Consider the following 52217-nt stretch of genomic DNA (forward strand, 5'->3'; position numbering starts at 1 on the left):
CCGTACGTCCGAGGCGATGGCCGCGACCCGCTCCGGGGTCAGGGTCAGCCGGTCGACGATCGACTCGCCGGCGCCGGCGGCCCTGGCGCGCTCGACGTCCTCGGCGTTCGCCGCGACGATCTCCGGGGTCCGCGCCTCCAGCGCGTCCGCGATCGCACTCAGCGCGGCGTCCTTGGCCGCCCGTGGCAGCGGGGCGAGGTCGGCGGCGGCGGCCTTGGCGCGCCGCGCGGCCTGAAGCACCGGGGACTGCGGGGTGGACTGCGAGGGGGAACCGGACTGGGGCTCGGCCAGGGGCGAAGTGCGTGCGCTGGTCATGGGCGCAGCCTACTGAGCCCCAGGGCGGGCGCCATCGGGTATCCCGCTCCGCGAGACGCGGGTCCCAGCGGGAGCGCCCGCGGGGCCCGCGAGATCCGGAGCGGATGGACCGGCCGCTGCGACGGATGGACCAGTGCCGCGACCGGCAATGTCTGCGACGGGGGCAAAGCCTGCCAGGAGGGGCACTAGAACGGATGGACGCCGACCGGCGCCGCGGGCAGCGGCCCGTAGCCCTCCGCGATGCGCTGGTGGTAGGTCTCCCTGTCGATGACCTCCAGGCCGACGATCTCCCACGGCGGGAGCTTCGCGGTGGAACGGTGCTCGCCCCACAGCCGCAGGGCGACCGCCGCGGCGTCGTGCAGGTCCCGCGCCTCTTCCCAGTAGCGGATCTCGGCGTGGTCGTTGGCGTAGCGGCTGGTCAGTAAGAAGGGATGGTCGTACGCGAGCTTTTCCAGAGCCCGCCGGATATCCGTCAGCGGGGCCTCGGCCCCCGAGACGCTGAGCGTGATGTGCCACAGCCGGGATGCCTCGCGGCTCTCCGCGCCAGGTCCCGCTGTTGCCTCCGTACCAGCGACGGGGCCGGTCACCTCGACCCGGTCGCCGGTCCCGACGCTGGTCAGTGTCCGCTCCGCCGTCCCGCGGGGGACTCCCGCTGGGCGCCCTCGTCTCACCGGCGGCCTCCTGATATGCGTATGACTGCTCCGCTCACCCGCGGGCGGAGCCGTGTGCTGCTGTCCGTAGCGCTGGCGGTGGTGCCGTCTTGGGCTGTTCCGCCGGCTGTGGTGCGCTGACCCTCGGGTGCCGGCGGTGGTGCTTTCGAGGGGGCTGTCCGTCATGGGCGGCGAGGCCCCCTACAACAAAGTTGACCAGCCCGGAGGGTCTCCCGTGGCCGTTTTCCGCAAGGTGTCCGTGGAAAGGCTGGACTTTCAGCCCTTCTTGCCCCTCATTGACGCCCGTCAGTGCTCCAGCACGACCAAATCGTCCCGGTGTACGACCTCGCGCTCATACGCCGGGCCGAGCTCGCGTGCGAGGTCCCTGGTCGAGCGGCCGAGCAGCAGCGGGATCTCCTTGGCGTCGAAGTTGACGAGGCCCCTGGCCACCGGGCGCCCCGCGGTGTCGCGCAGCTCGACCGGGTCACCCGCGATGAACTCCCCCGCGACGGCCGCGATGCCCGCGGGCAGCAGCGAGCTGCGCCGTTCGACCACCGCCCGCACCGCCCCGTCGTCCAGGGTCAGCGAGCCGCGCGGGGTGGACGCGTGCGCGAGCCAGAGCAGCCGGTCGGCGGAGCGGCGTCCGGTACGGCGGAAGTACGTTCCCGTCGGGCGGCCGGCGAGGGCGTCGCCGGCGTGCACGGCCGAGGTGAGCACGACCGGTATGCCGGCCGCGGCGGCGATCCTGGCCGCCTCCACCTTGGTGGCCATGCCGCCGGTGCCGACGCCCGCGCGGCCCGCGCTGCCGATCGAGACGCCCGCGAGGTCGGCTGGCCCGGTGACCTCGTCGATCCGGGTGGCGCCCGGGGTGCTGGGGTCGCCGTCGTACAGCCCGTCCACGTCGGAGAGCAGCACCAGCAGGTCGGCCCGTACGAGGTGGGCGACGAGGGCGGCGAGGCGGTCGTTGTCGCCGAAGCGGATCTCGTCCGTCGCGACCGTGTCGTTCTCGTTGACGACCGGCACGGCGCCCATGGACAGCAGCTGGTCGAGTGTCCGGTAGGCGTTCCGGTAGTGGGCGCGGCGGCTGGTGTCGTCGGTGGTCAGCAGCACCTGCCCGACGCGGCGGCCGTAGCGCGCGAAGGACGCGGTGTAGCGGGCGACCAGCAGTCCCTGGCCGACGCTGGCGGCGGCCTGCTGCCGGGCGAGGTCGCGCGGGCGCTTGGCGAGCCCCAGCGGCGCCAGCCCGGCCGCGATGGCGCCGGAGGAGACCAGCACGATCTCCTTGGGCCCCGAGCCCTCCGCCGCTCCGCCGCGCTGCACCTTGGCCAGCGCGTCAACGAGTGCGTCCACCCGGTCCGCGTCCAGGCCACCCGATGCGGTGGTCAGTGACGACGAGCCGATCTTGACAACAATCCTGCGGGCGTCCCTGACGTCCTGCCGTGCCGATGTCACGCTGTTACCCCTGCATTCGCCCGTCGTGCCGCTGTCCGGCTCGCAATCTACGGCAGCGGCTCCCGCCGCCGCCTGCGGGTTTCGAGGAGTGGACGGGATTCAGGAGCCCGAGGTTGTCTCCCGGACGCCTTCCTTTGGCCCCTATTCGCGGTGATTGATACCACAGCGGATTGTCACCAGGGCCACAGCCGTCATACGGTCGGTGGTCGACCTCCCCCGCAAACGCTCCGGCGTCCCCGCGGGGCCCCCAGACGACCGCACCCGGCCGCCTCCGGCCGCCCCGGCCCTGTCTCCACCCGACCGCCCGCCTGCATGCCAGGAGCCCACCCCGTGCTTTCTGCCGGATCCGTCCCCCGCCGAGCTGTACAGCTGACGGCGCTGCTCGCGATGCTGGTGTTCTTCACCGCCCAGCTCGTCGGCGCACTGCTGCCGCAGCTACAGCTGTTCATCGCCGCCTCGGCAGCGGGACTCACGCTCGACCTCTACCTACAGCAGAAACAACCCGGGCTGCTCTCGCTACTGGGCAAGATCCGCTTCGACGTCACGGTGCGCCAACTGCTCCGCGACATGTTGATCCTCGCCGGACTGCTGCGGATCGAAGGCATCAATCCGCTGCACGAGCAGTCGCCGCTCACCGTCGGCCTGCTCGCGTTCTACCTGGCGCACTTCGCGTGCCAGGCGATCGCGGTCATGGTCCGGCGCAGCCGCACGCTGCCGATACTGACCCGCAACATCGACGCCTCCGCGCTGCGGCTCACCCCCGCCCCGCCGCGGCTGCTGGCCCGCCAGGCCGGCCGCAGACTGCTGCGCTTCTCGGTCCCCACCACGGTGGGCCTGCTGATCACCGCCGCCACCACGGACGCCTACTGGGGCGGGATCGGCCTGCTCATCGCCCTGGTGCTCGCCGTCGGCGGCACGATCCACCTCGGCAGCTGGCTGCTGCCGCGCAAGCGCGCCGCGCACGAGCAGAAGGTCCTGGAGTGGCTGAACGACTGGCTCGCGGACTACCGGCCGACCGTCGGCATGTACTTCTCCGGCGGCACCAGCTCGGCGTACCAGGCGAACATGTGGCTCTCCACGCTCGCCGCGCTGGACGGCAACCCGATCATCGTGCTGCGCGAGCGCTTCATGGTGCAGAAGATCGACGCGACCGATGTGCCGATCCTGTGCATCCCCAAGGTCGCGCACCTGATGTACCTCGAACATTCGACGCTGAAGATGATGCTGCACCCGGCCAACTCCGGTAAGACCTCGCAGGTCCTGCGCATCCCGTCGATCAAGCACGCGTTCACCAACCACGGTGAGAGCGACAAGCTGTCCAGCTGCAACCCGTACGCGAAGGCGTACGACGAGCTGTGGGTGGCGGGTCCGGCCGCGCGCGACCGCTACCAGGACGCCGACATCGGCGTCGAGGACAAGGACGTCGTCGAGGTCGGCCGTCCGCAGCTCGCCCCGATCCAGCCGTACACGGGCGCGCCGGCCGGCGAGTTCACCACCGTGCTGTACGCCCCCACCTGGGAGGGCTGGACGGACGACCCCGGGAACACCTCGGTGATCCTGGCCGGCGAGAACATCGTGCGCGAACTGCTCGCCGACCCCGGGGTTCGGCTGCTCTACAAGCCGCACCCGATGACCGGTTCGGTGGACCCGCGCGCGGGCGGCGCCAACGTCCGGATCAAGGCGATGATCGTCGAGGCGAACACCGGCCGCGACGGCGAGGGCCCCGGCCCCGAGGCCCTCGCCGAGCGGGTCCGCCGCCACGAGGAGCTGGTCCAGCTCACCACCACGGCCTTCCGCCGCAGCGCGGACGAGGCCGAGCGGATGATGCTCCAGGGCGCCCCCGAGGGCAGCCGCGCCGCGGCCGTCGCGGAGGCCACCCGGGCATGGGAAGCCGCTTACTGGGCGTCCTTCCCGGCCTGGGAGCATCAGATCATCACGGACGCCCGCCCGGCGATCTACACCTGCTTCAACCAGGCCGACCTGCTCATCAGCGATGTGTCGAGCGTCATCTCGGACTACCTGATCAGCGAGAAGCCGTACGCGGTCGCGAACACCAGCGGTCTGGCGGAGAGCGACTTCCGGGCCGCCTTCCCGACCGTACGGGCCGCCGCGATCCTCAGCCCCGAGGCGACCGGCCTGAGCGCGCTGCTCGCCGCCGTCCGCGACCCGGCGCTGGACGCCTACGCGGCCGAGCGGGCCGAGCTCAAGGAGCATTTGCTCGGTCCGTCCGACCCGCCGTCCCTGGTCCGCTTCAACGAGGCGGCGCTCGCGCTGAGCGCCAAGGCCGACGAGCGCCGGGAGCGGATGTCGACCCGGTTCGCGAGCCTCCCCTCCCAGCGGGAGGGCGAGGCCGCCGACGCGGCGGAGGAGATGGAGATGGAGACGGGCCGGAGCCTCGACAGTTCGGACAGCTCCGACGCCGCCGAGGAGTCGGCCACCGTCTGACCGGTGGTCCGTACGGACCACCGGCGTCCGTACGGACCGCGCCCCGGCGGCGTGAGCCCGTAGGACACCGGCCCGTAGGACATGCGAAGGGCCCCAGGAGGAAATCCTCCTGGGGCCCTTCGCATGTGCCGCGTACCGTCCCGCCGCGCCTCGCGCCGCCCGGAGGGCCGCCCGCGCTACGACGGGGGCTCACAGGCGTCCCGGGCGGGCCTCACGGCCGTACGGGAGTGGGTGCGGCGGAGCTGGTGCGGCGGCTAGCCCAGCGGCTTGAAGCCGTCGTACTCGCTCTGCGCGTCGTCCTGCTCCTCTTCCGGGCGCTCCCGGCGGCGGGTGGTCGCGGGGCGCGGGGCTTCGAAGCGGTGGTCCTCGCCACGCCGGCCGAGCATTTCCGCGCCCGCCGCCATGGTCGGCTCCCAGTCGAAGACGACCGCGTCCTCGCCGTTGCCGATGACGACCTCGTCGCCCTCCTTGGCACCGGCCTTGACCAGGCCCGATTCGACGCCGAGCCGGTTGAGCCGGTCGGCGAGGTAGCCGACGGCCTCATCGTTGGAGAAGTCGGTCTGGCCGACCCAGCGCTCGGGCTTCTCGCCCAGAATCCGGAAGAAGCCCTCTTCCGGCACCACGGTGAAGCCCGTGTCGTCCACGGCCTTCGGCCGGATGATGATCCGGGTGGACTCTTCCTTGGGCTTCGCCGCACGCGCGTCCGACACGATCTTCGCGAGCGCGAAGGACAGCTCCTTGAGGCCCAGCCGGGAGACGGCCGAGACCTCCAGCACCTGGTAGCCGCGGGCTTCCAGGTCCGGCCGGATGATGTCGGCCAGGTCCTGGCCGTCCGGGATGTCGACCTTGTTGAGCACGATCAGCCGCGGCCGGCCCTCCAGGCCGCCGTACTCCGTCAGCTCCGTCTCGATCATGTCGAGGTCGGTCAGCGGGTCGCGCTCGGACTCCAGCGTCGCGGTGTCCAGCACGTGCACCAGCACCGAGCAGCGCTCGACGTGTCGCAGGAACTCCAGGCCGAGGCCCTTGCCCTGGCTCGCGCCCGGGATCAGCCCCGGCACGTCGGCGATGGTGTAGACGGTCGAGCCGGCCGTCACCACACCGAGGTTCGGGATCAGCGTCGTGAAGGGGTAGTCGGCGATCTTCGGCTTGGCGGCCGAGAGCACCGAGATGAGCGAGGACTTGCCGGCGCTCGGGTAGCCGACCAGCGCCACGTCGGCGACGGTCTTGAGCTCCAGGACGATCTGCTGGTCCTTGCCCGGCTCGCCGAACAGCGCGAAGCCGGGGGCCTTGCGGCGGACCGAGGCGAGCGCCTGGTTGCCGAGGCCGCCGCGACCGCCCTGGGCCGCGACGTAGGTGGTGCCGTGGCCGACGAGGTCGGCGATCAGCTCGCCGTCCTTGGTCATCACGACGGTGCCGTCCGGCACCTTCAGCACCAGGTCGCTGCCGTCGCCGCCGGAGCGGGCGTCGCCGGCGCCGGGCTTGCCGTTGGTGGCCTTGCGGTGCGGCGAGTGGTGGTAGTCGAGCAGCGTGGTGACGGCCTGGTCGACGACCAGGATCACATCGCCGCCGCGGCCGCCGTTTCCGCCGTCCGGGCCGCCGAGCGGCTTGAACTTCTCACGGTGAACGGAGGCGCAGCCGTGGCCCCCGCTACCCGCGGCGACGTGCAGTTCGACGCGGTCCACGAAGGTGGTCATTGCGGGAGCCTCCTGCTGTGCATACGGGAATTACTTCTGTGCCGCTGTACTGCCGTTCCGCAGCACAGTTCTCAGTACTACCAACAAGCCGAGGGCGGACCTGCTTCCCGCGCGCAGTGCGCGACAGGAAGTAAGGCCCGCCCTCGGAAGTGTGGTGCTGTGTCGAGCCGAAGCTGATTACTCAGCGACCGGAACGATGTTCACGACCTTGCGACCACGGTGGGTGCCGAACTGAACCGCACCTGCGGCCAGCGCGAACAGCGTGTCGTCGCCGCCACGGCCCACACCGGTGCCCGGGTGGAAGTGGGTGCCACGCTGGCGGACCAGGATCTCACCGGCATTGACGGCCTGGCCGCCGAAGCGCTTGACGCCGAGCCGCTGAGAATTCGAGTCGCGACCGTTCCGAGTGGACGATGCGCCCTTCTTGTGTGCCATGTGTGCTCAGTCCCTTACTTCGCAGCCGGGTCGATGCCCGTGATCTTGATCGCCGTGTACTGCTGACGGTGACCAATACGCTTCCGGTAACCGGTCTTGTTCTTGAACTTCAGGATGTCGATCTTGACACCCTTGTGGTGGTCCACGACCTCGGCCTGGACCTTCACGCCCGCCAGCACCCACGGGTCGCTGGTGACAGAGTCCCCGTCGACGACGAGCAGGGTCGAGAGCTCGACCGCGTCACCCACGCCAGCGGTGGTGATCTTGTCAACTTCGAGGACGTCGCCGACAGCAACCTTGTGCTGCCGACCGCCGCTACGCACAATTGCGTACACGCGGATCTCACTCTCCTGCTCGAAACGGGGCCCTTGATGCTAGCCGCTCACCTCGGACCAGGGGCCCGCGGGAATCCATGAGGACGAGCGGCCTCTCCCGGCGGACCGGGAGGGATTTGCTCAGGGGGTTGGCGATTCATACGCCAGCGGCCAAGGTTACGGGGCCTTGACCGGGGGGTCAAACCAGGTCCCGGGCCCAAAGGCCCGGGACCTGATCAGTCACTCGGACGAAGCGTCGCCGGTGGGCGAGGAGACGGCCGGCGGGGTCTGCTGCTCCGCCGCCGCGGTCTTCTTCACCGTCTTCTTGGCGACGGTCTTCTTCGCCGCCGTCGTCGTCTTCTTGGCGACGGTCTTCTTGGCCGCCGCCTTCTTCGCCGGGGCCTTCTTGACGGCCGTCTTACGGGCCGCCTTCTTCGCCGGAGCGGCCTCGGCCGAATCCGAGCCCTCGGCCGACTGCTCGGCTCCGGAATCAGAAGCGGGCTCCGGTGCCTGCTGCGGCTCCGGTGCCATGTCCGGCTGCTGCTCCGCCGGCTGGACGGCCGGCTCGGTCACCGTGACCGCGGCCGACTCGTCGGCGGACTTCGGCGAGCCCGCGGGGGCGGTGGCCTTCCGGGTCGCCCGACGGCGCGTACGCACCGGCTTGGCCTCCTCGGCGTCGGCAGCCGGGGCCGCCTGCGCCTCGACCGGCTCGGCGGTCGGCACCTCGGCCACCGGAGCGGCGGGCGCCTGCGGTGCCTGCGCCGCCGGCTCGGGAACCTCGGGTGCGGCCTGCGGCACCACGATGGCGCTGTCGGCCGCGCCCGCCTTCGGCGAACCCGCCGGAGCGGACGCCTTACGGCTCGCGCGACGACGGCCGCCGCGACCGCGGGAAGCCGCGGCCTCGGCCTCAGCCGCGCTGCTGAACAGCTCGTCGTCCGGCACGAAGTCCTCGGTCACCGCGATCGGCGCGGCGACCTCGGCCGCCACCTCCGCCTCGGACTCCGACTCGGCGACCGCCGATTCGAGCACGTCGTTGGCGTACTCGTGCACGTGGTCGGCCTCGTGCGCGTCGGTCTCGTGGTCCTGCGTGCCGTTGCCGGACTTGTTCTTCTTCTTGGCGCGCTTGCTGACGGCACCGCCGCCACCGCCGCCGATCGTGGACGGCTGGTCCATGTGGACGATGACGCCGCGGCCGTTGCAGTGCACGCAGGTCTCGGAGAAGGACTCCAGCAGACCCTGGCCGACCCGCTTACGGGTCATCTGCACCAGGCCGAGCGAGGTGACCTCGGCCACCTGGTGCTTGGTGCGGTCCCGGCCCAGGCACTCCAGCAGCCGCCGCAGCACCAGATCCCGGTTGTTCTCCAGCACCATGTCGATGAAGTCGATCACGATGATGCCGCCGAGGTCGCGCAGCCGCAGCTGACGCACGATCTCCTCGGCCGCCTCCAAGTTGTTCTTGGTGACCGTCTCTTCGAGGTTGCCGCCCTGACCGGTGAACTTCCCGGTGTTGACGTCGACCACGATCATCGCTTCGGTGCGGTCGATCACCAGCGAACCGCCGGACGGCAGCCAGACCTTGCGGTCCAGCGCCTTCAGCAGCTGCTCGTCGATCCGGTACGTCGCGAAGACGTCGACCTCGGAGGTCCAGCGCGACAACCGGTCCGTGAGGTCCGGGGCCACATGCGCGACATAGCCGTGGATGGTCTGCCAGGCGTCGTCACCGCTGACGATGACCTTCGTGAAGTCCTCGTTGAAGATGTCGCGGACCACCCGGACGGTCATGTCCGGCTCGCCGTAGAGCAGCGAAGGCGAGTTGCCGGTCTTCGCGTTCTTCTGGATCTCTTCCCACTGCGCCTGCAACCGCTCGACGTCGCGGGCCAGCTCGCTCTCGCTCGCGCCCTCGGCGGCGGTGCGCACGATGACGCCCGCGTTCTCGGGGACGATCTTCTTGAGGATCTGCTTCAGCCGGGAGCGCTCGGTGTCCGGGAGCTTGCGGCTGATGCCGGTCATCGAGCCCTCGGGCACGTAGACCAGGTAGCGGCCGGGCAGCGACACCTGGCTGGTGAGCCGGGCGCCCTTGTGGCCGATCGGGTCCTTGGTGACCTGCACCAGGACCGACTGGCCGGACTTCAGCGCGGACTCGATGCGGCGCGGGCCGTGGCCCATGCCGAGCGCGTCGAAGTTGACCTCACCGGCGTACAGCACCGCGTTGCGGCCCTTGCCGATGTCGACGAACGCGGCCTCCATGGACGGCAGCACGTTCTGGACCTTGCCCAGGTAGACGTTGCCGACGTAGCTGGTCGCCTGCTCCTTGTTGACGAAGTGCTCGACGAGGATGTCGTCCTCGAGCACCGCGATCTGGGTGCGCTCGCCGTTCTCACGGACGATCATCACCCGCTCGACCGCCTCACGACGGGCCAGGAACTCGGCCTCCGTGATGATCGGCACCCGGCGGCGGCCCTGCTCGCGCCCCTCGCGGCGGCGCTGCTTCTTCGCCTCCATCCGGGTCGAGCCCTTGATGGACGTCACTTCGTCGAAGCCGGTACCGGGCTCGCTCTTGGGCCTGGCCTCGCGCGGCTCGCGGATCTTGACGACCGTACGCTCCGGGTCGTCCGCGTCGGCGTCGCCCCGGCCGGTGCCACCGCCGGAAGGCTCGCCGGAGTCACCGCTGCGACGGCGACGGCGACGACGGCGACGGCTGCTGCTGGAGCCGCCGTCCGACTCGTCATCGGAACCGTCCGCGTCCTCGGGCTCCTGCGAGTCGCCGGAGTCGGCAGCCTCGCCGGAGGAGCGCTCGTCGCGCTCCTGCCCGCGCTCCTGGCCGTCGGAGTCGCCGTAGTGCTCGTCGGCGTGCTCCTCGCCCTCGGCGGACTCGCCGCGACGGCGACGACGGCCACCGCGACGGCGGCGGCGTGCCGGACGGTCGTCCGACTCGTTGTCGTCATCGTGCTCGGCCTGCTCGGCCTCGCCGTCGTCGGCCGCCTCGGTGCTCTCCTCGACCGCGGCCGGCTGCTCCTGGACGGGCGCGGCGGCCTCGTCGTCACGGACCTGCTCGGCCTCGGGCGCACCGCCCCGGCGACGGCGGCGGCGCGAGCCCGCGGCGGGCTTCGCCTCGGCGGGCCTGGCGGCCTCGACCGACTCCTCGGTCTCTTCCTCGGCCTGCTGCTCGTCGGCCTCGTCGTCCGAACCGGCGACGGCGGCGGCGAACGCGGCGCTCTCCGGCGTCTGGAACATCGGCTCCGTGAAGACCGGCGCCTGGAAGACGGCGCTCGGCGGCCGCACGGCACGACGGCGACCGCGCGTCGGCGCGGCCTCCGCGACCGGCTCGGCCTCTGTCTGCTCGGCCCGCGCCGTCTCCGGCGCACCGGCGGGCGCCGAGGACTGACGGCTCGACCGGCGACGCGAGCGGCCACGCGGGCCGTCCTCGACGTAGTCGGCGACGGTCTGCTCGGCGACGGGCGCGGCGGCCTCGTCGTCACGCACCTGCGCGGCGTCCGCCGCGGCCTCGGCCTCGACCCGCTTACGGGTCCGGCGCGTCTGCCGCGGCTGCTCGGCCTCAGCGACCGGCTCCGCGCTCTGTACGGGTTGGGCGGGCTGTACGGCCTGGGCGCCGGACTCGTCCACGGTGCCGCTCGGCTGCGGGGCGCCGGCCGGGGCCGTCACCTTGCGGGTGGCGCGGCGACGCGGACGACCGCCGGACGTCTCCTCGGGGGCGGCGTCATCGGAAACAGCCGGGGCCGGGGCCGGGGCCGGGGCCTCGACCGGTGCGACGTTCCGCGCGGCGGCGACCGGCTCAGGCGCGGCTTCGGTTTCCTGCGGGGCGCCGGCCGGGGCCGTCACCTTGCGGGTCGCACGACGGCGCGGACGACCGCCGGACGCCTCCTCGGAGGCGGCGTCATCGGAAACAGCCGGGGCCGGGGCCTCGACCGGTGCGGCGCTTTGGGGAGCGGCGGCCGTCTCTACGGCGTCGCCTCCCTGCGGGGCGCCGGCCGGGGCCGTCACCTTGCGGGTGGCGCGACGGCGCGGACGACCGGCGGAGGCCTCCTCGACAGCGGCGTCGCCGGAGGCGGCGGGCGCTGCGGGGGACTCGGCGCGGACGGCCGTGTCAGTCGGGGCAGTCGGGGCAGTCGTGGCCGTCGTGTCATGGGGACCAGCGGTTCCGCTGGTGTCCGTGGTCGCGTCGGCGTCGCCCGCCTGCGGGGCGCCCGCCGGAGCGGTGACCTTGCGGGTGGCGCGGCGGCGCGGCCGGCCCTGCGCGGCGTCGTCGGCCGACGGGGCGGTCTCGGCCGGAGCCGGGGCCTGGTCGGGGGTCTGAGCTGCGGCGGGCTGCGCTTCGGCTGCCGTATCCGCCGCCTGTGGCGCGGCGGCCGAGCGACTCGCGCGGCGCGGGGCCCGTGCGGGCTTCGTCCCGGCTGCGGGATCGCCGGAGTCGGCGGTCGCCTGCGCGGGGGCGCTCTCGGAGGTCTGCGCGGCCGGTATGGCCGGCGCGGCTGCTTCGGCGACCTCTCCGACCGGCGGTCCCGCCGGTCGGGATGCCGCGCGGCGCCTACGGCGCGGCGGCAAGGTGTCGCTGGGGCTGGTGTCAGAGCTGTCGGCAGCGGCGGCGGTGTTACGCGCGGCCTCTGCGGGCTCAATCGGTTCGAGCATGCGGGCGGTTCTCCCGTCACGCTCCCGGGCGCCGGGCCTGATCCGGTCACGGCCCGCGTGATGTGCGCGGTGCCGCCCTCCGGGGCGCGGGCGCCACACGGGAGCTGTCGTCTCGCTCACCGTGGCCGGATGTTCGGCCTCGGCGAAAAGTCTCCTGGTCAGTGCGCTTGCCGGACCCGGGTGGCTCCCTGGTCGTTCGGCTGCGCAGCGACGGCTGTCCTACGCGGAACCAATCCGGCGCCGTCGCGAGGTTTCCCCCAGCGAAGCTAGGAGGAGGTCAATCCGGCGGCCGTGGGTGCGGCGGCTGTGACTGCCTCGCGGTCGGGCGCGAGCGGGTCGGTTACCGTGCCGGTCTCCTCATCGAGCAGCCCCTGCGCCAGCCTGGTCACCCCTGCGGGGACCGGCGGCGCCAGGTCGGCCGTAGCTCGGAGGCCGGACAGGACGTCGTCAGGTCGTACAGCAGGTGTCAGATGCCGAACAACCAGCCGCAGTATCGCACAGCCGGTGGCCCCTGGCCTATCGTCCCCGTCGGCACCGCCCGCGCGTGCTTCCAGGTGAGCGACCGCGGCGCGTGCGTCGAAGGTCCGCAGGCCGTTCTTGGTGAGGCGCTGCACCTCGACCGTTTCGGCCGCCAGGAAGGCGGCCACGGCCCGCTCGGCCTCGGCGGGTTCCACCCCGTCGAGGCGCATTTCCCATTCCGACGCCTGCAAGCGGTCGGCGAGCCCGGTGGTGCGGGCCTCGACCGCGTCGATGATGTCGAGGCCGGTGGGCATCGATTCGTCGAGGAGCTCCCGCAGGGTGTCGGGATCTCGCTGCTCGGTGAGCTGGATCTCCAGATACTCGGCCTCGCTGCCGGTGCCGGTGGGGGCGGCATTGGCGTACGAGACCTTCGGGTGGGGGCTGAAGCCGGCGGAGTACGCCATCGGCACCTTCGCCCGGCGCAGCGCCCGCTCGAATGCGCGCTGGAAATCACGGTGGCTGGTGAACCGAAGGCGGCCGCGCTTGGTGTATCGCAGTCGGATGCGCTGCACCGCGGGTGCGGGCGGCGGGCCTTCGGGCTGTCGCTTGCCCAGTGTCGCTCAGTCCTTCGTGAGTGCGGTCGTACTGCTACCTAGAGTACGTGTCCCGGGCCGAACGGGTTCCCCGGAGGGTTCGGCCGGCGGCTCGGCGGCCGGCCGGGCCGGGGCGCCGAACAGGGCCCGGCGGATCTCGGCGCGGGTTTGCCGCACGGTCTGCCGCGCGGTCGCCAGGGCCAGCCTCGCGGTCCGGCCCGCGTCCCGTACGGCTTGCGCGGCGGGGCGCCAGACGGTGTCGCGCACCGCGCGGGCTGCCGGCCTGACCACGGACTGCCAGGCCCACCGGAAGGGCTCCACGAAGACCCACCGGAACAGCAGGCCCAGGAAGCGGCCGACCGCCCGGGAGACATGGCCCGCGATCCGCCAGCCGTGGCCGAACGCCCCGGCGACCTCGCGCAGCACGACGGCCACGCCGTGACAGACGGGTTTCACGACCCAGCGCCAGAGCGCGACGGCCGGGGCGGCGAACAGCCACTTCACGGTCCAGCCGACGGCGGCGGCGATGCCGTGGCCGAGCGGGGTCAGCACGTGGCGGTACATCCAGACCAGCGGCGCGGCGATCAGATATCGCCCGGCCCACACCAGCGGCAGCAGGATCAGGTTCCGGCACCCCCAGCCGATGCCCCGCCCGACCGGGACCACCACATACCGCCACAGCGCGACCCACGGCCACACGAACAGCGCCACGCCCAGCCATGCCAGGGCCACGCCCAGCCCGCGCACGGCCAGTACGACGCCGTGGCCGATCGGGACGAGCAGCCGCCGGTACAGCCAGGCCAGCGGCAGCACGACGAGCGTGCGCCAGACCCAGCGGGCCGCCGCCCCCGCGCCGCGGCCGCTCGCGCGCAGCAGTTGGGCGATGCCGTGCCCGAGGGGCGTCAGCAGTCGGCGGTACGTCCACGCCAGCGGCGCGGCGATCAGGTACCGGCCGATCCACGCCAGCGGCACCACGATCAGATATCGCGCGACCCACACCAGCGGCAGCAGGATCAGGTTCCGGCACCCCCAGCCGATGCCCCGCCCGACCGGGACCACCACATACCGCCACAGCGCGACCCACGGCCACACGAACAGCGCCTTGCCCAGCCATCTCAGCGCCACGCTCAGCCCGTCGATGGCGGCTGCCAGGCCCGCGCCGACGCCTCGCGCCAGCCAGGCGACGGCGTGCCCGAGGGGCGTCAGCAGATGGCGGTACGTCCAGGCCAGCGGCGCGGCGATCAGGTTCCGGCCGATCCACGCCAGGGGCGTCACGATCAGCGTGCGGCCCAGCCAACCGAGCGCGCGGCCCACCGGGCGCAGCAGCGCTCTGTCGAGGAACCTGCCGCAGGCGACGAGCGCGTCCCAGACCATCCGCACCGGCAGGACCAGCACGAGCACCACGATCCGCACCGGAATCCTGATGACTGTGGTCAGGCAGCCCCCGCCGGGCTCAAACCGCTCCGCCTCGGGCTCGCGCCCCGCCGGTCGTCCGTCGTCCTTGACGAGCGATATCGCATCACGTCGCCCGTCGTCTCCCGGCGTCATGCCGTACTCCTGTGAACGTCCCTCGTGGTGACTATCACTGCATACACGCCGCACCGCCCCGTGCGGTTGCGCTTCAAGGGCGGTGCGGACGGTGAGATCGCCAGGGGCGACGCCAGGATGTCAGGCGATCGCGCCGGGCTCGGCGAGCCAGTGGGTCTGCAGGCCGGTGTGCCGCGCGATGGTCTCGAAGTCGCGGTCGTAGTGCAGCAGCGTGAGGCGGTGGTGCAGCGCTGTGACCGCGACGAGGAGATCCACGACGCCTGCCGAGCGGTGACAGCCGGCCTGGGCCAGCGTCAGTTGCATTTCCCTCGCCCGCTGCCACGCGTCCTCAGGGACGCTGTGCCAGGTATATATAGCCGCGAACCGGTCGCCGAGCTGCTTGCACTCCGCGACCGAGCGGGCTGAGAAGAGCAGTTCCGCCTCCGTCGGATCGCACATACCGACGCGTCCCTGACTCAGCTCGTCGGACCAGCGTTCCACCACACCCGGACGCCGGAGGCGCGCGGCTGCCGAGGTGTCGATCAGGAAGCGATCCGCTCCGGCTCCTGCCACGTTCCCCTGACCTCCTTCTTGAATCCGGGTTCGAGCGCCTTGTCGAACACTCCGTCGTCAGCCATCGCCAGCAGCTCGGCGAGGGCCCGCTCCCGGCGCCGCCTGGCTCCTATTTCGGTGAGCGCGGCATTGACGGTGTCCTTCTTGGTCTTGGTGCCGAGCACCTCGGCCGCGAACGCCAATGCTTCCTCATCGATGTCAATCATCGTCTTGGCCATCGCCGCCACCTCCAATGAAGAGCCACGGATAGATGCGGCCACATGAATAAGATACCTTCCGGCGGCGCATGCAGAAACATTTCTTCTGGAGCCGCATCCATCAAAAACGCAAGAGGCCCCGTCGAATCGACGGGACCTCTCCCACTGCGGCGGCGCTCGCGCCCGCTACCTCACCGCTCTCATCGCGCCTACTTCACCACGGTCAGCGGCAGCAGTTTCACGCCCGTCGGGCCGACTTGAATGTCGACGTCGAGTTGCGGACAGACGCCGCAGTCGAAGCAGGGCGTCCAGCGGCAGTCCTCGACCTCGGTCTCGTCGAGTGAGGCCTGCCAGTCCTCCCAGAGCCAGTCCTTGTCGAGCCCGGAGTCCAGGTGGTCCCAGGGCAGGACCTCCTCGTACGTCCGCTCGCGGGTGGTGTACCAGTCCACGTCGATGCCGAACTGCGGCAGCGCCTTCGCGGCGGCCGTCATCCAGCGGTCGTAGCTGAAGTGCTCGCGCCAGCCGTCGAAGCGGCCGCCGGACTCGTAGACCGCTCGGATGATCTTGGCGGTGCGGCGGTCGCCGCGGGAGAGCAGGCCCTCGACGATGCCGGGCCTGCCGTCGTGGTAGCGGAAGCCGATGGAGCGGCCGTACTTCTTGTCGCCGCGGATCTTCTCGCGCAGCTTCTTGAGCCGCGCGTCGGTCTCGTCGGCGGAGAGCTGCGCCGCCCACTGGAAGGGCGTGTGCGGCTTGGGGACGAAGCCGCCGATGGAGACGGTGCAGCGGATGTCGTTCTGGCCCGAGACCTCGCGGCCCTTGGCGATGACGTTGACCGCCATGTCGCCGATCTGCAGCACGTCCTCGTCGGTCTCGGTCGGCAGGCCGCACATGAAGTACAGCTTCACCTGGCGCCAGCCGTTGCTGTAGGCCGCGGAGACCGTACGGATCAGGTCCTCCTCCGTGACCATCTTGTTGATGACCTTGCGGATGCGCTCACTGCCGCCCTCGGGCGCGAAGGTGAGGCCGGAGCGGCGGCCGTTGCGCGTCAGCTCGTTGGCGAGGTCGATGTTGAACGCGTCGACGCGGGTGGACGGCAGCGACAGGCCGACCTTGTCCTGCTCGTAGCGGTCGGCGAGGCCCTTGGCGATGTCGGCGATCTCGCTGTGGTCCGCGGAGGACAGCGACAGCAGGCCGACCTCCTCGAAGCCGGTGGCCTTGAGGCCCTTCTCGACCATCTCGCCGATGCCGGTGATGCTTCGCTCCCGCACGGGGCGCGTGATCATGCCGGCCTGGCAGAAACGGCAACCGCGGGTGCAGCCGCGGAAGATCTCGACGGACATCCGCTCGTGCACGGTCTCGGCGAGCGGGACCAGCGGCTGCTTCGGGTACGGCCACTCGTCGAGGTCCATGACGGTGTGCTTGGAGACCCGCCACGGCACGCCGGAGGTGTTGGGCACGACGCGCCCGATCCGGCCGTCCGGCAGGTACTCGACGTCGTAGAACCGCGGGACGTAGACACCGCCCGTCTTGGCCAGCCGCAGCAGCACTCCCTCGCGGCCACCGGGCCGGCCCTCCGCCTTCCAGTTCCGGACGATCTCGGTGATCTCCAGAACGGCCTGCTCGCCGTCGCCGATGACCGCGCAGTCGATGAACTCCGCGATCGGCTCGGGGTTGAAGGCCGCGTGCCCGCCCGCGATCACGATCGGGTCGTCGAGGCCGCGGTCCACGGACTCCAGCGGAATGCCCGCGAGGTCCAGGGCGGTCAGCATGTTGGTGTAGCCGAGCTCGGTGGAGAAGCTCAGGCCGAACACGTCGAACGCCTTGACCGGGCGGTGCGCGTCCACCGTGAACTGCGGGACCTTGTGCTCGCGCATCAGGGCTTCGAGGTCGGGCCAGACGCTGTAGGTGCGCTCGGCGAGGACGCCCTCGCGCTCGTTGAGCACCTCGTAAAGAATCATGACGCCCTGGTTGGGCAGCCCGACTTCGTAGGCGTCCGGGTACATGAGCGCCCAGCGCACCTCGCAGGCGTCCCAGTCCTTGACGGTGGAGTTGAGCTCCCCTCCGACGTACTGAATGGGCTTCTGGACGTGCGGGAGAAGCGCTTCCAGGCGCGGGAAGACCGACTCGACAGGCATCTCGGCGTCTCTCTGAAGGGGCACAGGCGGACAGGGCTCCGGTATGGGGGTGACCATCCAGGGTACTGCCCCCGCGAACAGGGCGAGCACCGGTGTTCGCGCGGGCGCGCGGGCCGTGTTCGGGGAGCGCGGGCCCTCCCGCTTCCGCCCCCTCGCGCCCGCCCGGCTTCCGTCACCCCGGCGCGCGTCACCCCGGCGCGCGTCACCCCGGCGCGCGTCACCCCAGCGCGGACCGGAGTTTCCTACCGGAGGCGGCGCGCCAGGTCCGCGGCAGCTCCAGCTCCCGCAGGTCGGCCTGTTCGCGCTCCCTGCCGTACATCACGCCGAAGGCGAAGGGGTTCTCCCCCGCCGCGTACGCCTGCACGGCGATCTCGCGGAGGGTGCTCCGGGCGACGACGCTGTCCTGGTGGTCGCCGAGCACCTGCTGCACCGCCTTCATCCGCTTCGCGAACCGCTTCGCCGGCTTGCCCAGTACCGGCCGGGCCGCCTCGGCGGAGTAGCGGGCCCGCTTGGCGGCCTTGCGCGCCGAGTGCAGCGCGAGATCGCGCTCGGGCCCCGGCTCCATGGCGAGTGCGGCGTCCACCCGCCCGGCCAGCCTGCGGTAGTCGCGCAGCACCGCCTTGGGGAACACCGTGCGCGGCGGACCGGCGGCGGCGGGCAGCAGCGGAGGGGCGGCGACGAGCCGGTCCAGCGAGTCGAGCAGGGTCAGGTAGCGCCCGCTGTCGAGGACGGTGATCAGCGCCTCGCGCGAGCCGGCCCGCCGTACCCCGGACCAGATCCGCAGCCGGCTCTGCACCGGCCCCATCAGCAGCGTCCCCGGCAGCTCGGCCAGCCGCTGCCGCAACCGCTCGGTGAGCACCTCGCGGTCCCGGTCGACTCCCAGCTCGCCGGCGAGCCACTTCAGCTCCTCGCCGACCGGGTCCGTCGCCTCCCGGTCGAGGACCTTGCCGTACGACTTGAACGCGCTGCGCAGCCTGCGGGTGGCGACCCGCATCCGGTGCACGGAGTCGGGAAGGTCGCGGCGGACGGCGGGATCGAGCTCGATGACGGCCCTGACCTGGGTGCGGAGGAAGGCGAGGACGTGATCACCGGCGGTGGCCTTCGCGGACTTCGAGCCGGACTTCGACGCGGACTTCGGCTTCGGCTTCGACCGCGACTTCGACTCCGCCCTGGACTTGCGGACGTTTCCCTTGCTGTCCGGCTTCGCCGGCCGTCCGGGCTCCGTCTCGGCCAGCGCCCTGGCCAGCTTCGAAGGGGCGCTCGCGGGCCGCAGCCCGCTCGCGACGAGCCGCGCCTCGATGCCGTCGAGGACGCGCGGGTCGCCCCCGTCGGCCAACTCCACCTCGACCTCGGCCCACCGAACCTGCTCGCCCACGCCCTGCCCATCCGGCGACAGCCGCTGCGCGCCGACCCGGTCGACGGCCAGCTCGGCGATCAGCGCCCCGTCGGCGTCGAGCAGGTGCCGTACGGTCCGCTCCGTCCGCAGCCGCACGAGCGGCGCGAGCCGCGCGGTGCGGACCCGGGACCGTACGAGCCCCGCCAGCTCCGCCGGCACCGGATCGTCGGGCTTCTCCGCCTCGCCCAGCGGGACCCGGATCTCGTCCCGGACGCCCGGCTCCACCGGCAGCTTGAGATGCCAGCCGGCGTCGTCGCCGCCGGTCCGGCGGCGCAAGGTGATGCCGTCGGCGGCCAGCCGCTGCCCGGCTGTGTCGTAGTAGGTGGCGTCCAGGGCGTCCACGCCCCGCTCGGCCACGGTCGCGACCCCGGCGACGCCTGTCAGCCCGGGCAGTCGGCTGTCGTCGTCGGCTTCGTACTTCCGCTCGATCTCCCGCACGGTGTCCGCCATGCCTCGAATCTAGCCCCGCGACGGCTCCACCGGCAGACCGCCGACGCGTGGGGTCCGGCGGCCCGCCGCCCTCAGGCCGACAACGGCCGCTGCACCCGGATCGACTGCAACAGCCCCACCCCTATCCAGACCGCGAACATCGACGACCCGCCGTACGACACGAAGGGCAGCGGCAGCCCCGCGACCGGCATGATGCCCAGCGTCATGCCGATGTTCTCGAAGGCCTGGAAGGCGAACCAGGCGATGATTCCGGCGGCGACGATCGTGCCGTACAGCTCGCTGGTGTCACGGGCGATGCGGCAGGCGCGCCAGAGGATGACGCCCAGCAGCACGATGATCAGGGCCGCGCCGAGGAAGCCCAGCTCCTCGCCTGCGACGGTGAAGACGAAGTCGGTCTGCTGCTCGGGGACGAACTGGCCGGTGGTCTGGGTGCCCTCGAAGAGGCCCTTGCCGGTGAGCTGGCCGGAGCCGATGGCGATGCGCGCCTGGTTGGTGTTGTAGCCGACGCCCGCCGGGTCGAGGGCGGGGTTGGCGAAGGCGGCGAAGCGGTCTATCTGGTACTGGTCGAGGACGCCGAGCTGCCAGATCAGGAAGGCGCCGAGCGCGCCGGTGCCGATCAGGCCGAACACCCAGCGGTTGGAGGCGCCGGAGGCCAGCAGGACGCCTAGCACGATGACGGCGATGACCATCACCGAGCCGAGGTCCGGCATCATCATGATGACCGCGATCGGCAGCGCGGCCAGCGCGAGGGACTGCATGACGGTGCGGTGGTCGGGGTGCAGCCGGTCGCCCGCGTCCACCCGGCCCGCGAGCATCATCGCCATGCCGAGGATGATGGTGATCTTGGTGAACTCGGACGGCTGGAGCGAGAATCCGCCGCCGATCACGATCCAGGCGTGCGCGCCGTTGACCGTCGAGCCGACCGGGGTGAGCACCGCGAGGACCAGCACCACCGAGAGCCCGTAGAGGATCGGCACCGCGCCGCGCAGCGTGCGGTGGCCCAGCCAGAGGGTCCCCGCCGCGAGGGCCAGGCCGATGCCGGTGTTGAGCAGGTGGCGGAAGAAGAAGTAGTACTGGTCGCCGTGGGTCAGCTCGGTGCGGTTACGGGTCGCGGAGAAGACCAGCAGCGAGCCGACGAGGGAGAGCGTGACGGCGGCCAGCAGCAGGACCCAGTCGAGGCGGCGCACGAGCGAGTCGCGCGCCATGAGCTTGCCCCAGGCGCCGCGCTCCGGGGAGAAGCGGCGGATGGCGTAGGTGTGCTGGCTCGTCATGTGCCCGGCCTCCTGCCCGCGGGGGTCTCCGCCGGGATGCCCGCGGTTCCCGGACCGCCGGCGGTGCCTGGACCGCCCGCGGTTCGGGGACCATCGGGCGCGCCCGTGGCTCCCGTCGCTCCCGGACTCGCCGCCGCGCCCGCCGTTCCCGCCGTGAGCGGCACGTTGGCAGCCGGGGGCTTCGGTACGGCGATCGACTGGGCCTCGATCGAACCGTCCTTCTCGATCTTCGGCAGCTTCGCCTGCGGCTGGGACAGCAGCGCCCTCTTCTTGTCGATCGAGCCGTCCTTCTGCACGCCGTACATCGCGTCGTAGATGCTGCGCACCGCCGGCCCGGAGGCGCCGGAGCCGGTGCCGCCCTGGGCGATCGTCATGACGATCGAGTAGTCCTTGGTGTACGTCGCGAACCACGAGGTGGTCTGCTTGCCGTAGACCTCGGCGGTACCGGTCTTGGCGTGCATCGGGATCTTGTCCTGCGGCCAGCCGCCGAACCGCCAGGCCGCGGTGCCGCGGGTGGCGACGCCGGCCAGCGCCTCGTCCATCTGCTTGCGCAGGGTGGGGCTTATCGGCAGCTTGCCGTGCGACTTCGGCTTGATGGGCTCGACCCGCTTGCCGTCCGCGCTGACGATGGCCTTGCCGACGGTCGGGTCGTAGAGCGTGCCGCCGTTCGCGATGCCCGCGTAGATCGTCGCCATCTGTATCGGGGTGACGAGGGTGTCGCCCTGCCCGATCGAGTAGTTGACGGCGTCACCGGCGCGCATCTTCATGCCCGAGACGCAGTTCTCCTTGGCGATCTGCGAGGCGTAGTCCGTCTTCCCGGACTTCGCCTCCTTGCACCAGACGTCCTTGTTGGACTTCCAGTAGTCCTTCTTCCACTGGCGGTCCGGAATCCGGCCGGTGACCTCGTTCGGCAGGTCGATGCCGGTCTCCTTGCCGAGGCCGAACTGGTGGGCGGTCTTGTAGAACCAGTCCCCCGGGTTCGGCTTCGGCGTGTTGCCGCCGTCCTTCTGCCACTGCCGGTAGGCGAGGTCGTAGAAGACGGTGTCGCAGGAGACCTCCAGCGCCTTGCCGAGGCTGATCGAGCCGTGGTCCGCCGATTCGAAGTTCTTGAAGATCTGGCCGCCGATGTTGTACGAGCTGGTGCAGGCGTAGCCGCCGTTGAAGTCGTAGCCGGCGTTGACCGCCGCGGTGGTCGGGATGACCTTGAAGATCGAGCCGGGGGCGGCCTGCCCCTGGATCGCGCGGTTCAGCAGCGGGTAGTTGGACCCCTTGCCGGTGAGCTTGGTGTAGTCCTTGCCGGAGATGCCGCCGACCCACGCGTTGGGGTCGTACGACGGGTTCGAGGCCATCGACACGACCCGGCCCGTCTTGGTCTCCATCACCACGACCGCGCCCGCGTCGGCCTCGTAGTTGCGGTTGGTGTTGCGGTCGTGCTCCTTGCGGGCCGCCTTCATCGCCAGGTCGAGCTGCTTCTCGGCGACCGCCTGCACCCGTGAATCTATGCTCGTGACGACGCTGGAGCCGGGCTGCGCGTCGTCGCTCTTGGCCTTGCCGATGACGCGGCCGAGGTTGTCCACCTCGTATCGGGTCACACCCGCCTTGCCGCGCAGCTGGGCGTCGTACGAGCGCTCAAGGCCGGAGCGGCCGATCTGGTCGGAGCGCAGCAGCGGCGAGGTGGTGTGCTCGGCCTTCTTGATCTCGCCGTCGGTGACCGGCGAGAGGTAGCCGAGGACCTGCGCGCTGTTGGCCGTGCCGGGGGCGGCGTAGCGGCGTACGGGAGTGGGCTCGGCGGTGATGCCGGGGAACTCTTCGGCCCGTTCGCGGATCTGCAGGGCCTGCTGCGGGGTGGCCTCGTCGGTGATCGGGATGGGCTGGTAGGGCGAGCCGTTCCAGCAGGGCTGCGGCGTCTTGGCGTCGCACAGCCTGACCTTGCCGGCCACTTCCCGGGGCTTGAGGTCCAGCGCCTCGGCCAGCCGGGCGAGCACGGCGGTGCCCTTGTCCTTCATCTTCATCAGCTCGGTGCGGCTGGCGGAGACGACGAGCCGGGTCTGGTTGTCGGCGATGGGCACGCCGCGGGCGTCCAGGATGGAGCCGCGCACGGCGGGCTGGACGACCTGCTGGACGTGGTTGTTCGAGGCTTCGTCGGCGTATTCGTCGCCGTTGCGGATCTGGAGGTACCAGAGCCGCCCGCCGAGGGTGAGGAGCAGCGAGAGGACCAGGATCTGGATGACGACCAGTCTGATGGTCACCCGTGAGGTGCGTCCGGTCTCCGGGATGTTGCTCACAGCCGCTTGACCCCCTTGATCCTGCTTGCCCTGCTGCGTGCCGATTTACCGAGCAGTCCGCCGCGCTGGCTGCCGATCCTGGCCGCCTTGCCGAGCCGGCTGCTGCGGCCGGTGCGGGCGCTGGTGCCGATGTTCATCCAGCGCTGGGCGTCGACGCCGCCGGCTCCGGAGCCGTCGCCGGCCAGCGGGTCGTGTTCCACGCGTCTCGCCAGGATCATGACCAGGGGGACGATGAAGGGGGCGAGCAGCAGGTCGTACAGGGCGGCGGTGAACAGCAGGCCGCCGATGCCGACCTCGCGGGCGGCGGTGTCGCCCACCAGTGCGCCGACGCCCGCGTACAGCAGGGTGCTGCCGATCGCGGCGCCGACGACGACGACCAGCGGGCCGGTCGCGGATTTGATCTGGCCGGTCTCGGGCTTGGCGAGGCCGACGAGATAGCCGATGACGCACAGCACCAGGGCGTAGCGGCCCACGGCGTGGTCGGCCGGCGGGGCGAGGTCGGCGAGCAGCCCGGCGCCGAAGCCGACGAGGGCGCCGCCGACGTGTCCGTAGACGAGCGCGAGGCCCAGTACGACGAGCAGTGTCAGGTCGGGGACCGCGCCGGGCAGCTGGAGCCGGGCGAGCACGCTGACCTGGACGACCAGCGCGACGACCACCAGGACGGTCGAGAGCAACATCCGGTTGAGGCGCACGTTCAGCTCCCGGGGGTGCTCGAAGGGGTGACCGTGACGGTCACCGTGGGCGTCGGCGTGGGCTTGGCCTTCGGCGGCAGCACGGTGTCCCGGGGGTTCTCGCGCGGCGGCTGGACCACGACGCCGACGATGTCGAGTTTGCTGAAGCCGACGTACGGGCGGACCTGGACGTTGCGGGTCAGGTCGCCGCCCGAGGGGTCGACGCGGACCACTTCGCCGACCGGCACGCCGGGGACGAAGGGCTTGTCGGCGCGGGAGCCGAAGGTGACCAGCCGGTCGCCCTTCTTGACCTTGGCCTTGCCGTTGAGCAGTTGGACGCGCAGCGCGCGGTCGCCCTGGCCGGTGGCGAAGCCGAGTTCGTTCGACTTCTCCATCCGGGTGCCGACGGTGAAGTCGGGGTCGTTGGCGAGCAGCACGGTCGCGGTCGAGGGGCCGACGGTGGTGACCCGGCCGACGAGTCCGTCTCCGTTGATGACGGTCATGTCGCGGGTGAGGCCGTCGTTGCGGCCGGCGTCGATGGTGACCGTCCAGGAGAAGCCTTGGGCGGCTCCTATCGCGATGACCTGGGCGCCCTTGATGCCGTACTGGCCGGCGCCGGCGGTCTTGAGCATTTTGTCGAGTTCGCGGGCGCGGCTGCGGGTGCGGTCGTCGCTGCCGAGTCTCGTCTTGAGCGCGGAGTTCTCGCGTTCCAGTGCGCTGATCCGGTCGTGCCGGTCGTCGGAGTCCCGTACGGCGGCGATGGCGTTGCCGACCGGGTCGACGGCGGCCGCGACCCCGTTCTCCACCGGTCCGAAGACCGAGGCGGCGGCCTGCCGGGAACCGTCGAGCGGGGATTGCTCACCGCCGCGGATGTCCACCGTGATCAGTGCGAACGCGATGGCGATCAGCAGCACCAGGAGCAGCCGGCTCTCTCGTGTGTCCCTCACGTGCGGCGGCGTGCCCTTCTCTTCTGACCGGTCGGCTGCGAGGCCGGCGCCGGTGCTCAGGGGGTGTCATGCCTGTATATCAGCGATCCGCCGGTGGCGGAAAGCGGTTGAACGGGAACGTCATCTGCGCGGCTGGGAGTCCAGCACCTGCTGGAGCGCCTCGAACTCCTCGACGCATTTGCCGGAGCCCAGCGCGACGGAGTCGAGCGGGTTCTCGGCGATGTGGATCGGCATGCCGGTCTCGCGGCGCAGCCGCTCGTCGAGGCCGCGGAGCAGGGCGCCGCCGCCGGTGAGCACGATGCCGCGGTCCATGACGTCGCCGGACAGTTCGGGCGGGCACTTGTCGAGGGTGGTCTTGACCGCGTCCACGATCGAGTTGACCGGTTCCTCGATGGCCTTGCGGACCTCCGCGGCCGAGATGACCACGGTCTTGGGGAGGCCGCTGACCAGGTCGCGGCCGCGGATCTCGGTGTGCTCGTCCTGCTCCAGGTCGTACGCGGAGCCGATGGTGATCTTGATGTTCTCGGCGGTGCGCTCACCGAGAAGGAGGCTGTACTCCTTCTTGATGTGCTGGATGATCGCGTTGTCCAGCTCGTCGCCGGCGACCCGGATCGACTGTGCCGTGACGATTCCGCCGAGTGAGATCACCGCGACCTCGGTGGTGCCGCCGCCGATGTCCACGACCATGTTGCCGGTCGCTTCGTGGACCGGCAGGCCGGAGCCGATGGCTGCGGCCATCGGCTCTTCGATGATGTGCACCTGGCGCGCGCCGGCCTGGGTCGACGCCTCGATGACGGCGCGGCGCTCGACTCCGGTGATGCCGGAGGGCACGCACACGACGACCCGGGGGCGGGCCATCCAGCGACGCTTATGGATCTTGAGGATGAAGTACCGGAGCATCCGCTCGGTGATCTCGAAGTCGGCGATCACGCCGTCCTTCATCGGGCGGACCGCGACGATATTGCCGGGGGTCCGGCCGATCATCTTCTTGGCTTCGGAGCCGACCGCGAGAATGCCACCGGTGTTGGTGTTGATCGCGACGACGGAGGGTTCATTGAGGACGATGCCGCGACCTCTGACATACACCAGCGTATTGGCGGTCCCGAGGTCGACAGCCATGTCACGGCCGATGAACGACATGTTGTTCCCCATGAGGATATGTCTGGCCTTCCCAGCTGGAGAAATGATGACTTGAGGGCGGCGGGAGGTGCGCTGCGGGGCGCGGAAGCCCCCATCGTAGTCGCGCTCGCTCGAACACGATGCGAGGGCTCCGCTGCCATTGTCAGCAGAACACGTACCCGTACCAGTAATGGTGACGTCGTGTCGGAGGGATGGGTTCCCCCGTTCGCCACGCATATGCCGCGGGGCGACCGAACGGACTCGGTCGCCCCGGGCCGACAACGCGGCTGAGCAGCCCTTGTTCCGGGCCGCGGGAATTCTTTCTCGCTTCGATCGATCAAACGAGTTCGATCGATCAGACAAGACCGGGGAAGAAAAGTTTGATCTCTCGCTGTGCGGACTCCTCGGAGTCCGAGGCGTGGACGAGGTTCTCCCGCACGATGGTGCCGAAGTCACCACGGATGCTGCCGGGGGCCGCGGCGATCGGGTCGGTCGGGCCGGTCAGGGTCCGTACGCCCTCGATCACCCGGTCGCCCTCGACGACCATCGAGACGATGGGTCCTGAGGACATGAACTGCACCAGCGGCTCGTAGAACGGCTTGCCCGCGTGCTCGCCGTAGTGCTGCTCCAGCAGCCCGAGGTCCAGGCCGCGCATTTCCAGCGCGGTGATGGACCACTGCGCCTTGTTCTCGATCCGGCCGATGATCTCGCCGATCAGGCCGCGCCTGACCGCGTCGGGCTTGAGGAGAACGAGGGTGCGCTGGGTCATATTGCGGGCTCCTTGTGTGCGGCGAAGTACCGCGGCGGACTACTGCGGCGAACTACCGCGCGACTGATACGAACGGGTGGTCCGAGGTTACAGGGACCACCCGTCACACGGTCACGCAGCGTCAGGCCTGGTCCCGGAGCCGGCCGCGAACCGCGCCTTCGCCTCGTCGATTCTGCCGCCGTAGTGGACCGAGGCCCACCACAGGGCGGCGAACACCAGGCCGAGGAAGAACATCGTCGGAATGACGAAGCCGCTCGCGATGAGCGCGACCTGGATGGCCCAACCCACCTGGACCGCACCCGGTCGGGTGAGCGCGCCGCACAGCAGTACGCACAGCAGCATGCCGACGCCGCAGACCGTCCAGACGGTGGCCGTCGAGAGGCCGGACATCTGATTCGCCACCAGACCGGCGAAGCCGATCACGAAGAACTCACCGATCAGGGTGCTCGCACACAGCGTCCTCACGGCTGCTCACCTCCTGCCCAGCAGCAGCCGGGCCTCGCCGACGGTAATGACCGAGCCGGTGACCAGCACTCCGGTGCCGGAGAGCTCGCCCTCCTGCTCGGCGAGGGTGAGCGCGGCCTCCAGCGCGTCGTCGAGACGCGGCTCCACCTGCACTCGGTCCTGGCCGAACACCTCGACGGCCACAGCTGCCAGATCGTCCGCGTCCATCGCCCGGTGGCTCGCGTTCCGGGTCACCACGACCTCGGTGAAGATCGGCTCGAAGGCCTCCAGCACACCGCGGATGTCCTTGCCTGCGCTCGCGCCGACCACGCCGATCAGCCGGTTGAAGTCGAACGCCTCGCTGATCGCCTCGGCCGCGGCGCGGGCCCCGGCCGGGTTGTGCGCGGCGTCCAGGATGATGCTCGGGCTGCGGCGCACGACCTCCAGCCGGCCCGGTGAGACGACCGAGGCGAAGGCGGTGCGGACCGTGTCGATGTCCAGCGAGCGGTTGTGTTCCGAGCCGATGCCGAAGAACGCCTCGACCGCGGCCAGCGCCACCGCCGCGTTGTGCGCCATGTGCGCGCCGTGCAGCGGCAGGAAGATGTCCGTGTACTCGCCGCCCAGGCCGCGCAGCGTCATCAGCTGGCCGCCGACCGCGACCTCCCGGCCGATCACGCCGAACTCCATGCCCTCGCGGGCGACCGTGGCGTCCACCTCGACGGCGCGCCGGAGCAGCACCGACGCGGCGTCCACCGGCTGCTGCGCCATGACGACCGTCGCGCCGCCGCCGCCGGCCGGCGAGGTCAGCGGCTTGACGATGCCGGCCTTCTCGACGGCGATCTGCTCGGTGGTGCCGCCCAGCCGCTCGGTGTGGTCCAGCGAGATCGGGGTGACGACGGCGACGGCGGCGTCGATGACGTTCGTCGCGTCCCAGCTGCCGCCCATGCCGACCTCGACGACGGCGACGTCCACCGGGGCGTCGGCGAAGGCCGCGTACGCCATGCCGGTCAGCACCTCGAAGAAGGACAGCCGGTGCTCCTGCTGCCCGTCGACCATCTCGATGTAGGGCTTGATGTCCTGGTAGGTCTCGATGAACCGCTCGGCCTCGATCGGCACGCCGTCCAGGCTGATCCGCTCGGTCACGGACTGGACGTGCGGGCTGGTGTAGCGGCCGGTGCGCAGTTCGAAGCCGCGCAGCAGGGCTTCCACCATGCGCGCGGTGCTGGTCTTGCCGTTGGTGCCGGTGATGTGGATGGAGGGGTAGGCGCGCTGCGGCTCGCCGAGGATGTCCATCAGCGCGGCGATGCGCGTCAGCGACGGCTCCAGCTTGGTCTCGGGCCAGCGCTGCGCCAGCTCCGTCTCGACCTCGCGCAGCGCCCGGTCGACCTCCGGGTCCTGCGGACGGGCCGGCAGGCCGTCGTCCTGCGCGGGGCCTCCGCGCGCGCTCAGTGTCCGGCTCCCGGCCGCGATCACGGCGAGATCGGGGTCACGGTCGGTCTCGGCGTGGACGATCTCGTCGAACTCGTCGAGGTGGTGCGAATCGTCGGGGCCAAGGTCGTCGTTTCGGGGGCTCTCGCTCACACCGCTCAGTCTACGGTCGCCGTACGACACCGGATGTCGCCGCGTGCGCCCGCCCCGGCAGGGAGCCGGGCATGGACCCCGTACGGGCCGCTGTACCGCCCCCGTACCGGCCGCGCACGCCCCTGCCGTCATCCGGCCGCCGGGAGCGGGCGGGCGGGGCGCAGCCGGTGACGCGTCGGCGAACGTCCTTCGCCGGGCGGGGCCGTGACATCGGACACGCGGCGGGGCGTCCGACGCGCGGCGGGGCCGTCCGACACACGGCGGCGGGGCGTCCGGCGGGCACCCGAGACGCGACAGGTCCCCACGCGGCGCGCGTGGGGACCTGTGCCGAGCCCGGTGTGAGCGGGCCGGCCTTGCCTGCGGGGGCGCTCAGCCCTGCGGGAGCGCCTCCAGCTGGGCGGTGATGCGGGCGATGTCCGCGTCCGCCTTGGCCAGCCTGGCGCGGATCTTGTCCTTGACGTCGTCCGGCGCCTTGGCGAGGAACGCCTCGTTGCCGAGCTTCGCCGTGGCCTGCGCCTTGTCCTTCTCGGCGGCGGCGAGGTCCTTCTGCAGCCGCTTGCGCTCGGCCGGGATGTCGATCGTGCCGGACAGGTCGAGGGCCACCGTCGCGCCCGCGACCGGCAGCGAGGCGGTCGCCTGGAAGCCGTCGCCCGCGGGCTGCAGGCGCAGCAGCTGACGGATGGCGGCCTCGTGCGCGGCGAGCGCGGTGCCGGACAGGTCGAGCTCGGCCGGGACCTTCTGGCCGGGCTGCAGCCCCTGGTCGGCGCGGAACCGGCGGACCTCGGTGATCACCTGCTGGACGAGGGCGATCTCGCGCTCGGCCGGCTGGTCGCGGAAGCCGCTGTCGGTCGGCCAGTCGGCGATGACGACGGACTCACGCCCGGTGAGCGTGGTCCACAGCGTCTCGGTGACGAAGGGGACGATCGGATGCAGCAGCCGCAGCGTGACGTCCAGGACCTCGCCCAGGACGCGTCCGGAGACCGCCGCGCCCGGGCCGCCCTGGATGAAGGTGGTCTTGGACAGCTCGACGTACCAGTCGAAGACCTCGTCCCACGCGAAGTGGTAGAGGGTGTCGGAGAGCTTCGCGAACTGGTAGTCCTCGTAATACGCGTCCGTCTCGGCGACGACCTCGTTCAGCCGGGACAGAATCCACCGGTCGGTGGCCGACAGTTCCTCGGCCGGGGGCAGTTCGCCCTCGGTCGTCGCGCCGTTCATCAGCGCGAAGCGGGTCGCGTTCCAGAGCTTGTTGGCGAAGTTGCGGGAGGCCTGGACCCAGTCCTCGCCGATCGGCACGTCCGTACCGGGGTTGGCGCCGCGGGCGAGGGTGAAGCGGACGGCGTCGGAGCCGTACTTGTCCATCCAGTCCAGCGGGTCGACCGCGTTGCCGAAGGACTTCGACATCTTCTTGCCGCGCTCGTCGCGGACCATGCCGTGCAGCACGATGGTGTGGAAGGGCGGGGTGCCGTCCATCGCGTAGAGGCCGAACATCATCATCCGGGCGACCCAGAAGAAGAGGATGTCGTAGCCGGTGACCAGGACCGAGTTCGGATAGAACTTCTCGACGCTCTCACTCTGTCCGGGCCAGCCGAGGGTGGAGAAGGGCCACAGCGCGGAGGAGAACCAGGTGTCCAGGACGTCGCTGTCCTGCGTCCAGCCCTCGCCCGTCGGCGGCGCGTCGTCGGGCCCGACGCAGACGACTTCGCCCGCAGGGCCGTACCAGACCGGAATCCGGTGGCCCCACCACAGCTGCCGCGAGATGCACCAGTCGTGCAGGTTGTCGACCCAGCCGAAGTAGCGGGACTCCATCTCCTTCGGGTGGATCTTGACCCGGTCGTCGCGGACGGCGTCGCCGGCCTCCTTCGCGAGCGGGCCGACCTTGACCCACCACTGCATGGACAGCCGCGGCTCGATGGTCGTCTTGCAGCGCGAGCAGTGCCCGACGGAGTGGGTGTACGGGCGCTTCTCGGCGACGATCCGGCCCTCGGCGCGCAGCGCGGCGACGATGGCGCCGCGGGCCTCGAAGCGGTCCAGGCCCTGGAAGGGGCCGTGGGCGGTGATCACGCCGCGCTCGTCGAGGACCGCGAGGTTTTCGAGGTCGTGCCGGCGGCCGATCTCGAAGTCGTTCGGGTCGTGGGCCGGAGTGACCTTGACCGCGCCGGTGCCGAACTCCGGGTCGACGTGCTCGTCCGCGACCACCGGGATGCGGCGGCCGGTGAGCGGCAGTTCGATCTCGGCGCCGACGAGGTGGGCGTAGCGGGGGTCGTCGGGGTGCACCGCGACGGCGGTGTCACCGAGCATCGTCTCGGCGCGGGTGGTCGCGACGACGAGGCTCTGCTCGCCCTCGCCGTACTTGATGGAGACGAGCTCGCCCTCGTCGTCCTGGTATTCGACCTCGATGTCCGAGATCGCGGTCAGGCAGCGCGGGCACCAGTTGATGATGCGCTCGGCGCGGTAGATCAGCTCGTCGTCGTAGAGCCGCTTGAAGATGGTCTGGACGGACTTGGACAGGCCCTCGTCCATCGTGAAGCGCTCGCGGCTCCAGTCGACGCCGTCGCCGAGCCGCCTCATCTGGCCGGAGATCTGCCCGCCGGACTCGCCCTTCCACTTCCAGACCCGCTCGACGAACTCCTCGCGGCCCAGGTCGTGGCGGGACTTGCCCTCCTTGGCGAGCTCGCGCTCGACGACGTTCTGGGTGGCGATGCCGGCGTGGTCCATGCCGGGCTGCCAGAGCGTCTCGTAGCCCTGCATGCGCTTGCGGCGGGTGAGGGCGTCGATGAGCGTGTGCTCGAAGGCATGGCCCAGGTGGAGGGCGCCGGTCACATTGGGCGGCGGGATGACGACGGTGTACGGGTCCTTCTCGCTCTTGGCGTCCGCCGCGAAGTAACCGCGCTCCACCCAGCGCTCGTACAACTGCCCTTCCACCTCGGCCGGCGCGTACTGGGTCGGCAGGCTCTGAGGTGTCGTCTCCGGGCTGCGCTCTGGGCTCTGCTGAGAGTTCTCGGTCACGCCGATCAGTCTACGGGCGGTCCTGTACCAGTCTCGAACCGGTTTCGTCCCCAGTGCACTGGCCCGCATATTCGTCCGACAGGATGTACGGAACGTATAAGCAGCCTGTTGTCTTAAGGGGAACCGCACGCATGAGCTACAACCAGCCGCCGCCGCAGAACGGCCCGTACGGCGGGGGACAGCCCAACCCCTACGGAGGCGGACAGCCCGGCTCCGGATACCCGCAGCAGGGCGGCCAGGCGGCTCCGCAGCAGGGTTACGGCCAGCAGGCCGCCCCGCACGGACAGCCCCCGCAGCAGGCTGCAGGACCGTACGGCCAGCCCCAGCAGCCGCACCCTTACGGCCAGCAGCCGGGCGGGCCGGGCCAGCAGCCGCCGTACGGCCAGCTGCCGATGCCTCAGCAGGGCGGGGGCAAGAAGATGACGGGCATCATCGTGGGCTCGGTGGTGGCGCTGGCCGCGATCGTCGCCGGCGTCTTCTACTTCACGCAGAGCGACGGCGAGGTGGCCGCGTACAAGATCGTGCTGCCGCGGCAGGTCCTCGACGGCAGTTACACCAAGATGGAGGGCGCCGGGGGCTCCCGCACCGAGAAGCTGGGCGACGACGAGAAGACCAGGAAGCTCGGCATCACCAACGGCACCGGGGTCTCCGGCAGCTACAAGGGCGACGACAAGTCGATGCTGATGGTCGCGGGCGCCTACGGCGACATCGCGGACCCGGAGAAGACCGTCGACACGTTCTTCGCACAGACGCGCAAGGCCCGCGAGGAGCAGGCGGGCGGGTCCGGAAAGATCAAGACCGAGACGGTCTCCGAGATGAAGTCCTACTCCCCGGACGGCTTCGACGGCGCGGTCATGAAGTGCGAGACCACCAAGACGACGGGTGCGTCGGCCGGCGCACCCGTCTCCATAGAGACCAGCATGTGCGTGTGGGGCGACTCCAGCGCCGTGGCGCTCGTTCAGCAGATGGGCAGGATGGGTATGGGCGCCGGCTCGAAGGCGAGGACGGCCGAGGAGCTGTCGGAGGCGACCGCCAAGATCCGCGACGATGCGCGGGTCGAGCTCAAGAAGTGACACCGGCCGCTCTTATGGCGGCCGGCACCAGTCAGCAGCAAGCCCTGAGGGGGATTTCAGATGAGCTTCAACCAGCCGCCACCGCAGCCCGGTCCGTACGGCGAGGGTCAATCCAACCCGTACGGGGGCGGACAGCCGCAGCAGCCGAACCCGTACGGACAGCAGCCAGGCGCCCAGCAGCCGGGTTACGGCTACCCCCAGCAGGGCGACCCGGGGCAGCAGGGCCCCTACGGCCAGCCCCAGCAGCCGCCCTACGGGCAGCAGCCGCCCTACGGCCAACCGCCGTACGGGCAGCCGCAGTTCCCGCCGCCCGGCGGCAGTGGGAGCAAGGGCAAGGTGATCGCGATCGTCGCGGCCTCGGTCGTGCTCGTCGGTGCGGTCGTGACCGGCGCCGTGGTGCTGACCGGCGGCGATGACGACCCGAAGTCCGACAAGCAGGATTCGGCGGGCAGCGCGGGCGCGTCCGGCGACGAGAAGAAGTCCGACAAGCCGTCGGGCGACACCAGCGACCTGGGCAGCGGAGACGACGCGGGCGGCTCCGACGAGCCGATGAAGCTGACGACGCCCAAGACCCTCGCCGACGGCGCCTACCAGCTGAAGAAGGACACCGCTCAGCTCAAGGAGGGCGGCACCAGCGTGCAGGGCGACATGCCGCCCGGCGCGACCTCGGTGCTCGGCCAGTACACGGTCGCCGCGAACCCGGTGGCCGGCCTCGCGCTGTCCGGCGTCTACGGCCTCGTCGGCGACCCCGACAAGGTCGAGGACGACATGTACAAGGGCTTCGAGGGCAGCGGCAGCGGGACGAGCGTGGAGAAGCCCCGCAAGTCGTACCAGCCGAACGGCGTCAGCGGTCCCACGATCGACTGCGAGGTCGTGAAGATGAACGGCACGACCTATGTGCCGGTGTGCACCTGGGCCGAGAAGTCGGACGCGGCGATGGTGATGCACGTCGACGCGAGCAACACCTCGGCGTCCAAGGTCGATCCGGCGAAGTTCGCGAAGACCACCGCGGCCATCTACAAGGATGTGCGCGTCCCGCGCTGAGCCGCGCGGACGGCGGCGCGCAACTGGCCGCGCACAGACGGTAGGACAGGCGAGAGACAGATGAAGGGGCGCCCCACCGGTCCGGTCGGGCGCCCCTTCGTCGTATCCGTGAAGGCGTGTCCGCGAAGCTGAGCGGGAGCGGTGCGGCTCAGGCGCTCTTCTCGTGCCGCTCGTCCGTCTCGCCGCCGCGGGTACGCGGCACCAGCGTGGGGTTCACGTTCGAGTGAACGACCTCCGCGGTGATGACGACCCGGGCGACGTCCTTGCGGGACGGCACCTCGTACATCACCGACATCAGGACCTCTTCCATGATGGCCCGCAGCCCGCGCGCTCCGGTCTGCCGCAGGATCGCCTGGTCGGCGATGGCCTCCAGCGCGCCGCGCTCGAACTCCAGCTCCACGCCGTCGAGTTCGAAGAGGCGCTCGTACTGCTTGACGAGGGCGTTGCGCGGCTCGATGAGGATCTGCAGCAGCGCCTCACGGTCGAGGTTGTGCACCGAGGTGATGACCGGCAGACGGCCGATGAACTCCGGGATCATCCCGAACTTCACCAGGTCCTCCGGCATGACCTCGCGGAACTGGTCCGAGGCCTCGATCTCGCGCTTGGAGCGGATCGTCGCGCCGAAGCCGATGCCCTTGGCGCCGGCCCGCGACTCGATGAGCTTCTCCAGACCCGCGAACGCGCCGCCCACGATGAACAGCACGTTCGTCGTGTCGATCTGGATGAACTCCTGGTGCGGGTGCTTGCGGCCGCCCTGCGGGGGCACCGAAGCCGTCGTGCCTTCGAGGATCTTGAGCAGCGCCTGCTGCACACCCTCGCCGGAGACGTCACGCGTGATCGACGGGTTCTCGCTCTTACGGGCGACCTTGTCGATCTCGTCGATGTAGATGATGCCGGTCTCGGCCTTCTTGACGTCGTAGTCAGCGGCCTGGATCAGCTTCAGCAGGATGTTCTCGACGTCCTCGCCGACATAGCCGGCTTCCGTGAGCGCGGTCGCGTCGGCGATCGCGAACGGGACGTTGAGCATCCTGGCCAGTGTCTGCGCGAGCAGGGTCTTGCCGGAGCCGGTCGGGCCGAGCAGCAGGATGTTGGACTTCGCCAACTCGATGCCGTCGTCACCGCCACGGCCGTTGCTCTCGGTCGCCTGGACCCGCTTGTAGTGGTTGTAGACCGCGACGGAGAGCGCCTTCTTCGCGGGCTCCTGGCCCACGACGTAGCCCTCCAAGAACTCATAGATCTCGCGAGGCTTGGGCAATTCCTCCCAACGCACCTCGGAGGTCTCGGCGAGCTCCTCCTCGATGATCTCGTTGCAGAGGTCGATGCACTCGTCGCAGATGTACACACCCGGTCCTGCGATGAGCTTCTTCACCTGCTTCTGGCTCTTGCCGCAGAACGAGCACTTGAGCAGGTCGCCGCCATCACCGATGCGTGCCACGAGGTGCTTCCCCTTCGCCTGGGATCCGCCGAGTTCCACGGACCCGGGTGCTTGCTATTCGACGGTACCTTGCCGGGCCCCCCGCGCGGGCCCCCCTTGGACCGGTTCGCTTGCATCCGACCGTTCCAAGGGGGATCGCGCACCTGCCGACCGGTAGGACAAGTCAGCCCATCGGGACCGAGGTCTTGCGGGTGGACACGATCTGGTCGACCAGACCGTACGCCAACGCGTCCTCGGCGGTGAGAATCTTGTCGCGTTCGATGTCATCCCGGATCTGCTCGATCGGGACCGTGGAGTGCTTCGCCAGCATGCCTTCGAGCTGCGCGCGCATCCGCAGGATCTCGTTGGCCGCGATCTCCAGGTCGGAGACCTGACCCCGGCCCACCTCGCTGTACGGCTGGTGGATCAGGATGCGGGCGTTGGGCAGCGCCATCCGCTTGCCGGGGGTGCCGGCGGCGAGCAGCACGGCCGCGGCGGAGGCCGCCTGGCCCATGCAGACCGTCTGGATGTCGGGCTTCACGAACTGCATCGTGTCGTAGATCGCGGTGAGCGCGGTGAACGAGCCGCCCGGCGAGTTGATGTAGATCGAGATGTCCCGGTCCGGGTCCATCGACTCCAGGCACAGCAGCTGCGCCATGACGTCGTTGGCCGAGGCGTCGTCGATCTGCACGCCGAGGAAGACCACTCGCTCTTCGAAGAGCTTCGCGTACGGGTCGTACTCTCGGACGCCCTGCGAGGTTCGCTCCACGAAGCGCGGAATGATGTAGCGGGATTCGGCGGCGTGGCCCTCGTAGAGGCCGGAGCCGGAGAGGTTGTTCATCGGGGTGTTCACCGTCCTGGTGATGAGCTGGCTACGGGCAGAGGAGAGGAAAGGGGGCTCAGGCAGCGCCTGTGCCGCCCCCGCCCGGTACACCGGCGGCGGAGGTCATGACCTCGTCGAGCAGGCCGTAGTCCTTCGCCTCTTCGGCGGAGAACCAGCGGTCGCGGTCGGAGTCACGGGTGACCTGCTCCACCGTCTGGCCGGTGTGGTGCGCGGTCAGCTCCGCCATCCGCTTCTTGGTGTGCAGCAGCCGCTCGGCGTGGATCTTGATGTCCGAGGCGGAGCCGGCCAGGCCGGCGGACGGCTGGTGGATCAGGATCTCCGCGTTCGGCAGCGCGAAGCGCTTGCCGGGCGTGCCCGCGCTCAGCAGGAACTGCCCCATCGAGGCGGCGAGGCCCATCGCGATGGTGACCACGTCGTTCTTGATGTACTGCATGGTGTCGTAGATCGCCATGCCGGCGCTGATGGAGCCGCCCGGAGAGTTGATGTAGAGGAAGATGTCCTTGTCCGGGTCTGCGGCAAGGAGCAACAGCTGCGCGGTGATCTTGTTGGCGATGTCGTCGTCGACCTGCTGGCCGAGGAAGATGATCCGCTCGCCGAGCAGCCGGTTGTACACCTGGTCGCCGAGGCCACCGAAGGTCGGCTCAGCGGCGGCGGAAGGCATCGGAGTCGTCACGTATCCACCTGCTCGTTGTCTGACGGCGACGGGCCGTCTCAGCGTCTTGTGCGTCTGTTGGGGCTCGGGGACGGGCGCCGCCGGCGCGGCCGACGCTGTTCGGAAAATCCCCTGCCTTGCTATCTACGGACCCTAACGCGCAGGTCGGACAACGCCATCCCGCATTGAGAACTGTTCGCTGTGAGCGCAGGGTCCCGGGCCCCTGAGGGCCCCGTGAGCGGCCTGGAAAGCCGACGGGCCCGAACACAGGCATGCGTGTGTTCGGGCCCGTCGTACGAGCGCTGGGAAGCGATCGAGGGTCAGGCTTCGTTCTTCGCGGACTCCGCGGCCTTCTCGTCGGCTGCGTCGGTCGAGTCGGCGGCGGAAGCTTCATCGGCCTTGGCAGCCGTGTCGCCTTCGCCGGACTCGACGGCCGCGGCGGACTCGTCGGACGTGGCCTCGACCGTTTCGGCGGTCTCGTCCTCGTCGTCCAGGTCCACCGTCTCGCCGTTGCCGTCGACGACCTTGACGGCCTCCACGACGACCGCGAGGGCCTTGCCGCGGGCGACCTCGCCGACGAGCATCGGCACCTGGCCGCCCTCGACGACGGCCTTGGCGAACTCGTCCGGGCTCATGTTGGAGGACTGCGCGCGGCGCATGAGGTGCTCGGTGAGCTCCTCCTGGCCGACCGACAGCTTCTCCTTGTTGACGAGCTCGTCGAGGATGAACTGAGTCTTGATGCCCTTCTCGGCCTGCTCCTTGAGCTCGGCGTCGAAGGCCTCTTCGGTCTTGTCCTGGACCTTGAGGTAAGTCTCGAGGTCCATGCCCATCTGGCCCAGCTGGTGGTTCACCAGGTTGTGCTTACGGGTCTGGATCTCGTCCTCGAGGAGCTTCTCGGGGATCGGCACCTCGACCAGCTGGAGAAGGGCGTCGAGCACCTTCTCCTGGGCCTGCGTGGCCTGGTCGAACTTCTTGGTCTGCGCGAGGCGCTTGGAGGCGTCCGCACGCAGCTCTTCAAGGGTGTCGAACTCGCTGGCGAGCTGGGCGAAGTCATCGTCGAGCTCGGGCAGTTCGCGCGACTTGACCTCGACGACGTCGACCTTGACCTCGGCCTCCTTGCCCTCGGCGGTACCGCCCTTGAGGTCGGAGGTGAAGGTCGCGCTGCCGCCGGCCTCGACGCCGGTGACGGCCTCGTCGATGCCGTCCAGCAGCTGGCCGGAGCCGATGACGTAGTCAAGGCCCTCGGCGACGCCGTCCGGAAGGACTTCGCCGTCCACCTTGGCTTCGAGGTTCAGGACCACGGTGTCGCCGTCGGCGGCGGCGCGCTCGACCGGGGAGGTCGTGGCGAAACGCTCGCGGAGCTGTTCGAGCGACGTGTCGATGTCCTCGTCCGAGACCTCGACGGCGTCCACGGTGACCTCGATGCCGGAGTAGTCCGGGATCTCGATCTCCGGACGGATGTCCACCTCGGCGGTGAAGGAGAGCAGTTCGCCGTCCTTCAGCTCGGTGATGTCCACGTCCGGCTGGCCCAGCGGATTGAGCTCAGCCTTGCTGACTGCTTCGGTGTAGAACTTCGGGAGCGCGTCGTTGACGGCTTCCTCAAGGACAGCACCGCGGCCGAACCGCTGGTCGATGACGCGCGCCGGGACCTTGCCCTGGCGGAAGCCCTTCACCGTGACCTGCTGGTTGATCTTCTTGTAGGCCGCGTCGAGGCTGTCCTTGAGCTCCTCGAAGGGCACCTCGACTGTGAACCGAACCCGAGTCGGGTTCAGGGTCTCCACGGCGCTCTTCACGGTTCGGTCTCCTTGGGGGCTGACTGCTGGGGTACTGCTGCTAGCGCCCCATGCTGTAAATCGACCTGCTGTACATCGACACAGACGGACACACGCATGCAGCTTGCATAGTAGCCGCATGGTGGATGGACCCCACAATATGATCTTGTCGATCGGGGCCGGGCAAGAGAATGCTGGTCGGGGTGGCCGGATTCGAACCGACGACCTTCCGCTCCCAAAGCGGACGCGCTACCAAGCTGCGCCACACCCCGTCGGTGCGTCACGTAGGGTACATGCCCACACGCGGCGCGGCTGCCAATTATCCGGACACGCGGCCGGTGTGCGGCGGACTGCGGCGACCCGCTACGATGTTCCGCGTACCGTCGAGGAAGTCGATCAACGGCACTCGCGGGCGTAGCTCAATGGTAGAGCCCTAGTCTTCCAAACTAGCTACGCGGGTTCGATTCCCGTCGCCCGCTCCACTTGCTCCGGCCCGGCTCGGTGATTTGTCTCACCGGCCCGGGCCGGAGGTGTTTTCGCCGCCGGCGGCCCCGCGGACACTGTGTCCGACGGTCCCGCGGCCCCCCGGATCAGAAGTTGATCTCGTTGATGGTCTGGGCGAGGGAGTCCAGGAAGCGGTTGATGGACGGGGCCATTCCGGTCGAGGCCAGGAAGAAGCCGAAGAGCACAGCGACGACCGCCGGCCCGGCCTTGATCGAGCCGCCGCGTATCAACACCACCAGGATGATCGCCAACAGCAGTACGACGGACAGTGAAATGGCCACACTGATCACACCCTCGGTCGGAACGCCTCGCCGGCCCGGGAAGCACGCGGCCGCGCACACCCCCTGCGTGGACCATCGTGCCACCAACCAGGGCCCCGGTGGAGGCCGGTGACGCATCATCGGTGAACCGCGCACCCGTCCCAGCAGCCCCGCGGATCTGCGCGGACGCACCGGAACCCACCCATGGCGGTGCTATTCGGCGCGCTGGGCGGATAGCGAATTCAGCCCGATCGTTTCGCTGTACAGGCATGCGGCGACGGTGCCATCCGAAGATGAACACGGGGTTGAATTCGAAATGTCTCGCACAGCGACTCACAGGGTCGCGACATGCCGATTAATCGGACATTCCACCGGGAGCCACCCGCGAGGCATATGCCCTGTTTAACAGGTATGAAGCATGGCGGAGCGGGCAGTTGGCGAGGTGGTCGCGGCACTGAAACAACTGACTGCATCTCTTTGTCGACTCCGCTGGTCAAGCGGCCAGAAGCAGAAATAGTGAAGGAGGGATGAGGGTTTTACGTAAAGCAGGAATCCCCGCTATGGTGCCTCAGATGTTCCCCGCTGCCATGACCCCCGCACGCGCAGTGAGGTCCAGGATCCTTTCCCCTTGTTCATGGTGGGAGGACCTGTGACGAACACCCTGCGCCCGCACGGCTATCAGAGAGCCCCGCTCCCCCCGGCCAGGGACGCGGCGCCCACGGACCACCACAGACCGCTCGCACCCGCTCCGGCGCCGGGCCGTACGGTCGAGAGCAAGCCCAAACAGCGCGACGCGTTCTTCGACAACGCGAAATATCTGGCCATCGTGCTCGTCGCCTGCGGCCACGCATGGGAGCCGCTCACCAACACCAGCCGTACGGCCGAAGCGCTGTACATGACCGTCTACACCTTCCACATGCCGGCGTTCATCCTCATCTCCGGCTATTTCTCCCGCAGTTTCGACATGCGGCCGGACCGGCTCAGGCGGCTGGTCACCGGCATCGCCGTGCCGTATGTCCTCTTCGAAGTCGCGTACACCTTCTTCAAGCGCTGGGCGGACGACGATCCTGGCCACCCGATCAGCCTGCTCGACCCCTGGTACCTCACCTGGTTCCTGGTCGCGCTCTTCATCTGGCGACTGACCACTCCGCTCTGGAAGATGGTCCGCTGGCCCATCCCGCTCTCGCTCGCGGTGGCCACTCTCGCCTCGGTCTCCCCCGACATCGGTGACGACCTCGACCTGCAACGCGTCCTGCAGTTCCTGCCGTTCTTCGTCGTCGGCCTCTGCATGAAGCCGGAGCACTTCCAGCTCATGCGGCGGCGCGAGGTCAAGATCCTGGCGGTGCCGGCCTTCGCCATCGCACTGCTGGTCGCCTACTGGGCCGGCCCCCGGATGTCCTCGGCGTGGTTCTACCACCGCGACAGCGTGCAGGAACTGACCGGACCGATCTGGTCGGGTCCGATCATGACGCTCGCGCTCTTCGGCTGTTCGATGGTGCTCACGGCGTGCTTCTTCGCCTGGGTGCCGAAGCGGAAGATGTGGTTCACAGTGCTCGGCGCGGGCACCCTCTACGGCTACCTGCTGCACGGCTTCATCGCCAAGGGCTCCCGTTTCTGGGGCTGGTTCGACGACTACGCGTGGTTGCACCGGCCCACCGGCGAGATCGCGGCCACCCTGATCGCCGCGGGCGTCATCAGCCTGCTGTGCACCCCGCCGGTGCAGCGTATGTTCCGCTTCGCCATGGAGCCCAAGATGACCTGGGCCTTCAAGAAGGACGCCGCCGAACTGGCGCGCGGCCGGGCCAAGGCCGACAGCAGCCGCTGACCCACAGCACACAAGTACCGCAGCACCGCAGCACTGACAACCACAGACAGCGTGGACGTAAGGCCCGGGTCGAGGATCGCTCCTCGACCCGGGCCTTACGCATGCGCATATCACTCATGCGCCCATCGCGCCGGCAATGCGGTGTTTTCAAGGCTTTCGGGCGGGTCGCGGTCCCGCTCGCGACCACCGGATCCAAGCTGGGGAAATCCGTGGGAGTGGCCGGAAAAGTCGTTTGGTAAACTAACCTTTAACTATTTCTTGACACCCTCTTTGCCAAATGCCGGACGCTCCCCTGGAGGAACCCACCCGCTTGCCGACGCCCGCCCGCACCGCAGTAGCCTCCGTCACCGAAAGGTCCTGACCATGGGACGCGCGGACACCCTGATCGCGATGGGCGGCGCCTTCCTGGCCGCCGCTCTGCTCGCCCGGCTCGGCGGCCGCATCGGCCTGCCCACGATCCCTCTGTTCATCCTGGCCGGCATCCTGCTCGGTCCGAACACCCCCGGCTTCGTGCTGGTCTCCGACCCGGCCGACCTGGAAATGCTCTCGGCCCTCGGCCTGGTCCTGCTGCTGTTCTACCTCGGCCTCGAATTCCACATCGACGACCTCAAGGCGGGCGGCCGCAAGATGGCCCTGGCGGGCGGCGCGTATCTCGCGCTGAACGTCGGCGCGGGGCTGGGCTTCGGCTTCGCGCTCGGCTGGGGCGCCTCGGAGGCGCTGGTCCTCGCCGGCGTGCTCGGCATCTCGTCCTCGGCGATCGTCACCAAGGTCCTGGTGGACCTGGGACGCATCGGCAATCCGGAGACCAAGCCGATTCTCGGCATCATCGTGGTCGAGGACATCTTCCTGGCGCTCTACCTCGCGGCCCTGCAACCGGTCATCTCCGGTGCCGACAGCCTGTCCGCCGCCGCGTTCCAGGCCGGCAAGGCGTTCGCCTTCCTGCTGCTGCTCGCCGCCGTCGCCCGCTGGGGCACGAAGATCATCGGCAAGCTGATCGCGACCAAGGACAACGAGCTGCTCGTCATCTCCTTCCTGGGCGCCGCCGTGCTGGTCGCGGGCATCTCCGAGGAGTTCGGGGTGGCCGACGCGATCGGCGCGTTCATGGTCGGCCTGATGCTGGGCAACACCACCTCCGGCGACCGGATCCGCGAACTCGTGCACCCGCTGCGGGACGCGTTCGGCGCGATCTTCTTCTTCGCGTTCGGCCTCTCCATCGACCCGGGCGACCTGCCCACGGTCGTCTGGCCGGTGCTCATCGCCGTCGTGATCACCATCGGGATGAACCTGATCGCCGGGCTGCTCGCCGCCCGGCTCTACCGCTTCGGGCCGGGCCCCGCGGCCAATATCTCCACCACCCTGCTGGCCCGGGGGGAGTTCGCACTGATCCTGGCCACCATGGCCGCGGCGGCGGGGCTGGACGAACGGCTCTCGCCGTTCATCGCGGGCTATGTACTCGTCCTCGCCGTACTCGCGCCGCTGGCCGCAGGGCAGTCGCACCGGCTGGCGCGGCTGCTGCCGGGCGGCAAGGACGACCCGCGGAAGCCGCAGGCACCGGAGACGCAGGCCGAGCCGGAGCCGGAGCCCGCGGGCAGCGGCTCGGGCTGAGCCCGGGTGCCGGCCGACCGTACGGTCCGGGACGGCCGCTCCCGTTCAGCAGTCCCGAATTCAGTCCCGGCAGATCAGCAGCAGCGCGCGGTCGTCGTTGACATCCTTGGCCACGGCTTCGATGAGATGCCAGGCCGCGCCGCGGAAACCGACCGTGACATAGCGGTCGGCTTCGCCGGTGAGCCGGTCGATGCCCTCGCTGATGTCCCGGTCGGATGACTCCACGAGGCCGTCGGTGAACAGCATCAGCACGTCCCCCGGCCGCAGTGAGCCCTTGACCGGGTGGAACTCCGCCCCGCCGTATACCCCGAGCAGCGGCCCGTCCGCCGCCTTCTCCTCCCAGCGACCGGTACCGGCGTTGAGCTGGACGCCCGGCAGGTGCCCGGCGGACAGCAGCTGGTAGTCGCCGGTGTCCAGGTCGAGGACGAGATGGACCGAGGTCGCGAAGCCCTCGTCCCAGTCCTGCCGCAGCAGATAGCCGTTGGCCGCGGGCAGGAAGCCCTCCGGCGGCAGCGAGCCGACGAGGCCGCCGAAGGCGCCGGAGAGCAGCAGCGAGCGGGAGGCCGCGTCCATGCCCTTGCCGGAGACGTCGGTGAGGACGACCTCCAGGACATGCCCGCCGTGGGTGCGCGAGGCGACCACGAAGTCGCCGGAGAAGGACTGGCCGCCGGCCGGGCGGAGCGCCATCTCGTGGTGCCAGCCCTTGGGCAGCCTCGGCAGCTTGCTCTGCACCCGGATGCGTTCGCGCAGGTCGAAGAGCATGGTGCCGCCGCGCCGCCAGGGCACTCCGACGCGGCTGCGGAACTGCGCGATGAGCAGGCCGACGAGCCCGACGGCGGCGACCACCAGGACGGTGCCCGGGGTGACCCGGTCCGATCCCTCGGTGTACGGGCCGAGCACCGCGGCCTCGACGATCAGCGCGACGGCGGCAGCCGCGTACAGCCCGAGCAGGCTGGCGGGGCGCAGCAGCAGCCCGCCGACGACGATCGGCACCACCAGGGCGGCGGGCGAGCACCACAACGGCTGCGCGATGGTGGCGCAGGCGATGGTGGGTATGGAGATCAGCAGGGCGGCGAGGGCGATCCAGTCCGCGCCGTCGCCGCGGAAGTAGTCGACCCCGGACTTGCGCAGGTTGATGCGGACCCGGTGCAGCGATTTGCGCAGCCGGGCGGTCTGGGTCTCCGCTCTTCCGTCCCCCACCGCCACCCTCCGTCCGGAGCGCCGCGCGCTCTGCTGGGCGCAACGCGCCGTTGCACCGGGACACTATCCACCCATTCGGCGGCGCGTCGATTCACGGCGCGCCAAAGAGGCCCACAGACCGGAATTCCCGTTCTAAATCCGCTCGCATGACCGGGAATCCCCTGATAGGCATACGTCATGTCGACTGAGTTGCGGGTGCTGCGTCCCACCGAATGGGACGAGTGGTACGGAAAGTTGGAGCTGGCCTTCGGTGGGGTTGCCGAGCAGGCCGATGAGCGCGCCATGTGGCGGGATCTGACCGAGATCGACCGGTCGATCGGCGTCTGGGACGAGGACGAGTGCATCGGGACGACGAGCGCCTTCACCTTCCGGCTGTCGGTGCCGGGCGGCGGGCTGGTCCCGGCGGCGGGCGTGACGATGGTGAGCGTGCTGTCCACGCACCGGCGGCGCGGGGTGCTGCGCTCCATGATGCGGCGGCAGTTGGACGACGTCCACGCGCTGGGCGAGCCGCTGGCCGTGCTGACGGCCTCCGAGCCGGAGATCTACGGCCGGTTCGGCTACGGCATGGCGACCGAGCAGCTGCACGCGGAGATCGATACGAGCCGGGTGCGGCTCACGGTGCCCGAGGGCGCCGACGCGGTGCGGCTGCGCCTGGTCAAGCCCGAGGACGCGCGGGAGGCGTGCGAGGCGGTGTACGCGCGGAAGGTCACCGCCCGGCCGGGGATGCTGGCCAGGCAGCCGGGCTGGGAGCGGCTGCCGCTGCTCGATCCGCCCGGCGACCGGAAAGGCGACTCGCCGCTGCTGTGCGTGCTGGCCGAGCTGGACGGCGAGGTGGTGGGGTACGCGCGCTACGCGATCAACCCGGAGTGGGAGCCGGCGGGCCCGAAGGGGCTGGTGCGGCTGTACGACTTCGAAGCCCTGTCACCGGCCCCGCGCGCCGCGCTCTGGCGCTTCCTGTTCGAGATCGATCTGACCTCGAAGCTGCGGGCCCGCAATCTCCCGGTGGACGCGGCGCTGCTGCACATGGTTTCGGACATCCGGCGCTGCGCGGTGGGTGTCCGCGACTCGCTGCATGTGCGGCTGGTGGACGTGGGGGCCGCGCTGGAGGCCCGTACGTACGCGGCGCCGGTGGATGTCGTCTTCGAGGTCGCGGACGCGTTCTGTCCGTGGAACGAGGGGCGGTGGCGGCTGACCGGCGACGCCAAGGGGGCTTCCTGCGAGCGCACCGAGGACCCGGCCGAGCTGGAGCTGTCGGTACGGGAGCTGGGCGCGGCCTACCTCGGCGGGATTCCGCTGAGCGCGCTGGCCTCGGCCGGCCGGGTGCGGGAGTTGCGCCGGGGCGCGCTGGCGGAGGCGTCGACGGCGTTCCGGAGCGATGTGGCGCCTTGGCTGCCGCACGGCTTCTAGCCTGTGCCGTGACCGGCGATTGAGGGCACCCGTCCACCGGCCCGCGGCCGAAGATCAACGTCGCTGGCAGCCGGGACACCAGAAAAGGTTGCGTGCGGCGAGTTCCGCACTACGGATCTCGCCGCCGCACAGATGGCAAGGCTGCCGGGCCCGTCGGTACACGTACACCTCGCCGCCGTGGTCGTCGACGCGCGGTGCGCGGTTCATCGCCTCGGGCAGGTGCTCGGGGCGGACGGTGTCGATCCGGTTGTTCCGTACGCCCTCGCGCATCAGGAGGACCAGGTCGGCCCAGATCGCGTCCCATTCGCGGCGGGTGAGGTCGCGGCCGAGCCGGTACGGGTCGACGCCGTGCCGGAAGAGGACCTCGGCGCGGTAGACGTTGCCGACGCCCGCGAGGACCTTCTGGTCCATCAGCAGGCCGGCGATCGTGCTGCGGCTGCGCGAGATCCGGGCCCAGGCGCGCTCGCCGCCGGCGCCTTCGGCGGCGGGGCGCAGCGGGTCGGGGCCGAGGCGCTCGTGTATCGCCTGCTTCTCGCCGTCGGTGATCAGCCCGCAGGTGGTGGGGCCGCGCAGGTCCGCGTACGCCGTGGGGGTCGCGAGCCGCAGTCGTACGGTGTCGGTGGGCGGCGGGGCCTGGCCGGTGCCGAAACCGAGTCTGCCGAAGAGGCCGAGGTGGATGTGGACCCAGCCGGTCGCCTCGAAGCCGAGGAAGAGGTGCTTGCCGTGCGCCTCGGCCTCGTCCAGCACCTGGCCGTTGATCAGTGCCGCGCCGTCCGCGAATTTGCCCTGCGGACTGGCGGCGAGCACGGGCCGGCCGCCGAAGGTCTCGAAGTGGTCGGCGGCCAGCCGGTGGATGGTGTGCCCCTCGGGCATCGGGCGGTCAGTCCTGCCGGGGGTGGTGGGCCGGGATCGCGGGGAGGTTGCCGGTCAGCTCGTAGGTGGTGAGCATCTCGATGCGCCGGGTGTGCCGCTCCTCGCCGGAGTACGGGGTGTCCAGGAAGACCTCGGCGAACCTGGTCGCCTCTTCCCTGGTGTGCATCCGGCCGCCGATGCTGATCACGTTGGCGTTGTTGTGCTCGCGGCCGAGGGCGGCGGTCTGCTCGCTCCAGGCCAGTGCGGCGCGTACGCCTCTGACCTTGTTGGCGGCCATGGCCTCGCCGTTGCCGGAGCCGCCGATCACGATGCCGAGGGCCTCGGAGTCCGCTGCGGTGCCTTCCGCGGCACGCAGGCAGAACGGCGGGTAGTCGTCCTGGGCGTCATAGATGTGCGGGCCACAGTCGACGGGCTCGTGGCCTTGGGCCTTGAGCCATTCCACGAGGTGGTTCTTGAGTTCGAAGCCGGCATGGTCGGAGCCGAGGTACACGCGCATGGCACCGAGTGTGACATGGACGCGGGTGGGCAACCGCCGATGGGTGTGCTCCTGCGTTTTGTCGGGTGAGGCGAATGCAACGATCCGGAATCAGGGGTTCCGTGAACGTTCTCCCTGCGTTTGAATGCGGGAGCTCGAAACCCGAGAACTTTAAGGATTGTGCATGAGCGCGCAACCGACGATTACCGTAGAGGGCCCGCCCTCCGACGGCACCGGCCGGGATTCGTCCTCCGGCCCCTCCGATGGTCTCCAGGCCGGACTCAAGAACCGCCACCTGTCCATGATCGCGATCGGCGGCGTCATCGGCGCCGGTCTGTTCGTCGGCTCAGGCGCCGGCATCAAGGCCGCGGGCCCCGGCATCCTCGTCTCGTACGCGCTGGCCGGCCTGATGGTCGTCCTCGTGATGCGGATGCTCGGCGAGATGGCCGCCGCCGACCCGTCCTCCGGGTCCTTCTCCGCCTACGCGGACCGGGCGCTCGGCCGCTGGGCCGGCTTCACGATCGGCTGGCTGTACTGGTTCTTCTGGGTCGTGGTGCTCGCCGTCGAGGCGACCGCCGGCGCGGGCATCCTCACCGGCTGGGTCCCGGGCGTCCCGCAGTGGGCCTGGGCGCTGATCGTGATGGTGGTGCTGACCGCCACGAACCTGGTCTCGGTCGGCTCGTACGGCGAGTTCGAGTTCTGGTTCGCGGGCATCAAGGTCGTCGCGATCGCCGCGTTCATCGTGATAGCCGGCCTCGCCGTCTTCGGCGTGCTGCCGGACACCGAGGCGGTCGGGCTGACCAACCTGACCGGCGAGGGCGGATTCCTGCCCAACGGGCCGGGCGCGATCCTGTCCGGAATGCTGTTGGTCGTCTTCTCCTTCATGGGCAGCGAGATCGTCACGCTGGCGGCGGGCGAGTCCGCCGACCCGGTGAAGATGATCAGCAAGGCCACCAACAGCGTGATCTGGCGCATCGGCATCTTCTACCTCGGCTCGATCGCGCTCGTCGTGACCCTGCTGCCGTGGAACGCCCCGGCCATCGTCAAGCACGGCCCGTACGTCGCCGCGCTGGACGTGATCGGCATCCCGCACGCCGGCACCGTGATGGACGTCATCGTGCTGACCGCCGTGCTGTCCTGCCTCAACTCCGGCCTCTACACCGCTTCGCGGATGGCCTTCTCGCTCGGCCGGCGCGGTGACGCGCCCAAGTCCTTCGGTCAGGTCAACAAGCGGGGCGTGCCCGCCGTCGCGATCTGGTCCTCGGTGGCCTTCGGCTTCATCGCCGTCATCTTCAACTACACGTCGCCGGACACGGTGTTCGACTTCCTGCTGAAGTCCTCCGGCGCGGTGGCGCTCTTCGTCTGGCTGGTCATCTGCTTCTCGCAGCTGCGGATGCGCAAGATCATCGAGCGGGACATGCCGGAACGGCTGACCGTGAAGATGTGGCTCTACCCGTATCTGACGTACGCGACGATCACACTGATCCTCTTCGTCGTCGGCTACATGTTCTACGACAAGGACGGACGCCAGCAGATGGTGCTGTCCGTCGCCGTGGGCGTGCTGGTGCTCGCCATCGGCCTGGTCCTCGACCAGCGCCGCAACAGGCTCGCGGCCGTCAAGGCGTAGCGGCGTACACCCGGGGACCGGGTTCCGGGGAGGCACGGCGTCCCGGAACCCATCCCGGAAACACGGACGCGCCGCGCGGTGGGGACACCGGGCGGCGCGTCCGTGTGTGGCGCGTCTGTACGTGGCGTGGCTGTTCGTCAGCCCTGGCGGCCGGCCAGCTTCCAGGCGGTGGGCAGCAGTCCCATCGCCAGGGCGGCCTTGAGGGCGTCGCCGATCAGGAACGGCGTGAGGCCGGCGGCGAGCGCCTGGCCGAAGGAGAGATCCGCGGCCAGCGCGAGGTACGGAACGCCGATCGCGTAGATCAGCGCCGAACCGGCGGCCATGGTGCCGACCGTCCGCAGCATCCCGCGGTCGCCGCCGCGCCGGGCCAGCGCGCCGACCACGGTGACCGCCAGCAGCATGCCGAGCACATAGCCGAACGAAGGGGCCGCGGTGCCCGAGCCGCCCTCGGCGAACCAGGGCATCCCCGCCATGCCGATGACGGCGTACAGCGCCATCGACAGGAAGCCGCGGCGGGCGCCGAGCGCCGAGCCGACGAGCAGCGCGGCGAAGGTCTGGCCGGTCACCGGGACCGGGGAGCCGGGCACCGGCAGGGCTATCTGGGCCGCGACGCCGGTGAGGGCGGCGCCGCCGAGCACCAGCACCGCGTCGCGCACCCGGGCGCGGGAGACGGTGGCGGCGGGCAGCAGGTCGGCCAGGACCGAACCGGGTCGGAGGGTGTCGGCGGCAGTGCTCATCGGGGCTCCCCGGGGTGGGTGGGCAGGAAGGAACACCGTGACGTTAGCCCACGAGTTAACGTGCGATCACCGTGTGCCATCGACAAAGGCACGATCGTGCCGTTGGTGGGTTCCGCACATCCGCCGGCCACCGAACGGCGCGTCCGCGCCGCGCGTTTCCGCTGCTCACGTGACGCTTGTCACGCACATGGCAGTGGAGGGGGAATCCTTTTGCGGTGGAGGCCAGGCGGTGGGGAGACTGTTGAGTCCCACCAAAGAGCTCTGCTGAAGCAGTCACCTCGACCGAAGCGGTCGCCGCTGTCCAACCGGTCCTCCCCGTCGAACCAGTCGTTCCTGTCGAACCAGTCGTTCCCGAAGAACCTGACGAGAGTACGAGCGCCATGCACGAGGCAATAGCCCCCAAGACCGACGCCGAGCCGGGCTCCGGGAGCGGCGGCACGGGTTCCGGTCCCCGCGACGGTTCCGGCACCGCTCCCCGTCCCGGTCCCGCTCCCGGCACCCCTTCCGGTCCCGGCCCCGGCGAGCGCGAGCCGCTCGCCGCCGGGCTCAAGCAGCGCCACCTGACCATGCTCGGCCTCGGCGGGGTGATCGGCGCGGGGCTCTTCGTGGGCTCCAGCGGCGGGATCGCGGTGGCCGGGCCCGGCATCGTCGTGTCGTACCTGATCGCGGGCACGCTCGCGATGCTGGTGATGCGGATGCTCGGCGAGATGTCGTCCGCGATGCCCGCGTCCGGGTCCTTCTCGGTGCACGCGGAGCGGGCGTTCGGCCGCTGGGCCGGGTTCAGCGTGGGCTGGCTCTACTGGTTCCTGCTGGTCGTCGTGCTGGCCGTGGAGGCCACGGGCGCGGCGACCATCGCCTCGGGCTGGGTGCCGTCCGTACCGCAGTGGGCGTGGGTGCTGCTGTTCATGGTGGTGTTCACCGTCGCCAACCTCGCGGCCGTGAGCAACTTCGGCGAATTCGAGTTCTGGTTCGCGGCGTTGAAGATCACCGCGATCGTGCTCTTCCTGGGCCTGGGCCTGCTGGCCATCCTGGGAGTGCTGCCGGACACCGACCCGGTCGGCATGACCAACCTCACCGGGCAGGGCGGCTTTCTGCCGAACGGCTGGAGCGGGGTGATCTCGGGCGTGCTCGCCGTCGTCTTCGCCTTCGGCGGCCTGGAGGTCGTCACGATCGCCGCCGCCGAGTCGGACGACCCGGCCCGCGCGGTCGGCCGCGCGGTGCGCAGCGCGGTGTGGCGCATCCTCCTCTTCTACGTCGGCTCGATGCTCGTCATCGTCGCCGTTCTGCCGTGGACCTCGATGAAGCCGGGGCAGAGCCCGTACGTCGCGGTGCTGGACCACATCGGGGTGCCGGCCTCCGGGCAGATCATGAACATCGTGGTGTTCGTCGCGCTGCTGTCGGCGCTCAACGCCAACCTGTACGGCTCGTCACGGATGGTGTTCTCGCTGGCGGAGCGCGGTGAGGCGCCGCGCGCGCTGCTGCGGGTGTCGGGCGGCGGGGTGCCGCGGCGGGCGGTGCTCGCCTCGGTCGCCTTCGGCTTCGTCTCGGTGCTGCTGAATCTCCAGTGGCCCGATTCGGTCTTCCTCTACATGCTCAACGCGGTGGGCGCGGTGCTACTGGTGGTGTGGGGGCTGATCGCGGCGTCCCAACTGCGGCTGCGCCGACGGCTGGAGCGCGAGGCGCCGGAGAAGCTGACGCTGAAGATGTGGTGCTTCCCGTGGCTGACCTGGGTCGCGCTGGGCGCGATGGTCATCGTCCTGGTGCTGATGCTGACCGACGACACCGCGCGCCCGCAGGTGCTGTGGTCGGGGGCCGCGACCGGTGCGGTGCTGCTGGTGGCGTTTCTGCGGGAACTGCGCGGCAAGCGCTCCTGAGGACGGGGGCGGGGCGGGCGCGGAGAGGCCGAGCGGACCCGGCCGGCCCTGCGCGACTCAGCCCGGCCCGGATGCCGCGCTCGATGACGCAACGAACCGGAAGCGAAGCGTCACCGCGGTGTCTGAATATCGGACAGTCCTGTCCGCGGTGTTGTCCTGAGCGGACGCTCCCACCACACTAAGGCCGCCCCGCCCCCGCTCTCTCACGTACTGGACGCACATGACCATCACCCGGACACCTGTCGCCGCACCCAGCGACTCCCCTCTGTCCAACGGCCTCAAGCAGCGGCACCTGTCGATGATCGCCCTGGGCGGTGTGATCGGTGCCGGGCTCTTCGTAGGCTCCGGCGCGGGCATCGCCGCCGCCGGACCGTCGATCGTGCTGGCCTATGCGATATCCGGCCTGCTCGTGATGCTCGTGATGCGGATGCTCGGCGAGATGTCGGCGGCCAACCCGGCCTCGGGCTCGTTCTCCGTGCACGCCGAGCGGTCGATCGGTCCCTGGGCCGGCTTCACCGCGGGCTGGATGTTCTGGATTCTGCTCTGTGTGGGCATCGCGGTCGAGGCCATCGGCGCGGCGAAGATCATGACCGGCTGGTTCCCCGGCACCGAGTCCTGGATCTGGGTCCTGCTGTTCATGGCCATGTTCTGCGCCGCGAACCTCGCGGCCGTCAGCAACTTCGGCGAGTTCGAGTTCTGGTTCGCCGCGATGAAGATCGCCGCGATCGGGCTGTTCCTGGTGCTGGGCGTGCTCGCCGTGCTCGGCCTGCTGCCGGGCACCGACTCCCCCGGCGGCTCCAACCTCAGCGGAACCGGCGGATTCATGCCGAACGGGATGGACGGCATGGTCATCGGCCTGCTGGCGTCCGTGTTCGCGTACGGCGGGCTGGAGACGGTGACGATCGCCGCCGCCGAGTCCGAACAGCCGGTCAAGGGCGTCGCGCGGGCCGTGCGCTCCGCGATGTGGCGGATCGCGCTGTTCTACGTCGGCTCGATGCTGGTCGTGGTCACCCTGATCCCGTGGAACGACCCCGCGGTGGTGGCCGACGGACCGTATGTGGCGGTCCTGGAACACCTGGACATCCCGGCGGCCGGCGAGATCATGAACGTCATCGTGCTGGTGGCGCTGCTCTCCGCGATGAACGCGAACATCTACGGCGCCTCCCGGATGTCGCACTCGCTGATCGCGCGCGGCGAGGGCCCCAAGGCACTCGGCAGGATCAGTGGCGGGGTGCCGCGCCTGACGGTGCTCGCCTCCTCCGTCTTCGGCTTCTTCGCGGTGCTGCTGAGCTACTGGTGGCCGACCACCGTCTTCACCTGGCTGCTCAATATGGTCGGCGCGGCCGTGCTGGTGGTGTGGGGCTTCATCGCCGCCGCGCAGCTGCGGATGCGCGGCCGGCTGGAGCGCGAGTCGCCGGAGAAGCTCGTGGTGAAGATGTGGTTCTTCCCGGTGCTGACCTGGGTCGCGCTGCTCGGGGTGCTGGGCATCCTGGTGCTGATGGCCCGCCAGGACAGCACGCGGGTCCAGCTCTACTCCACCGGCGGGCTCGCGCTCGCGCTCGCGGTCGTCGGCTACGTACGGCAGCGCACGGCACCGCGGCGCACGGCGGCCCCGAAGGGCTGACCTGCGACGTAGGCCGAGGCGGGGGGGGGGGG

The 52217-nt window shown here is 70.2% G+C and carries 39 protein-coding genes, 2 tRNA genes and 1 pseudogene; 10 read left to right on the plus strand and 32 right to left on the minus strand.

From position 1 onward, the window contains the following. From QMK28_RS00445 to proB, 3 genes and pseudogenes are all read right to left on the minus strand, one after another. Positions 1 to 315 (minus strand): annotated as a pseudogene (locus QMK28_RS00445) (glutamate-5-semialdehyde dehydrogenase); the annotation flags it as partial. Between the two features lie 185 nt (positions 316 to 500). Then, positions 501 to 986: a hypothetical protein gene (locus tag QMK28_RS00450; protein WP_326434886.1), complete on the minus strand. Its 486-nt coding sequence runs from the start codon at positions 984 to 986 to the stop codon at positions 501 to 503. A gap of 285 nt (positions 987 to 1271) precedes the next feature. Next, positions 1272 to 2417 carry a glutamate 5-kinase gene (gene proB, locus QMK28_RS00455; protein ID WP_326434887.1) on the minus strand — a complete coding sequence of 382 codons (1146 nt, stop codon included), beginning with the start codon at positions 2415 to 2417 and terminating at the stop codon, positions 1272 to 1274. Positions 2418 to 2729: 312 nt separating this feature from the next. Here proB and QMK28_RS00460 point away from each other — a divergent pair, with 312 nt between their 5' ends. Continuing rightward, complete coding sequence (locus tag QMK28_RS00460) at positions 2730 to 4862, plus strand: hypothetical protein (protein ID WP_443050476.1); 2133 nt, start codon at positions 2730 to 2732, stop codon at positions 4860 to 4862. Between the two features lie 254 nt (positions 4863 to 5116). Here QMK28_RS00460 and obgE read toward each other — a convergent pair whose 3' ends face one another. The 19 genes from obgE to QMK28_RS00555 all read right to left on the minus strand — a co-directional run bounded on the left by obgE (position 5117) and on the right by QMK28_RS00555 (position 31375). Continuing rightward, complete coding sequence (obgE, locus tag QMK28_RS00465) at positions 5117 to 6556, minus strand: GTPase ObgE (protein ID WP_326434889.1); 1440 nt, start codon at positions 6554 to 6556, stop codon at positions 5117 to 5119. Between the two features lie 177 nt (positions 6557 to 6733). Then, the gene (rpmA, locus tag QMK28_RS00470; RefSeq protein ID WP_326434891.1) at positions 6734 to 6991 is read right to left on the minus strand and encodes a 50S ribosomal protein L27; all 258 of its coding nucleotides are present in this window, start codon (positions 6989 to 6991) and stop codon (positions 6734 to 6736) included. 14 nt (positions 6992 to 7005) lie between these two features. After that, complete coding sequence (rplU, locus tag QMK28_RS00475; protein WP_326434892.1) at positions 7006 to 7326, minus strand: 50S ribosomal protein L21; 321 nt, start codon at positions 7324 to 7326, stop codon at positions 7006 to 7008. A 219-nt stretch (positions 7327 to 7545) separates the two neighbouring features. Continuing rightward, a complete protein-coding gene (locus tag QMK28_RS00480) occupies positions 7546 to 11952 on the minus strand; it encodes an Rne/Rng family ribonuclease (protein ID WP_326434893.1) in 4407 nt (1468 codons plus the stop codon). A gap of 266 nt (positions 11953 to 12218) precedes the next feature. Then, a complete protein-coding gene (locus tag QMK28_RS00485; protein ID WP_326434894.1) occupies positions 12219 to 12983 on the minus strand; it encodes a TIGR03936 family radical SAM-associated protein in 765 nt (254 codons plus the stop codon). Positions 12984 to 13031: 48 nt separating this feature from the next. Next, positions 13032 to 14552 (minus strand): hypothetical protein, encoded by a 1521-nt coding sequence (locus QMK28_RS00490; RefSeq protein WP_326434895.1) that lies wholly within the window; start codon positions 14550 to 14552, stop codon positions 13032 to 13034. 120 nt (positions 14553 to 14672) lie between these two features. Next, complete coding sequence (locus QMK28_RS00495) at positions 14673 to 15104, minus strand: PIN domain nuclease (RefSeq protein ID WP_326434896.1); 432 nt, start codon at positions 15102 to 15104, stop codon at positions 14673 to 14675. Beyond that, positions 15074 to 15322: a type II toxin-antitoxin system VapB family antitoxin gene (locus tag QMK28_RS00500; protein WP_326434897.1), complete on the minus strand. Its 249-nt coding sequence runs from the start codon at positions 15320 to 15322 to the stop codon at positions 15074 to 15076. Before QMK28_RS00500 ends, QMK28_RS00495 begins: the two co-directional genes overlap by 31 nt. A 188-nt stretch (positions 15323 to 15510) precedes the next feature. Further along, positions 15511 to 17436 (minus strand): TIGR03960 family B12-binding radical SAM protein, encoded by a 1926-nt coding sequence (locus tag QMK28_RS00505; RefSeq protein ID WP_326434898.1) that lies wholly within the window; start codon positions 17434 to 17436, stop codon positions 15511 to 15513. A 217-nt stretch (positions 17437 to 17653) separates the two neighbouring features. Continuing rightward, entirely contained in the window at positions 17654 to 19282 is a 1629-nt protein-coding gene (locus QMK28_RS00510) for a CYTH and CHAD domain-containing protein (RefSeq protein WP_326434899.1), read from the minus strand. Between the two features lie 71 nt (positions 19283 to 19353). Further along, the gene (rodA, locus tag QMK28_RS00515) at positions 19354 to 20553 is read right to left on the minus strand and encodes a rod shape-determining protein RodA (RefSeq protein ID WP_326434900.1); all 1200 of its coding nucleotides are present in this window, start codon (positions 20551 to 20553) and stop codon (positions 19354 to 19356) included. After that, positions 20550 to 22838 (minus strand): penicillin-binding protein 2, encoded by a 2289-nt coding sequence (mrdA, locus tag QMK28_RS00520; RefSeq protein ID WP_326434901.1) that lies wholly within the window; start codon positions 22836 to 22838, stop codon positions 20550 to 20552. Before mrdA ends, rodA begins: the two co-directional genes overlap by 4 nt. Then, on the minus strand, positions 22835 to 23530 hold the full coding sequence (gene mreD / locus QMK28_RS00525) for a rod shape-determining protein MreD (protein ID WP_326434902.1): 696 nt from the start codon (positions 23528 to 23530) through the stop codon (positions 22835 to 22837). The genes mrdA and mreD overlap by 4 nt, the downstream gene beginning before the upstream one ends. A gap of 2 nt (positions 23531 to 23532) precedes the next feature. Continuing rightward, a complete protein-coding gene (mreC, locus tag QMK28_RS00530) occupies positions 23533 to 24456 on the minus strand; it encodes a rod shape-determining protein MreC (RefSeq protein ID WP_326434903.1) in 924 nt (307 codons plus the stop codon). A 120-nt stretch (positions 24457 to 24576) separates the two neighbouring features. Continuing rightward, on the minus strand, positions 24577 to 25596 hold the full coding sequence (locus QMK28_RS00535; RefSeq protein ID WP_326434963.1) for a rod shape-determining protein: 1020 nt from the start codon (positions 25594 to 25596) through the stop codon (positions 24577 to 24579). Positions 25597 to 25930: 334 nt separating this feature from the next. Next, positions 25931 to 26344, minus strand: coding sequence for a nucleoside-diphosphate kinase (ndk, locus tag QMK28_RS00540; protein WP_326434904.1), 414 nt, complete (start codon positions 26342 to 26344; stop codon positions 25931 to 25933). Positions 26345 to 26455: 111 nt separating this feature from the next. Then, positions 26456 to 26809 (minus strand): DUF4233 domain-containing protein, encoded by a 354-nt coding sequence (locus QMK28_RS00545; protein ID WP_326434905.1) that lies wholly within the window; start codon positions 26807 to 26809, stop codon positions 26456 to 26458. A 6-nt stretch (positions 26810 to 26815) separates the two neighbouring features. Further along, a complete protein-coding gene (folC, locus tag QMK28_RS00550) occupies positions 26816 to 28369 on the minus strand; it encodes a bifunctional tetrahydrofolate synthase/dihydrofolate synthase (RefSeq protein WP_326434906.1) in 1554 nt (517 codons plus the stop codon). A gap of 369 nt (positions 28370 to 28738) precedes the next feature. Beyond that, positions 28739 to 31375: a valine--tRNA ligase gene (locus QMK28_RS00555; protein WP_326434907.1), complete on the minus strand. Its 2637-nt coding sequence runs from the start codon at positions 31373 to 31375 to the stop codon at positions 28739 to 28741. A 131-nt stretch (positions 31376 to 31506) separates the two neighbouring features. Between QMK28_RS00555 and QMK28_RS00560 the strand changes: the two genes are divergently transcribed. Beyond that, positions 31507 to 32448, plus strand: a complete 942-nt coding sequence (locus QMK28_RS00560) for a hypothetical protein (protein WP_326434908.1) — start codon at positions 31507 to 31509, stop codon at positions 32446 to 32448. Positions 32449 to 32508: 60 nt separating this feature from the next. Then, positions 32509 to 33492, plus strand: coding sequence for a hypothetical protein (locus tag QMK28_RS00565; protein ID WP_326434909.1), 984 nt, complete (start codon positions 32509 to 32511; stop codon positions 33490 to 33492). Between the two features lie 148 nt (positions 33493 to 33640). On the opposite strand, the gene clpX is transcribed toward QMK28_RS00565, so the two are convergent. From clpX to QMK28_RS00590, 5 genes are all read right to left on the minus strand, one after another. Continuing rightward, positions 33641 to 34927, minus strand: a complete 1287-nt coding sequence (gene clpX, locus QMK28_RS00570) for an ATP-dependent Clp protease ATP-binding subunit ClpX (RefSeq protein ID WP_326434910.1) — start codon at positions 34925 to 34927, stop codon at positions 33641 to 33643. A gap of 163 nt (positions 34928 to 35090) precedes the next feature. Next, positions 35091 to 35747 (minus strand): ATP-dependent Clp protease proteolytic subunit, encoded by a 657-nt coding sequence (locus tag QMK28_RS00575; RefSeq protein WP_326434965.1) that lies wholly within the window; start codon positions 35745 to 35747, stop codon positions 35091 to 35093. A 58-nt stretch (positions 35748 to 35805) separates the two neighbouring features. Next, positions 35806 to 36411 (minus strand): ATP-dependent Clp protease proteolytic subunit, encoded by a 606-nt coding sequence (locus QMK28_RS00580; protein WP_326434966.1) that lies wholly within the window; start codon positions 36409 to 36411, stop codon positions 35806 to 35808. Between the two features lie 311 nt (positions 36412 to 36722). Next, positions 36723 to 38195 carry a trigger factor gene (gene tig, locus QMK28_RS00585; protein WP_326434911.1) on the minus strand — a complete coding sequence of 491 codons (1473 nt, stop codon included), beginning with the start codon at positions 38193 to 38195 and terminating at the stop codon, positions 36723 to 36725. Between the two features lie 174 nt (positions 38196 to 38369). After that, positions 38370 to 38446, minus strand: a tRNA-Pro gene (locus QMK28_RS00590). A 136-nt stretch (positions 38447 to 38582) separates the two neighbouring features. Between QMK28_RS00590 and QMK28_RS00595 the strand changes: the two genes are divergently transcribed. Continuing rightward, positions 38583 to 38656: transfer RNA gene (locus QMK28_RS00595), tRNA-Gly, on the plus strand. A gap of 108 nt (positions 38657 to 38764) precedes the next feature. On the opposite strand, the gene QMK28_RS00600 is transcribed toward QMK28_RS00595, so the two are convergent. Beyond that, positions 38765 to 38959, minus strand: a complete 195-nt coding sequence (locus QMK28_RS00600) for a hypothetical protein (protein ID WP_326434912.1) — start codon at positions 38957 to 38959, stop codon at positions 38765 to 38767. A 628-nt stretch (positions 38960 to 39587) separates the two neighbouring features. Between QMK28_RS00600 and QMK28_RS00605 the strand changes: the two genes are divergently transcribed. Both QMK28_RS00605 and QMK28_RS00610 read left to right on the plus strand, forming a co-directional pair. Next, on the plus strand, positions 39588 to 40763 hold the full coding sequence (locus QMK28_RS00605; RefSeq protein WP_326434913.1) for an acyltransferase family protein: 1176 nt from the start codon (positions 39588 to 39590) through the stop codon (positions 40761 to 40763). Between the two features lie 390 nt (positions 40764 to 41153). Then, the gene (locus tag QMK28_RS00610; RefSeq protein WP_326434967.1) at positions 41154 to 42368 is read left to right on the plus strand and encodes a cation:proton antiporter; all 1215 of its coding nucleotides are present in this window, start codon (positions 41154 to 41156) and stop codon (positions 42366 to 42368) included. Positions 42369 to 42428: 60 nt separating this feature from the next. Here QMK28_RS00610 and QMK28_RS00615 read toward each other — a convergent pair whose 3' ends face one another. Beyond that, entirely contained in the window at positions 42429 to 43568 is a 1140-nt protein-coding gene (locus tag QMK28_RS00615) for a PP2C family protein-serine/threonine phosphatase (protein ID WP_326434914.1), read from the minus strand. 177 nt (positions 43569 to 43745) lie between these two features. Between QMK28_RS00615 and QMK28_RS00620 the strand changes: the two genes are divergently transcribed. After that, the gene (locus QMK28_RS00620; protein ID WP_326434915.1) at positions 43746 to 44975 is read left to right on the plus strand and encodes a GNAT family N-acetyltransferase; all 1230 of its coding nucleotides are present in this window, start codon (positions 43746 to 43748) and stop codon (positions 44973 to 44975) included. Between the two features lie 54 nt (positions 44976 to 45029). Here QMK28_RS00620 and QMK28_RS00625 read toward each other — a convergent pair whose 3' ends face one another. Together QMK28_RS00625 and QMK28_RS00630 are read right to left on the minus strand one after the other, a co-directional pair. Next, positions 45030 to 45848 carry an Fpg/Nei family DNA glycosylase gene (locus QMK28_RS00625; RefSeq protein WP_326434916.1) on the minus strand — a complete coding sequence of 273 codons (819 nt, stop codon included), beginning with the start codon at positions 45846 to 45848 and terminating at the stop codon, positions 45030 to 45032. A 7-nt stretch (positions 45849 to 45855) separates the two neighbouring features. Continuing rightward, on the minus strand, positions 45856 to 46344 hold the full coding sequence (locus QMK28_RS00630) for a ribose-5-phosphate isomerase (RefSeq protein WP_326434917.1): 489 nt from the start codon (positions 46342 to 46344) through the stop codon (positions 45856 to 45858). 163 nt (positions 46345 to 46507) lie between these two features. Between QMK28_RS00630 and QMK28_RS00635 the strand changes: the two genes are divergently transcribed. Next, entirely contained in the window at positions 46508 to 47950 is a 1443-nt protein-coding gene (locus QMK28_RS00635; RefSeq protein ID WP_326434918.1) for an amino acid permease, read from the plus strand. Between the two features lie 137 nt (positions 47951 to 48087). Here QMK28_RS00635 and QMK28_RS00640 read toward each other — a convergent pair whose 3' ends face one another. Then, positions 48088 to 48687, minus strand: a complete 600-nt coding sequence (locus QMK28_RS00640; protein WP_326434919.1) for a biotin transporter BioY — start codon at positions 48685 to 48687, stop codon at positions 48088 to 48090. 380 nt (positions 48688 to 49067) lie between these two features. Between QMK28_RS00640 and QMK28_RS00645 the strand changes: the two genes are divergently transcribed. After that, positions 49068 to 50561: an amino acid permease gene (locus QMK28_RS00645; RefSeq protein ID WP_326434920.1), complete on the plus strand. Its 1494-nt coding sequence runs from the start codon at positions 49068 to 49070 to the stop codon at positions 50559 to 50561. 220 nt (positions 50562 to 50781) lie between these two features. Next, the gene (locus tag QMK28_RS00650) at positions 50782 to 52185 is read left to right on the plus strand and encodes an amino acid permease (protein ID WP_326434921.1); all 1404 of its coding nucleotides are present in this window, start codon (positions 50782 to 50784) and stop codon (positions 52183 to 52185) included. Positions 52186 to 52217 lie beyond the last annotated feature (32 nt).

Source organism: Streptomyces sp. H27-D2 (assembly GCF_035828615.1).
Lineage (GTDB): Bacteria > Actinomycetota > Actinomycetes > Streptomycetales > Streptomycetaceae > Streptomyces.

Coding starts and splice junctions, on each gene's coding strand:
- QMK28_RS00480 (WP_326434893.1), bottom strand. CDS start 11,952: ATGCTCGAACCGATTGAGCCCGCAGAGGCCGCGCGTAACACCGCCGCC.
- QMK28_RS00625 (WP_326434916.1), bottom strand. CDS start 45,848: ATGCCCGAGGGGCACACCATCCACCGGCTGGCCGCCGACCACTTCGAG.
- QMK28_RS00500 (WP_326434897.1), bottom strand. CDS start 15,322: ATGGCCAAGACGATGATTGACATCGATGAGGAAGCATTGGCGTTCGCG.
- QMK28_RS00620 (WP_326434915.1), top strand. CDS start 43,746: ATGTCGACTGAGTTGCGGGTGCTGCGTCCCACCGAATGGGACGAGTGG.
- QMK28_RS00510 (WP_326434899.1), bottom strand. CDS start 19,282: ATGGCGGACACCGTGCGGGAGATCGAGCGGAAGTACGAAGCCGACGAC.
- QMK28_RS00635 (WP_326434918.1), top strand. CDS start 46,508: ATGAGCGCGCAACCGACGATTACCGTAGAGGGCCCGCCCTCCGACGGC.
- QMK28_RS00505 (WP_326434898.1), bottom strand. CDS start 17,436: ATGCCTGTCGAGTCGGTCTTCCCGCGCCTGGAAGCGCTTCTCCCGCAC.
- rpmA (WP_326434891.1), bottom strand. CDS start 6,991: ATGGCACACAAGAAGGGCGCATCGTCCACTCGGAACGGTCGCGACTCG.
- ndk (WP_326434904.1), bottom strand. CDS start 26,344: ATGACCCAGCGCACCCTCGTTCTCCTCAAGCCCGACGCGGTCAGGCGC.
- QMK28_RS00630 (WP_326434917.1), bottom strand. CDS start 46,344: ATGCGCGTGTACCTCGGCTCCGACCATGCCGGCTTCGAACTCAAGAAC.
- obgE (WP_326434889.1), bottom strand. CDS start 6,556: ATGACCACCTTCGTGGACCGCGTCGAACTGCACGTCGCCGCGGGTAGC.
- QMK28_RS00560 (WP_326434908.1), top strand. CDS start 31,507: ATGAGCTACAACCAGCCGCCGCCGCAGAACGGCCCGTACGGCGGGGGA.
- QMK28_RS00580 (WP_326434966.1), bottom strand. CDS start 36,411: ATGCCTTCCGCCGCCGCTGAGCCGACCTTCGGTGGCCTCGGCGACCAG.
- QMK28_RS00610 (WP_326434967.1), top strand. CDS start 41,154: ATGGGCGGCGCCTTCCTGGCCGCCGCTCTGCTCGCCCGGCTCGGCGGC.
- QMK28_RS00650 (WP_326434921.1), top strand. CDS start 50,782: ATGACCATCACCCGGACACCTGTCGCCGCACCCAGCGACTCCCCTCTG.
- QMK28_RS00535 (WP_326434963.1), bottom strand. CDS start 25,596: ATGTCGTTCATCGGCCGTGACATGGCTGTCGACCTCGGGACCGCCAAT.
- QMK28_RS00645 (WP_326434920.1), top strand. CDS start 49,068: ATGCACGAGGCAATAGCCCCCAAGACCGACGCCGAGCCGGGCTCCGGG.
- QMK28_RS00460 (WP_443050476.1), top strand. CDS start 2,730: ATGCCAGGAGCCCACCCCGTGCTTTCTGCCGGATCCGTCCCCCGCCGA.
- QMK28_RS00575 (WP_326434965.1), bottom strand. CDS start 35,747: ATGAACAACCTCTCCGGCTCCGGCCTCTACGAGGGCCACGCCGCCGAA.
- QMK28_RS00565 (WP_326434909.1), top strand. CDS start 32,509: ATGAGCTTCAACCAGCCGCCACCGCAGCCCGGTCCGTACGGCGAGGGT.
- QMK28_RS00490 (WP_326434895.1), bottom strand. CDS start 14,552: ATGACGCCGGGAGACGACGGGCGACGTGATGCGATATCGCTCGTCAAG.
- rodA (WP_326434900.1), bottom strand. CDS start 20,553: ATGACGAGCCAGCACACCTACGCCATCCGCCGCTTCTCCCCGGAGCGC.
- QMK28_RS00640 (WP_326434919.1), bottom strand. CDS start 48,687: ATGAGCACTGCCGCCGACACCCTCCGACCCGGTTCGGTCCTGGCCGAC.